General features: G+C 66.8%; 65 protein-coding genes and 1 tRNA gene (1 of these 66 running past the window's edge). 18 read left to right on the top strand and 48 right to left on the bottom strand.

The features are described from left to right. Window positions 1-105: 105 nt before the first annotated feature. From Q5H91_RS04320 to Q5H91_RS04300, 5 genes are all read right to left on the bottom strand, one after another. A complete protein-coding gene (locus tag Q5H91_RS04320) occupies window positions 106-456 on the bottom strand; it encodes a DUF952 domain-containing protein (RefSeq protein WP_305171987.1) in 351 nt (116 codons plus the stop codon). Continuing rightward, a complete protein-coding gene (gene gyrA, locus Q5H91_RS04315) occupies window positions 453-3,239 on the bottom strand; it encodes a DNA gyrase subunit A (protein ID WP_305171986.1) in 2,787 nt (928 codons plus the stop codon). Before gyrA ends, Q5H91_RS04320 begins: the two co-directional genes overlap by 4 nt. Before the next feature lie 99 nt (window positions 3,240-3,338). Beyond that, window positions 3,339-3,611 carry a hypothetical protein gene (locus Q5H91_RS04310; protein ID WP_305171985.1) on the bottom strand — a complete coding sequence of 91 codons (273 nt, stop codon included), beginning with the start codon at window positions 3,609-3,611 and terminating at the stop codon, window positions 3,339-3,341. A 123-nt stretch (window positions 3,612-3,734) separates the two neighbouring features. Beyond that, window positions 3,735-4,415, bottom strand: coding sequence for an SDR family NAD(P)-dependent oxidoreductase (locus Q5H91_RS04305; protein ID WP_305171984.1), 681 nt, complete (start codon window positions 4,413-4,415; stop codon window positions 3,735-3,737). Continuing rightward, window positions 4,412-5,152, bottom strand: coding sequence for a YaaA family protein (locus Q5H91_RS04300; protein WP_305171983.1), 741 nt, complete (start codon window positions 5,150-5,152; stop codon window positions 4,412-4,414). Before Q5H91_RS04300 ends, Q5H91_RS04305 begins: the two co-directional genes overlap by 4 nt. A 143-nt stretch (window positions 5,153-5,295) precedes the next feature. Here Q5H91_RS04300 and Q5H91_RS04295 point away from each other — a divergent pair, with 143 nt between their 5' ends. Beyond that, complete coding sequence (locus Q5H91_RS04295) at window positions 5,296-6,591, top strand: hypothetical protein (RefSeq protein ID WP_305171982.1); 1,296 nt, start codon at window positions 5,296-5,298, stop codon at window positions 6,589-6,591. Between the two features lie 57 nt (window positions 6,592-6,648). Here Q5H91_RS04295 and Q5H91_RS04290 read toward each other — a convergent pair whose 3' ends face one another. After that, window positions 6,649-7,116: an Lrp/AsnC family transcriptional regulator gene (locus Q5H91_RS04290; protein ID WP_305171981.1), complete on the bottom strand. Its 468-nt coding sequence runs from the start codon at window positions 7,114-7,116 to the stop codon at window positions 6,649-6,651. A 186-nt stretch (window positions 7,117-7,302) separates the two neighbouring features. On the opposite strand from Q5H91_RS04290, the gene Q5H91_RS04285 reads away from it, so the two are divergent. Then, a complete protein-coding gene (locus Q5H91_RS04285) occupies window positions 7,303-9,075 on the top strand; it encodes a histidine kinase dimerization/phospho-acceptor domain-containing protein (protein ID WP_305171980.1) in 1,773 nt (590 codons plus the stop codon). Here the strand turns inward: Q5H91_RS04285 and Q5H91_RS04280 are convergent. The 3 genes from Q5H91_RS04280 to Q5H91_RS04270 all read right to left on the bottom strand — a co-directional run bounded on the left by Q5H91_RS04280 (window position 9,039) and on the right by Q5H91_RS04270 (window position 11,140). Further along, entirely contained in the window at window positions 9,039-10,004 is a 966-nt protein-coding gene (locus Q5H91_RS04280; RefSeq protein WP_370655235.1) for a bile acid:sodium symporter family protein, read from the bottom strand. The two genes, Q5H91_RS04285 and Q5H91_RS04280, sit on opposite strands and share 37 nt — an antisense overlap. After that, complete coding sequence (locus tag Q5H91_RS04275) at window positions 10,004-11,014, bottom strand: adenosine deaminase (protein ID WP_305171978.1); 1,011 nt, start codon at window positions 11,012-11,014, stop codon at window positions 10,004-10,006. The genes Q5H91_RS04280 and Q5H91_RS04275 overlap by 1 nt, the downstream gene beginning before the upstream one ends. Before the next feature lie 49 nt (window positions 11,015-11,063). Beyond that, a tRNA-Pro gene (locus tag Q5H91_RS04270) sits at window positions 11,064-11,140 on the bottom strand. Window positions 11,141-11,278: 138 nt separating this feature from the next. On the opposite strand from Q5H91_RS04270, the gene Q5H91_RS04265 reads away from it, so the two are divergent. The 7 genes from Q5H91_RS04265 to Q5H91_RS04235 all read left to right on the top strand — a co-directional run bounded on the left by Q5H91_RS04265 (window position 11,279) and on the right by Q5H91_RS04235 (window position 15,105). Next, a complete protein-coding gene (locus tag Q5H91_RS04265) occupies window positions 11,279-12,073 on the top strand; it encodes a class I SAM-dependent methyltransferase (protein ID WP_305171977.1) in 795 nt (264 codons plus the stop codon). An 88-nt stretch (window positions 12,074-12,161) separates the two neighbouring features. Further along, complete coding sequence (locus Q5H91_RS04260; protein WP_305171976.1) at window positions 12,162-12,311, top strand: sporulation inhibitor A family protein; 150 nt, start codon at window positions 12,162-12,164, stop codon at window positions 12,309-12,311. Beyond that, window positions 12,311-12,958 (top strand): SOS response-associated peptidase family protein, encoded by a 648-nt coding sequence (locus tag Q5H91_RS04255; protein ID WP_305171975.1) that lies wholly within the window; start codon window positions 12,311-12,313, stop codon window positions 12,956-12,958. Before Q5H91_RS04260 ends, Q5H91_RS04255 begins: the two co-directional genes overlap by 1 nt. Before the next feature lie 4 nt (window positions 12,959-12,962). Continuing rightward, on the top strand, window positions 12,963-13,829 hold the full coding sequence (locus Q5H91_RS04250) for a hypothetical protein (RefSeq protein ID WP_305171974.1): 867 nt from the start codon (window positions 12,963-12,965) through the stop codon (window positions 13,827-13,829). Window positions 13,830-14,088: 259 nt separating this feature from the next. Next, the gene (locus Q5H91_RS04245; RefSeq protein WP_305171973.1) at window positions 14,089-14,367 is read left to right on the top strand and encodes a hypothetical protein; all 279 of its coding nucleotides are present in this window, start codon (window positions 14,089-14,091) and stop codon (window positions 14,365-14,367) included. Between the two features lie 2 nt (window positions 14,368-14,369). Beyond that, entirely contained in the window at window positions 14,370-14,672 is a 303-nt protein-coding gene (locus Q5H91_RS04240; protein ID WP_305171972.1) for a hypothetical protein, read from the top strand. A 247-nt stretch (window positions 14,673-14,919) separates the two neighbouring features. After that, window positions 14,920-15,105 (top strand): helix-turn-helix transcriptional regulator, encoded by a 186-nt coding sequence (locus Q5H91_RS04235; RefSeq protein ID WP_305171971.1) that lies wholly within the window; start codon window positions 14,920-14,922, stop codon window positions 15,103-15,105. 1 nt (window position 15,106) lies between these two features. Here Q5H91_RS04235 and Q5H91_RS04230 read toward each other — a convergent pair whose 3' ends face one another. The 38 genes from Q5H91_RS04230 to Q5H91_RS04045 form a co-directional block, all read right to left on the bottom strand. Continuing rightward, on the bottom strand, window positions 15,107-17,074 hold the full coding sequence (locus tag Q5H91_RS04230; RefSeq protein WP_305171970.1) for a hypothetical protein: 1,968 nt from the start codon (window positions 17,072-17,074) through the stop codon (window positions 15,107-15,109). Between the two features lie 31 nt (window positions 17,075-17,105). After that, a complete protein-coding gene (locus Q5H91_RS04225) occupies window positions 17,106-18,557 on the bottom strand; it encodes a hypothetical protein (RefSeq protein ID WP_305171969.1) in 1,452 nt (483 codons plus the stop codon). Next, window positions 18,557-19,231: a hypothetical protein gene (locus Q5H91_RS04220; protein WP_305171968.1), complete on the bottom strand. Its 675-nt coding sequence runs from the start codon at window positions 19,229-19,231 to the stop codon at window positions 18,557-18,559. The genes Q5H91_RS04225 and Q5H91_RS04220 overlap by 1 nt, the downstream gene beginning before the upstream one ends. A 65-nt stretch (window positions 19,232-19,296) precedes the next feature. After that, window positions 19,297-19,449 (bottom strand): hypothetical protein, encoded by a 153-nt coding sequence (locus Q5H91_RS04215; protein WP_305171966.1) that lies wholly within the window; start codon window positions 19,447-19,449, stop codon window positions 19,297-19,299. Then, complete coding sequence (locus Q5H91_RS04210; RefSeq protein WP_305171965.1) at window positions 19,449-19,724, bottom strand: spike base protein, RCAP_Rcc01079 family; 276 nt, start codon at window positions 19,722-19,724, stop codon at window positions 19,449-19,451. The genes Q5H91_RS04215 and Q5H91_RS04210 overlap by 1 nt, the downstream gene beginning before the upstream one ends. 27 nt (window positions 19,725-19,751) lie before the next feature. Next, window positions 19,752-19,901: a hypothetical protein gene (locus tag Q5H91_RS04205; protein WP_305171964.1), complete on the bottom strand. Its 150-nt coding sequence runs from the start codon at window positions 19,899-19,901 to the stop codon at window positions 19,752-19,754. Between the two features lie 13 nt (window positions 19,902-19,914). Next, complete coding sequence (locus tag Q5H91_RS04200) at window positions 19,915-20,418, bottom strand: TIGR02594 family protein (RefSeq protein WP_305171962.1); 504 nt, start codon at window positions 20,416-20,418, stop codon at window positions 19,915-19,917. A gap of 14 nt (window positions 20,419-20,432) precedes the next feature. Beyond that, window positions 20,433-20,834, bottom strand: a complete 402-nt coding sequence (locus tag Q5H91_RS04195) for a hypothetical protein (protein WP_305171961.1) — start codon at window positions 20,832-20,834, stop codon at window positions 20,433-20,435. Beyond that, entirely contained in the window at window positions 20,831-21,421 is a 591-nt protein-coding gene (locus Q5H91_RS04190; RefSeq protein ID WP_305171959.1) for a hypothetical protein, read from the bottom strand. The genes Q5H91_RS04195 and Q5H91_RS04190 overlap by 4 nt, the downstream gene beginning before the upstream one ends. Window positions 21,422-21,432: 11 nt before the next feature. After that, on the bottom strand, window positions 21,433-21,717 hold the full coding sequence (locus Q5H91_RS04185) for a hypothetical protein (RefSeq protein WP_305171958.1): 285 nt from the start codon (window positions 21,715-21,717) through the stop codon (window positions 21,433-21,435). Continuing rightward, entirely contained in the window at window positions 21,701-22,222 is a 522-nt protein-coding gene (locus Q5H91_RS04180) for a hypothetical protein (protein WP_305171957.1), read from the bottom strand. Before Q5H91_RS04180 ends, Q5H91_RS04185 begins: the two co-directional genes overlap by 17 nt. 9 nt (window positions 22,223-22,231) lie before the next feature. Beyond that, window positions 22,232-25,621, bottom strand: coding sequence for a hypothetical protein (locus Q5H91_RS04175; RefSeq protein ID WP_305171956.1), 3,390 nt, complete (start codon window positions 25,619-25,621; stop codon window positions 22,232-22,234). Further along, entirely contained in the window at window positions 25,618-30,960 is a 5,343-nt protein-coding gene (locus tag Q5H91_RS04170) for a phage tail length tape measure family protein (RefSeq protein ID WP_305171955.1), read from the bottom strand. The genes Q5H91_RS04175 and Q5H91_RS04170 overlap by 4 nt, the downstream gene beginning before the upstream one ends. Window positions 30,961-30,990: 30 nt before the next feature. After that, window positions 30,991-31,281 (bottom strand): hypothetical protein, encoded by a 291-nt coding sequence (locus Q5H91_RS04165; protein ID WP_305171953.1) that lies wholly within the window; start codon window positions 31,279-31,281, stop codon window positions 30,991-30,993. A 137-nt stretch (window positions 31,282-31,418) separates the two neighbouring features. Continuing rightward, window positions 31,419-31,829 (bottom strand): hypothetical protein, encoded by a 411-nt coding sequence (locus Q5H91_RS04160; protein WP_305171952.1) that lies wholly within the window; start codon window positions 31,827-31,829, stop codon window positions 31,419-31,421. A 95-nt stretch (window positions 31,830-31,924) separates the two neighbouring features. Further along, window positions 31,925-32,374, bottom strand: a complete 450-nt coding sequence (locus Q5H91_RS04155) for a hypothetical protein (protein ID WP_305171951.1) — start codon at window positions 32,372-32,374, stop codon at window positions 31,925-31,927. A 67-nt stretch (window positions 32,375-32,441) separates the two neighbouring features. Continuing rightward, complete coding sequence (locus tag Q5H91_RS04150; protein WP_305171950.1) at window positions 32,442-32,636, bottom strand: hypothetical protein; 195 nt, start codon at window positions 32,634-32,636, stop codon at window positions 32,442-32,444. Window positions 32,637-32,648: 12 nt separating this feature from the next. Further along, window positions 32,649-33,047, bottom strand: a complete 399-nt coding sequence (locus Q5H91_RS04145) for a hypothetical protein (RefSeq protein ID WP_305171949.1) — start codon at window positions 33,045-33,047, stop codon at window positions 32,649-32,651. Next, the gene (locus Q5H91_RS04140) at window positions 33,044-33,526 is read right to left on the bottom strand and encodes an HK97 gp10 family phage protein (protein WP_305171947.1); all 483 of its coding nucleotides are present in this window, start codon (window positions 33,524-33,526) and stop codon (window positions 33,044-33,046) included. Before Q5H91_RS04140 ends, Q5H91_RS04145 begins: the two co-directional genes overlap by 4 nt. After that, the gene (locus Q5H91_RS04135; RefSeq protein WP_305171946.1) at window positions 33,526-33,870 is read right to left on the bottom strand and encodes a head-tail adaptor protein; all 345 of its coding nucleotides are present in this window, start codon (window positions 33,868-33,870) and stop codon (window positions 33,526-33,528) included. Before Q5H91_RS04135 ends, Q5H91_RS04140 begins: the two co-directional genes overlap by 1 nt. Next, complete coding sequence (locus Q5H91_RS04130; RefSeq protein ID WP_305171945.1) at window positions 33,867-34,169, bottom strand: head-tail connector protein; 303 nt, start codon at window positions 34,167-34,169, stop codon at window positions 33,867-33,869. The genes Q5H91_RS04135 and Q5H91_RS04130 overlap by 4 nt, the downstream gene beginning before the upstream one ends. A gap of 54 nt (window positions 34,170-34,223) precedes the next feature. Further along, entirely contained in the window at window positions 34,224-34,901 is a 678-nt protein-coding gene (locus Q5H91_RS04125) for a hypothetical protein (RefSeq protein ID WP_305171944.1), read from the bottom strand. 11 nt (window positions 34,902-34,912) lie between these two features. Continuing rightward, a complete protein-coding gene (locus tag Q5H91_RS04120; protein ID WP_305171943.1) occupies window positions 34,913-35,359 on the bottom strand; it encodes a hypothetical protein in 447 nt (148 codons plus the stop codon). Window positions 35,360-35,376: 17 nt separating this feature from the next. Next, a complete protein-coding gene (locus Q5H91_RS04115; RefSeq protein ID WP_305171942.1) occupies window positions 35,377-36,675 on the bottom strand; it encodes a phage major capsid protein in 1,299 nt (432 codons plus the stop codon). A gap of 92 nt (window positions 36,676-36,767) precedes the next feature. After that, window positions 36,768-37,643: a S49 family peptidase gene (locus tag Q5H91_RS04110; RefSeq protein WP_305171941.1), complete on the bottom strand. Its 876-nt coding sequence runs from the start codon at window positions 37,641-37,643 to the stop codon at window positions 36,768-36,770. A gap of 3 nt (window positions 37,644-37,646) precedes the next feature. After that, complete coding sequence (locus tag Q5H91_RS04105) at window positions 37,647-38,912, bottom strand: phage portal protein (protein WP_305171940.1); 1,266 nt, start codon at window positions 38,910-38,912, stop codon at window positions 37,647-37,649. Next, a complete protein-coding gene (locus Q5H91_RS04100) occupies window positions 38,912-40,675 on the bottom strand; it encodes a terminase large subunit (RefSeq protein WP_305171939.1) in 1,764 nt (587 codons plus the stop codon). The genes Q5H91_RS04105 and Q5H91_RS04100 overlap by 1 nt, the downstream gene beginning before the upstream one ends. A gap of 4 nt (window positions 40,676-40,679) precedes the next feature. Further along, window positions 40,680-41,159 carry a hypothetical protein gene (locus tag Q5H91_RS04095; RefSeq protein ID WP_305171938.1) on the bottom strand — a complete coding sequence of 160 codons (480 nt, stop codon included), beginning with the start codon at window positions 41,157-41,159 and terminating at the stop codon, window positions 40,680-40,682. Between the two features lie 79 nt (window positions 41,160-41,238). Next, window positions 41,239-41,592, bottom strand: coding sequence for an HNH endonuclease (locus tag Q5H91_RS04090; protein ID WP_305171937.1), 354 nt, complete (start codon window positions 41,590-41,592; stop codon window positions 41,239-41,241). Window positions 41,593-41,898: 306 nt separating this feature from the next. Further along, window positions 41,899-42,531, bottom strand: coding sequence for a hypothetical protein (locus Q5H91_RS04085; protein ID WP_305171936.1), 633 nt, complete (start codon window positions 42,529-42,531; stop codon window positions 41,899-41,901). Between the two features lie 129 nt (window positions 42,532-42,660). After that, window positions 42,661-45,510, bottom strand: a complete 2,850-nt coding sequence (locus Q5H91_RS04080) for a phage/plasmid primase, P4 family (RefSeq protein ID WP_305171935.1) — start codon at window positions 45,508-45,510, stop codon at window positions 42,661-42,663. A 91-nt stretch (window positions 45,511-45,601) separates the two neighbouring features. After that, entirely contained in the window at window positions 45,602-46,069 is a 468-nt protein-coding gene (ssb, locus tag Q5H91_RS04075) for a single-stranded DNA-binding protein (RefSeq protein ID WP_305171934.1), read from the bottom strand. Next, the gene (locus Q5H91_RS04070; RefSeq protein ID WP_305172387.1) at window positions 46,069-46,326 is read right to left on the bottom strand and encodes a DUF2312 domain-containing protein; all 258 of its coding nucleotides are present in this window, start codon (window positions 46,324-46,326) and stop codon (window positions 46,069-46,071) included. The genes ssb and Q5H91_RS04070 overlap by 1 nt, the downstream gene beginning before the upstream one ends. Window positions 46,327-46,553: 227 nt before the next feature. Further along, window positions 46,554-46,919, bottom strand: coding sequence for a hypothetical protein (locus tag Q5H91_RS04065; protein ID WP_305171933.1), 366 nt, complete (start codon window positions 46,917-46,919; stop codon window positions 46,554-46,556). An 11-nt stretch (window positions 46,920-46,930) separates the two neighbouring features. Then, the gene (gene dnaN / locus Q5H91_RS04060; RefSeq protein WP_305171932.1) at window positions 46,931-48,049 is read right to left on the bottom strand and encodes a DNA polymerase III subunit beta; all 1,119 of its coding nucleotides are present in this window, start codon (window positions 48,047-48,049) and stop codon (window positions 46,931-46,933) included. After that, a complete protein-coding gene (locus Q5H91_RS04055) occupies window positions 48,046-48,600 on the bottom strand; it encodes a hypothetical protein (RefSeq protein ID WP_305171931.1) in 555 nt (184 codons plus the stop codon). Before Q5H91_RS04055 ends, dnaN begins: the two co-directional genes overlap by 4 nt. 115 nt (window positions 48,601-48,715) lie before the next feature. Continuing rightward, a complete protein-coding gene (locus Q5H91_RS04050; RefSeq protein WP_305171930.1) occupies window positions 48,716-48,997 on the bottom strand; it encodes a hypothetical protein in 282 nt (93 codons plus the stop codon). Beyond that, window positions 48,994-49,476 (bottom strand): hypothetical protein, encoded by a 483-nt coding sequence (locus tag Q5H91_RS04045; protein WP_305171929.1) that lies wholly within the window; start codon window positions 49,474-49,476, stop codon window positions 48,994-48,996. Before Q5H91_RS04045 ends, Q5H91_RS04050 begins: the two co-directional genes overlap by 4 nt. 187 nt (window positions 49,477-49,663) lie before the next feature. Between Q5H91_RS04045 and Q5H91_RS04040 the strand changes: the two genes are divergently transcribed. After that, a complete protein-coding gene (locus Q5H91_RS04040) occupies window positions 49,664-49,954 on the top strand; it encodes a hypothetical protein (protein ID WP_305171928.1) in 291 nt (96 codons plus the stop codon). A gap of 14 nt (window positions 49,955-49,968) precedes the next feature. On the opposite strand, the gene Q5H91_RS16515 is transcribed toward Q5H91_RS04040, so the two are convergent. Beyond that, entirely contained in the window at window positions 49,969-50,175 is a 207-nt protein-coding gene (locus Q5H91_RS16515; RefSeq protein WP_370655234.1) for a carph-isopro domain-containing protein, read from the bottom strand. Window positions 50,176-50,287: 112 nt separating this feature from the next. On the opposite strand from Q5H91_RS16515, the gene Q5H91_RS04035 reads away from it, so the two are divergent. The 8 genes from Q5H91_RS04035 to Q5H91_RS04000 form a co-directional block, all read left to right on the top strand. Beyond that, window positions 50,288-50,902 carry a LexA family protein gene (locus tag Q5H91_RS04035; protein ID WP_305171927.1) on the top strand — a complete coding sequence of 205 codons (615 nt, stop codon included), beginning with the start codon at window positions 50,288-50,290 and terminating at the stop codon, window positions 50,900-50,902. A 331-nt stretch (window positions 50,903-51,233) separates the two neighbouring features. Beyond that, entirely contained in the window at window positions 51,234-51,464 is a 231-nt protein-coding gene (locus Q5H91_RS04030; protein WP_305171926.1) for a hypothetical protein, read from the top strand. A gap of 116 nt (window positions 51,465-51,580) precedes the next feature. Beyond that, window positions 51,581-52,063, top strand: a complete 483-nt coding sequence (locus tag Q5H91_RS04025) for a hypothetical protein (protein WP_305171925.1) — start codon at window positions 51,581-51,583, stop codon at window positions 52,061-52,063. Continuing rightward, entirely contained in the window at window positions 52,060-52,518 is a 459-nt protein-coding gene (locus Q5H91_RS04020; protein ID WP_305171924.1) for a hypothetical protein, read from the top strand. The genes Q5H91_RS04025 and Q5H91_RS04020 overlap by 4 nt, the downstream gene beginning before the upstream one ends. Further along, window positions 52,515-52,880, top strand: a complete 366-nt coding sequence (locus Q5H91_RS04015; protein ID WP_305171923.1) for a hypothetical protein — start codon at window positions 52,515-52,517, stop codon at window positions 52,878-52,880. Before Q5H91_RS04020 ends, Q5H91_RS04015 begins: the two co-directional genes overlap by 4 nt. Beyond that, window positions 52,877-53,146, top strand: a complete 270-nt coding sequence (locus Q5H91_RS04010; RefSeq protein WP_305171922.1) for a hypothetical protein — start codon at window positions 52,877-52,879, stop codon at window positions 53,144-53,146. Before Q5H91_RS04015 ends, Q5H91_RS04010 begins: the two co-directional genes overlap by 4 nt. A gap of 32 nt (window positions 53,147-53,178) precedes the next feature. Then, on the top strand, window positions 53,179-53,799 hold the full coding sequence (locus tag Q5H91_RS04005) for an HNH endonuclease (RefSeq protein WP_305171921.1): 621 nt from the start codon (window positions 53,179-53,181) through the stop codon (window positions 53,797-53,799). After that, window positions 53,796-54,074: the 5' portion of a hypothetical protein gene (locus Q5H91_RS04000; RefSeq protein ID WP_305171920.1), read on the top strand. The gene runs 204 nt beyond the window's last position; only the first 279 of its 483 coding nucleotides appear in the window; the start codon lies at window positions 53,796-53,798; its stop codon lies off the right edge, out of view. Before Q5H91_RS04005 ends, Q5H91_RS04000 begins: the two co-directional genes overlap by 4 nt.

Genomic DNA, 54,074 nt, shown 5'->3' with positions numbered 1-54,074 from the left:
TATCCCGGTCCATGCTGACCGGTGAAGCCAACGACCCTGAAAGAGCCATGCAGGATTAAAGCGTGGCACCCGGGTTGGTTGCAAGCGTTACCGTCTGCCCCCAGCCTATCCCGCGACCGGCAGCCGCACGCGCCCGTCCTCGTCACGCTTCAGCGGGCCGTACGCGACCAGCGTCTCCAGCAGCAGGGGTTCGTAGAGGTGCGGGAAGAGCTGCCCGCCGCGGCTATCCTCCCACTTCACCGTACGGAACGCGGTGAGGTCGACGGCGGCCACCCACAGGTCGGCTTGCCCTGCGAAATGCCTGTCGACCGTCTCGGTCAGCTGCTCGGCGGTGGACAGGTGGATATAGCCATCGGCCAGGTCGACCGGCGCGCCGGCGAAGCGCCCCTCCGCCTCCAGCTTCGCCATCTGGTCGGCGGTCAGCACCTTGTACGCGGTCTGCGGGTGGGTGGTCATTCGTCATCCTCCTCCTCGACCGTCTCGTCCATCGTCTGCGGGCCGGTGCCGTCGTCGACCGACAGCGTGGCGGCGGTATCGGCGGCGGGCGTCTCGGCCAGCTCGGCGGCGACCAGCGCCTCGGCCTCGTTCTCGGGCTCTTCCTCCTCGTCGATCTTGGCGGCGGAGACGACGTGCTCGTTCTTGGCGACGCTGAACAGCGTAACCCCTTGCGTGTTGCGCCCGGTGACGCGGACGTCGCCGACCGACATGCGGATCAGCTTGGCCTGGTCGGTGACCAGCATCAGCTGCTCGCCCGAATGCGCCGGGAAGCTGGCGACGACCGGCCCGTTGCGCCCGGCCGAGACGATGTTGGTGATGCCCTGACCGCCGCGGTTGGTGCGGCGATACTCGTAGGCGGACGTACGCTTGCCATATCCGTTGGCGGTGACGGTGAGGATGAACTCCTCCGCCGCCTCGAACTCCGCCATCCGCTCCGGCGCCAGCGTCACCTCGCGCTCGCCCTCCTTCCAGGGGGCGGCCTTTAGATACTGGTCGCGCTCCTCGGTGGTCGCCGCGAAGCCACGCAGGATCGACAGCGAGATGACCGCATCGTCCTGCATCAGCGTGACGCCGCGCACGCCGGTGGAGGTGCGGCTCTGGAACTCGCGCACGTCCGTCGCGGCAAAGCGGATCGCCCGGCCGAGGCGGGTGGCGAGCAGCACGTCGTCGGTTTCGGTCAGCAATGCGACGCCGATCAGCTTGTCGGTCGATTCGTCGTCGAAGCGCATCGCCAGCTTGCCGTTGGACGGGATGTTGGCGAACGCGTCCATGCTGTTGCGCCGCACCGTGCCGTTGGCGGTCGCGAACATGACGTGCAGGTCGCCCCAGCGGCCCTCGTCCTCGGGCAGCGGCAGGACGGTCGAGATCGTCTCGCCCGGACCCAGCGGCAACAGATTGACCATCGGCCGCCCGCGCGTGGCCGGCCCGCCTTCCGGCAGGCGCCAGACCTTCATCCGGTACACCTTGCCCGCGGTCGAGAAGAACAGGACCGGCGTGTGCGTGCTGGTCACGAACAGGCTGGTGATCGCATCCTCGTCCTTGGTCGCCATGCCGGCGCGGCCCTTGCCGCCGCGCTTCTGCGCGCGGAACGCGTCGAGGGGCGTGCGCTTTATATAGCCCTCGACCGTGACGGTCACGACCATGTCCTCGCGCTCGATCAGGTCCTCGTCGTCGATCCCGCCGCTGAAGTTGACGATCTCGGTCCGGCGCGGGGTCGCGGCCTGGTCGCGGATCGCCTGAAGCTCGCCGCGCAGCACCTCGTAGAGCTTCACGCGATTGGCGAGGATCTCGAGCAGCTCGGCGATCGAATCGGCCAGCGTCTTCAGCTCGTCGCCGATCTCGTCGCGGCCGAGCGCGGTCAGGCGGTGGAGCCGCAGGTCCAGGATCGCGCGGACCTGCGCGTCGGACAGGCGATAGACGTCCCCCGTGGCCGCGTCGTCTACCGCCTCGACCAGCGCCAGATAGGGCGCGATCTCGGCGACCGGCCATTCGCGCGCGAGCAGCGCCATGCGCGCGGCGACCGGGCTGGAGGATCCGCGGATGATGCGGACGACCTCGTCCAGGTTGGTCACGGCGATGACGAGGCCGAGCAACAGGTGCGCCCGCTCGCGCGCCTTGTTCAGTTCGAACTTCGAGCGGCGGGTGATGACCTGCTCGCGGAACTGGATGAACGCCTCGATGATGTCGCGCAGGTTCAGGAGTTCGGGCCGACCACCGCGGATCGCGAGCATGTTGGCCGGGAACGACCCTTGCGCCGGCGTGTGCCGCCACAACTGGTTCAGCACGACTTCGGGAGTCGCATCCCGCTTCAGGTCGATGACGATCCGCACGCCTTCGCGGTTCGATTCGTCGCGAATGTCGCTGACGCCCTCGATCCGCTTTTCCTTGGCGGCGTCGGCGATCTTCTCGACCAGCGCGTTCTTGCCCTGCTGGAACGGGATCTCGGTCAGCACGATCGACTGGCGGTCGCCGCGATGGTTCTCGATCGTGTGGCGCGAACGCACGATGATCGATCCGCGGCCGGTGGCATAGGCAGAGCGCGCGCCGGCACGGCCGAGGATGATCGCGCCGGTCGGGAAGTCCGGCCCCGGCACGATCTCGGTCAGCTCCTCCGCGGTGATCGCGCCGTTATCGAGATAGGCGAAGCACGCGTCGATCACCTCGCCCAGATTGTGCGGCGGGATGTTGGTCGCCATGCCGACCGCGATGCCACCGGCGCCGTTGACCAGCAGGTTCGGGAACTGCGCGGGCAGCACCTGCGGCTCGCGCTCCGACCCGTCGTAATTGGGGGTGAAGTCGACCGTGTCCTTGTCGAGCCCGTCGAGCAGCGCATTCGCCACCTTTGCCAGCCGCGCCTCGGTATAGCGCATCGCGGCGGGCGGATCGGGGTCCATCGATCCGAAATTACCCTGGCCGTCGATCAGCGGCAGCCGCATCGACCAGTCCTGCGCCATGCGCGCCAACGCGTCATAGATCGCACTGTCGCCGTGCGGGTGATACTTACCCATCACGTCGCCGACGATGCGGGCCGACTTGCGGTACGGCCGCCCCGCGACGAAGCCGCTCTCATAGGCCGAATAGAGGATGCGGCGATGCACCGGCTTCAGTCCGTCGCGCACGTCGGGCAGCGCGCGCGCGACGATCACGCTCATCGCATAGTCGAGATAGCTCGACTTCATCTCGTCGACGATCGAGATCGTCGAAATGTCTGAGGGTTCGGCGAGCAGCGTCTCGTCGGCCAATGTCGTCTTCCGGATCGTTACAGGGGTGTTGCAGCGACCCTAGGCGTTCCGACGCTCCATGTCACGCGCGCGTACGGGGGTGTACGCGCGCGTGAAGGGTCATTTGCAGGCCTGCTTGCTGGCGTTGCCGGGCAGCGCGCAATTGTAGGTGACGGTCTTGCCGTTGGCGAGCTTGGCCGTGACCATGCGCGCCTTGCCGGCGGGAGCGTTGGTGGTCGTGCGGGTGCTCGTCACGCGGGTGGCCGTGGTGTGCTTCACCGCGGTGGCCTTGGCGGCCGGCTTGGCAGGCGTGGTCTGTGCGGTGGCGAAGGCTGCGCTTGCCGAGAACAGGGCGGCGGCAGCGAGGATGGCGGCAGGTGCGGTCTTGGTCATGTCATCGATCCTTCGTGGAAGGAGAGGAAAGGTGCCGCGCCGGGTGGGAGAGGTCCGGCAGCGGCGAACTCCGTAATGGCGCCGCGCCGGTGGCCGGGCGGTGGCCGGAACATGACATTTCGGTCAGGGAGTGATCTCTGCCCCGTCCCACGCGAACAGCTTGCCGCTGTCGGGCGCCTTCAGCCCGTCGATGACGTCGAGCAGCTGTACCGCGGCGCGGTCCGGCGCGAACAGCTGGTCGGCGCGGACATTGCCGCTGAACGGCTTCGACAGATCGGTGTCGACGGTGCCGGGATGCAGGCCGACGACGATGCCGCGGTCGTTGCGACGCTTGTCCTCGATCGCCAGCGTGCGGATCAGCTGGTTCAGCGCCGCCTTGGCCGCGCGATAGCCGTACCAGCCGCCCAGCCGATTGTCGCCGATGCTGCCGACCCGCGCCGAGAGCACCGCGAAGACTGCGCGGCCGGTCTTGGGCATGCGTGGCAGGAAATGCTTGGCGACCAGTGCGGGGCCGATCGCGTTGACGGCATATTGCCGCGCCATCCAGGCGGCATCGAGCGCGGCCATGCTCTTTTCCGGAACCAGTCCGTCGTGGTGGAGCAGGCCGGTAGCGACCACGACCAGGTCGGGCGCGCCGGTGAGCGATGCGGCCGCCGCGGCGATCGTCTCCTCCCGTTCCAGATCGAGGTGATCGGCGCCGGCAAAGGAGCGCGCGAAGCTGCGCGCCGCCACGTCCTCTTCGGCGAGCGCGCAGACCAGCGCCGCGCCGATCCCGCCCGATGCGCCGATGACGACCGCGCTCATCGCGCGAACCGCCAGCGATCGTAATCGCTATCGCCGGCGACGAAGCGATATCCGTCGCTGTCGAAGCCGCGCATGTCGTCGACCGTCTCGATCCGGTACTCGACCATCCAGCGCGCCATCATCCCGCGCGCCTTCTTGGCATGGAAGCTGACGAAGCGGTCGCCGTCGCGGAAGTCGATGGCGACGGTGCGGACGCCGGCGGGCAGACGCCCGTCGACCGCCGCCCAATATTCCTGGCTGGCGAGGTTCAGCACGGTGCCGGACCCCTCCGCCTCGACGTCGGCGGCGAGCAGCGCGGCGATCCGGTCGCCCCACCAGTCGGTCAGCTTGTCGCGCCGGGGCGCCCAGTGCGTCCCCATCTCCAGCCGATAGGGTCGCATCGCGTCGAGCGGGCGGAGCAGGCCGTACAGGCCCGAGAGCATGCGCAGATGGTCTTGCGCGAACGGCAGTGCCGCCTCGTCGAGCGAACCTGCGTCGAGACCGGTATAGACGTCCCCGGCAAAGGCGAACATCGCCGGCCGCTCCGGCGCCGCGTCGAAGTCGCGGAACCGGTCGGCGTTCAGCTTGGCGAGGGCGGGCGAGATCTTCATCAGCTCGCGCAGCCGCTTCTGCGGCAGGCGCGCGGCCGAGCGGGCCAGTGCCGCCGCCTCGTCCGCCAGTCGCGGCCGGGTGGGCGAGAGGGGCGGCAGCGGCGTTTCATAGTCCAGCGTCTTGGCAGGCGAGATGACGGCGATCATGTCTGCGCGGGTAGCGGCCCGCGCCCGCGCGTTCAATCGGCGTTCAGCGCATGGTCGCCACGGAACCAAGATGCTTTCCCTCGCTTGAAGCGCCGACCCCCGGCCGATAGAGCGGCCGACAGCTCACAGGAGAGTTCGCCCCCATGAAGACCCTTTCTAAGTTCGCGCTGGCACTGGCCCTGTCGACCAGCATCGGTGGCCTGACCCTTGTTCCGCCTGCCTTCGCCAAGGAGAAGAAGCAGGAGGCGACCGGCCCCAAGATGAGCCCGGAGGCGCTGAAGGCGGCACAGGCGGCGCAGACCGCGCTCAATGCCAAGGATCTGGCGACCGCCGAGCCGGCGATCGTGCAGTTGGAGGGATTGGCCAAGAACGACGACGAGAAGTATTTCGCCGCCGTCTTCCGCTACAATCTCGAGCAGCAGAAGATCCAGGCGGCACGTGCCGCCAACCCCAATGCACCCATCAACGAGACGGTGCTGGCCAGCCCGCTCGACGCGCTGATCGCCAGCCCGGTGACCAAGCAGGAAGACAAGGCGAAGTTCGCCTACCAGCGTGGCATCCTCGCCTATAACGGCAAGCAGTTCCCGGTCGCGATCCAGTATCTGAACCAGGCCAAGCAGTTGGGCTACAACGACCCCAACCTGTCGCTGCAGCTGGCACAGGCGAAGGTCGGCGGCGGCGATGCGGCGGGCGGACTCGCCGATCTCGACGCGTCGGTGCAGGCATCGATCGCGGCGGGGCAGAAGCCCAGCGAGGACATTTTCCGCTACGGCATCTCGCGTGCCAATGCCGCCAAGCTCGGCCCGCAGACGATGAACTGGATGCAGCGCTACATCGTCGCCTATCCGACCCGCAAGAACTGGCGCGACGTGGTCGTGACCTATGGCCTGGCCGGCAATTCCGTCGCCAAGCTGGACGATGCGCAGAAGATCGACCTGTTCCGCCTGCTGCGCGCTACCGGCTCGCTCGCCGACCAGAACGACTATCTGGAATATGCCGACGATGTGCAGCGCCGCGGCTTGCCGGCCGAGGCGCAGGCGGTCATCAAGGAAGGCCAGGCCGCTGGCAAGGTCCCGGCCGGCAACACGCTGGCCAAGCAGATCGCGACCGATGCCGCGACGGCCCTGAAGGCCGAAGGCTCGCTGGCGCCGCTGGCGACCAAGGCCAAGGCTTCGGCTGACGGCAAGCTGGCCCGCGGCACCGCCGATGCCTATCTGGGCGCGGGCGAATATGCCCCGGCGATCGAGCTGTACCGCGTCGCCTTGCAAAAGGGTGGCGTCGATGCGGACGAGGTGAACACCCATCTGGGCATCGCGCTCGCCCGCTCGGGCGACAAGGCGGGTGCGAAGACGGCGTTCGACGCGGTCAAGGGCACGCCGCGGGCCGGCATTGCCAGCCTGTGGAATGCCTATCTCGAGGCACCGGCGCCGACCGCCTGATCGGCGGTTCGGCACGGGCGGCAGGGTGGCATAGACGTCGCCCTGCCGCCGACGCCGTCAATCGGCGGTGATCGGGATGCCCGATACCGCCTTGGCGGTGCGGATGGTGAGGGATGTCTTGACGCTGGCCACATTGGGGGCGGGCGTCAGGTGCGTCGTCAGGATCTCTTGGAAACTCTTCAGGTCCGACGCGACGATCTTGAGGATGAAGTCGATCTCGCCGTTCAGCATATGACACTCGCGCACCTCCGGGATGGCGGCGACATGGTTCTCGAACGCGGCGAGGTCGCGTTCGGCCTGGCTTCGCAGCGACACCATCGCGAACACGGTGATCGGATAGCCAAGCCGCGACGCGTCGAGATCGGCGTGATAGCCGCGAATGGCGCCGTTTTCCTCCAGTGCCCGTACACGGCGCAGGCAGGGAGGGGCCGTCAGCCCGACACGTTCGGCCAGATCGACGTTCGTCATGCGGCCGTCGTCCTGCAGCAGGGATAGGATTTGCCGGTCGATCCGGTCGATCGCCATAGTAAGAAGCTCTCCCAGCGTTGCGTAAATTCGCGCAACTCCTGCAACCTATAAGATAATTACACGCTAACGCAATTGTCCCACAACGTTACATCCCAAAATAGGCCGCGTTCGGCCGCCATTCGACGGGTTAACCCGGCGTTGCGATCCGCTATGCATCGGCAGCGATAGGGGGAACCGGTTAGCGTGCGTTTCGATGATAGCCTCAGGACGGTGCTGTCGGCCGACCAGGGTCCCGGTTACGGGGCCCAGTCGGCGTGGCGGCAGATCGTCGATCTGCTGGGGCGCGGACGCATTCCGGTCGACGCGGTGGACGAGGCGATGGCGCGTCTGCGCGACCTGCGCGATCGGGTGCCGGTACAGGTCCGCGCGGCGAGCGGTCGGGCCCTGGCCTTTGCCAGGCCACCCGCGGCGCTGGTCGCCTTCTTCGCTACCGACACGCTCGCCATCGCCGCCCCGGTACTGCGCACCGCGACCCTCGACGAGGCGGCCTGGCTCGACCTGCTCGGCGCCCTGACCCCTGCCACGCGCTCGGTCGTGCGCCAGCGGCGGGACCTGCCGGCCGGCGTCGTCCGCGCGCTGGAGAGTTTCGGTGCCACCGATTTTGCCCTCAGCGATGCCAGTGCCGGGGCGGCGACGGTCGAGGAGCCTGCCGCGGCGCCGGCCGACGAAGCCGAACCCGCGCCAATCCAGCCGATCGTCCTGGTCCCTGACGCACCGCTGTCACCGACGCCCTTCGTGGCGCTGGGCGAGGTCGCGCGCGGCCTGCCGGTCGTCGCCGAGGCGCTGCGCCGCGCGGACGAGGAGCCGGCCACGCCATCCGAGCCGCCCCGTTACGAGATCGCCGACCTGGTCGCCCGGATCGAGGCGTTCAACCGCGACCGCGAGGATCAGCCTGCCACCACGCCGCCCGCGCCGATCGAGGCGGGCTTCCGCTTCGAAACCGACGTCACCGGCACGATCCGCTGGGTCGAGGGCGTGGCCCGTGCCGCGCTGGTCGGCGTGTCGATCGCGCGGCCGGGCATCCACGGCGTCGTCCGCATCGACGCGGGCGTCGCCGCCGCCTTCCACCGGCGCGGTGCGTTCTGCGACCTCCGGCTCGAGGTGGAGGGCCTGTCCGACGCGGCCGGATCATGGCGGATCGCCGGCACACCGATCTTCGAGCCCGCGAGCGGCCGCTTCACCGGCTTCCACGGCGCGGGACGCCGGCCGCTGCGCCATGAAAGTGCCGCGCCGCTGGGTCCGCGCTCGACCATGTCGGAGGGGCTGCGCCAGCTCGTCCATGAATTGCGCACCCCAGCGAACGCGGTCGCCGGTTTCGCCGAGCTGATCGAGACCGAACTGCTCGGTCCAGTCGCGGACGCCTATCGCCAGCGGGCGAGCGCGATCCGCTCGCAGGCGTCGGGATTGCTGACCGCGATCGACGATCTCGACACCGCCGCCCGGATCGAGGGGCAGGCGCTGGAGCTGCGGCCCGGCGCGGTTCCGCTCGGCGATCTGGCGGCGCGGCTCGCGACCGACCTCGCTCCGCTTGCCCGCCAGCGCGGGGCGACACTGACCCTCTCGGGCGAAGAGGCGGTCGCAGCGACCGACGATCGCGCCGCCGAGCGGCTGATGGCCCGGCTGCTCGCCACCCTGGTATCGGCGGCGAGCGCGGGCGAGCGGATCGGTATCACCGTCCACCCCAGCGGCGAGCACGCCATCGTCGCCTTCGACCGGCCTCGCGCGCTCGCCGACCTTTCGGGCGACGCGCTGTTCAGCCTGGACGGGATCGGGGAGGGGGAAGACGGCGCACCGCTGCTCGGCGCGGGCTTCACCCTGCGGCTGGTGCGCAACCTGGCGGTCGAACTGGGCGGCGCGCTCTCGATCGAGCCCGATCGGCTGGTGCTGCGTCTGCCCGCGCTGCGCGACCGCGCCGCGGATCACACACCGGGCGTGGCGCCGTCCCCGTCGGCATAGCGGCGCGCGATCACCGCGCACGCGATCAGCTGGATCTGGTGGAACAGCATCAGCGGCAGCAGGACGATGCCGACCTGCGCGGCGGGGAACAGCACGCCCGCCATCGGCACGCCCGCCGCCAGGCTCTTCTTCGACCCGCAGAATAGCAGCACGATCGCGTCCTCGCGCGCCAGACCCATCGCGCGCCCAGCGAGCTTGGTCGCGATCAGCACCGCCGCCAGCAGCAGCGAGCAGGCGAGCGCGACGGTCGCCAGGTCGGCCGGCGACACGCGGCGCCACAGCCCCTCGACCACTGCCGCACCGAACGCGGCATAGACGACGAGCAGGATCGACCCGCGATCGACCAGTCCGGTCAGCCCCTTGTGTCGGGTCAGCCACCCGGCGACCAGCGGCCGGGCGAGGTGTCCCGCGACGAACGGCACCAGCAGTTGCAGCACGATGCTCTCGACCGAGGAGAGCGAGACGCCCGGACCGCCGCTTCCCATCAGCAGCGCGACGAGCAGCGGCGTGACGACGATGCCGGCCAGGTTCGAGAAGGAGGCGCTGCATACCGACGCGGCGACATTGCCGCGGGCGATGGCGGTGAACGCGATCGAGGACTGCACCGTCGAGGGCAGCAGCGTCAGGAACAGCATTCCCGCCGCGACCGGTCCGGCCATCACCGTCGACAGCGCCACGCCCAGCAGCGGAAACAGCACGAAGGTCGTTGCCAGCACCGCCAGATGCAACCGCCAGTGGCGCGCGCCCAGCCAGATCGCCTCGCGCGACAGCTTCGCTCCGTGCAGGAAGAACAGCAGCACGATGCCCGCCGTCGCGAGATGCTCGACCCACCGTGCCGCCTCTCCCCGCGCCGGCAGCAGCGAGGCGAGCAGGACCGTACCGAGCAGCGCCAGGATGAACGGCTCGAACAGTCGCAGGAATCGCGCGATCACGCGGCGTCCCGCACGAAGGCGTCGAGGTGCGCCAGATGCCCCGCCAGCGCCTCGTCCGACAGGAAGGCGCTCAGGAAGCTGTTGCGCGCCAGCGTCACCACCTGCTCGCGGCTGAGCCCGCGCGCCTGCGCGACGGCGCGGAAATTCTCGGCGATATAGCCGCCGAAATAGGCCGGATCGTCGGAATGGACGGTGGCGCGGAGACCCCGGTCGAGCATCCGGTCGATCGGGTGATCTTCGATCCGCGCGACGTTGCGCAGTGCTACGTTCGACAGCGGGCAGACTGTCAGCGTCATCGCCTCCCGCGCCAGCCGCGCGACGAGGGCGGGGTCCTCCAGCGCGCGATTGCCATGGTCGATCCGGTCGACGCGCAGCACGTCCAGCGCCTCGTGGATGTAGGCGGGTGGCCCTTCCTCCCCGGCATGCGCACACAGCTTCAACCCGCGCTCCCGGCTCGCAGCGAACACACGCGCGAACTTGGCAGGCGGATGGCCGACCTCCGACGAGTCCAGGCCGACGCCGATAATCCGGTCCAGCCACGGTTCGGCCGCTTTCAGCGTTGCAAACGCATCCTCCTCGTCCAGATGGCGCAGATAGCTGAGGATCAGCTCGACGGTCATGCCATGCCGCTCGCGCGCCGTATCGATCGCGGCGAACAGCCCCTCGATCACGACCTGCATCGGAATGCCGCGATGGATATGGGTCTGGGGATCGAAGAAGATCTCGGCATGGACGACGCCGTCCGCCGCGGCGCGATCGAAATATGCCAAGGCAAGGTCGTGAAAATCGTCCTCGGTCCGCAGGACGTCGGCACCGGCATAATAGATATCGAGGAAGCTTTGCAGGTCGGTGAAGCGATAGGCGGCGCGGACCTGCTCCACCGAGCGGAACGGGATCGATACCCGGTTCCGCGCCGCCAGCGCGACCATCATCTCCGGCTCCAGCGTGCCTTCGATATGCAGGTGCAGCTCGGCCTTGGGGAGGCGGGCGAAAAAGTCGTCGGTCATGATCCGGCTCCCGGCAGCGAGGGGCAGGGACGCGGATCGATGCGAACGATGGTCGGGGAGACAGGATTCGAACCTGCGACCCTCTGGTCCCAAACCAGATGCGCTACCAGCCTGCGCCACTCCCCGATACGGGCACGCCCTAGGCCGGCTCTGGCCACTTGGCAAGGTACGGGGGAGAGTGCCGCTTTCCAATCGCGAGCCACCGGTAACGCTCGTTCGAAAATTTGGGCGTCGAGGCGGGAGCCTCGCTTTAGGACGTAAAATGTGGCTAAATCACATCAATCAAAGACTCTGGCCGGGGGGGCTCATGTGACTGAAGGCTATTATGACAATGGGCGGCCCGAGACGATCGACATGCTGGTCGAGCGTCCGGCCCGCGTGCTCGATATAGGGTGCGGACGGGGCGGGGTGACACGGGAATTGCAGCGACGCCATCCGGGTTTGGTCAGCGTGGGGATGGATGCCTTCTGCGACTCCTCCCACAACTATCGTACGACGTTCGACGAATTCCACCACGTAGACATAGAAGCGGCAGAGCTGCCGGTCGATCTGGCGACGTTCGACCTCGTCCTGCTGCTCGACGTGCTGGAGCATCTGCGTGATCCGCATTCCTTCTTCGAGCGGATGACCGCGCAGCTGAACTACGGGTGCTACATCCTCGTCTCCCTACCGAACTTCCACTATTATCCGAACTTGCTCAGGATAATTTGGTCCGGAAGATTCCAGTATCAATCGGAAGGGATCATGGACCGGACCCACCTGCGCTTCTTTGGTTATAAGGATGCGCGAGACATGCTTGCCAAGGATGTGAGCATCATCCGTTATATAGCGCATAATCCAATGGAAAGCCGAAAATCTCGCATCATCGGCCGAATATTTGGCGACCAGTATCGAGCGTACCAGAACCTCTTTCTGTGCCGAAAGGGTGAGTTGCCGTCAAGCGGAGCCCCATCGGGTGCAACTGCTGTCGGCAGCAGGGGCGTGGTGGGCCCGGCAGGAATGCCACAATCGAGCGCTCGCAACCGCTTAACAGGGCTAACTGCCCTTCCGCCCCGCTGAATTCCCCCTCGTGGCCTCTTCCGAATGGCTAACCTATTCCTACGCTGATCCGCTAGGAATCGGCGACGAAGCGGCATAGCTTACCGCCATGATCCAGTATCCGACCGATCCTGACCTGATCCGTGCACTGTCGGACGAACAGCTCCTGGAAGCATACGAGCGGACGACCGGCGCGGCGTGCGATGCAGAGGCCGACGCGCTCCTGGAAGAAATAAGGCGCCGGGAGCTTGACGTCTGATGTGCAATCGCGCGCGATTTAAGGGTGAGCCCGAGACGCTGTTCGGCTCGACCGGCAAGCTGTTCGGCGAGCGGCCGCGCGAGAACACGTTCAACCCGCAGGAGCTGCGGCCCAAGAGCCGCAACTACGTCATCCGCGAGCAGGATGGCGTCCGCGGCTGGGACGTGATGAGCTGGGACGTTCTGGGCGGGCAGGCGCCTTGGCCCATGACCAACGTCCGCAACTTGGGGCTGCCTCAGTGGCGCAGGCTAGCGGCCGAGCCGGCTAACCGCTGCCTGATCCCGCTGAGCGAGTTCTGCGAGTGGACGCCGAACAAACACGATCTGGGCGACGGCAAGCCCCCGCTGAAGGGCGAGATGTGGTTCGCGGTCGAGGACCAGCCGACCTTCGCGGTCGCCGGCTTCTGGCAGCACCTGAAGGAGGGATCGGGCTTCACGATGGTGACCTGCGATCCCAACGAGCTGGTGAAGCCGATCCATCCGAAGGCCATGATTACGATCCTAGCGCCTGAGGATCACGACCGCTGGTTGCAGGGCAGCTATGATGATGTGGTGAAGCTGCAGCGATCATATGACGCCAAGCGGATGCGCGTCCTCGGACCTGTGTTCCCGACGCGTCGGTCAGCTGATGGCCCCTTCGCAAGGTAGCTCGATGAACAATTACATGGCATCGAAAGACGCTCTGCTGAGTGCTCGCGCCAAACTAAATCGCGCTGATCAATTCTTAGTTGCGGCAGAGCATAGGCTCCGAGCGTTTTGTAACAGTAAGCCGTTTAAAATAGAATACGATGGGCGGTACAGGGATCACTACTGGTCAATACAGATTGATGAAAACATCCCAGTAGAAGTAATGTTGGAAATAGGTGATGCAATACATGCTTTGCGTTCGGCCTTGGATCATAGTGCTTTTGCGTTTTGGCTTTTGGACGGTAAGGGTACTGCAGAAAACAAACTGAATGAGAAAACAGTCTGCTTTCCAGTAGAGGACGCAGCGGAGAAATTTTTTGCCCGGGTTCAGCTTCTCGGCCTTAAGCCTGATGCACAGGCCGTATTTAACAGTTTCGGAGCTTATCTGGGTGGTCCCGGCGAAATGATTTGCGAACTTTCAGCATTAGACAATGCAGACAAGCACAGAATATTAATTCCTGCTAATATCCGCATTATCATAGATGGCCTTAAGCGCTCCTTTCGTGTGTCAGGTTGTGAGGAGACTACCGAAGATGTAGACACTATTACACTCAATGTAGAGAGTGGATACCAGTACGCCCATACTACGAACCGCATGGGACAGCCGATATTTGCTATTCACCACCTCAAGTCTCTGCCATCTCACTACGGAGGTAAAGTAGATTCATCTTTAGCAAAGATCAAAATAGAGGTGCAACTGACAAAGCATAAGGCGGAACCACTGTCCGAACATCCTTATACTGCCATTGAATCACTAGTTGTCATGACGCATTCGGTCCACGATGTCGTAAGAAAGTTGCAAGATGTTCTAGATGCACGCGTAAAAGTCTGAGTAGAAGGCTTAATCTACATCCTTAAGCCAGCCATCTAGTTGCTTCCGATAGTAAGTCATTAGGGGACTGGCGAGGTGCGAGGCCATGTTTTCGCCGTGGAGCCGTAATCCCGTGAGTTTTCAACGCCTCTTGCCCGATCCAAGGCTAAATCGGCACCTATGCAGATCAATGGCTTGCGGGGCAGGGGGCACGAAGGCCCGTCCGATCGGCCCTTGAAAAAGTAGAACATTGGTGGAACATGACGCGGAGGAATCTGCCATGCCGACGACCGCCAAACCTGCCCGCCATTACTCACCCTTCGGCCACAGGCCGCCAGCAGATCCGCGCGCTGCGCTGGCAGCGATCGTCGCGACGGGCCCCGACAGCTATGCCGAGCTATCGCGCATGCTGCGACGGCCTGATCACTACCTGCGCAGGTTCGTCGTAGAAGGTCACCCGCGCGCGCTCCGCGTCGACGAGCATGCCCGCCTCGCCGCTTTCTTCGGTCTGTCCGAGCGACAGCTCGGCATACGGGATCTCTGGCTGCCGCCAGCCTGACCGTGAGCTCGAAGACCTTTCACACGCTGCACGACTTCGTGCGGCACGGCATGAATATTCACCTGACCTGCGACAACCCGCCGTGCCCGCACACCGCCATTCTGGACGCCTTCATGGTCTGCCAGTGGGCGCGCCTGTGGCGCTGGCCAATGGCCATCGAGGCGGACGTCATGCGCCATTTCCGGTGCAGCAAGTGCGGCGCGCGGCGCCCACACCCCCGACCGACTGAGCAGGCAGTCACCCTGCTGAACTTCTTTCCCGACGAGCGAGGATGGAAGCGTCTTCAGCAGAGGATGAGAGGGTAAAAGATAAACCAGACATCATTTTCCGCTTGCGCGTCAATGATAACTGGCTTATCTATTCTCTTGTCAGACGGCGAGACTATCCCGGCACCGCCCGCTGACAGACCCGAAAGGAAAGTGAGATGAACCTCACAATCCGGCTTCGGATTTGGAAGGTGACCTTCACGGTCTCGATCCAAGCCTGAAGCCCCGCCCGCCGGTCTAGCCACCGGGGGGCGGATAGGGCCAAAATAGATGAGAGACGAAGGTCATGCAACCCGATCAGCTGAAGGCACTGCGGCAGGCGTCCGGGATGACGCAGGAGGCGTTCGCCGCCGCGATCGGCATGACGCGCGTGTCAATCGGACTGATGGAACGCGGCAAGGCTCCGATCGAGAGGCGGACCGCGCTGGCTGCCCGCTACCTCGCGGAGCATCCGGAGGCAGCGGGCGAATAGATCAGCGTCCCACTGCCTTGAGAGCGGCATCCATCTTCGGCGCCTCGCTGCGCGGCTGGCCGGGGTACTCGCGCAGACCCCACGCGCCCCACTTGCTGATCGCGCCCGAGGCGTTGAACAGCACGGCCACATCGTTGTCGTTCGCCGCCACCAATCCGGGGATGTACTCGCTGTAGAGCCCGCCCATGCGCTGATCGCGATTGAGGCTGGCGATACGTGGATCTTCCGCGCCGCCGTTCAGGATGTGCTGCCCGGCCTCATAGGAGATCAGGCGAAGGCCCATCGCCTTGGCTTTGGCCAGGTTCTCGCGCACCTCGCCTGCCAGCTTCTTCCGCATGTCGACGGTGAGCAGCGGGAACAGCTTGTCGCCGTCGGCGACATCGGGATTGGTCTGCAACAGATCGCCCCCGAAATACGGCGCGATGGCGAGGGCATCGAGATCGCCCGGCTTCACCTCGCCACTTTCGGCCAGCAGATAGCCGGCGTGCGCCGGGTTGCCCGACTGCGAGGCGATCACCCGCACCAGCTGGCCGGGACGATCCTTGAATACGTCCGCCCAGATCTTCATGACCGCGACGGTGCGGCGGGCGTAGAGCTTCCACGCCGAGGCATATTGATTGTCAGCGAGCTTCAGCGCGACGCCCTCTTCGCGGGCGAGGCCAGCGACCGGGAAGCCGTAATTCCAGACCTCGTTGGACAGCTCGACATAGGCGTGCCGGCCGGCCGGTAGAGCATCATGCACCAGCTGCGCCATGCGCCGGACATAGTCCTCGTCGGCGCGCCAGGGGACGTGCAGCCAGGGATCGGCATCCGCCGCCACGGCAAGGCCGACCTGATGCTCGAGGGCGAGGCCATCGCTGCCGCCTTGGGTCAGGTCACCGGGCATCGTGCGGGTGGCCCAGGTGGCCGGCGAGGCGCTGTTCCCCGCGCTGACGTCGAGCATCCGCAGGACACCGAAGGCACGATAATAGTCGATCGTCTCGGCCGAGAAGATGCCGACGTTCGCCGCCCCCTCGACGCGGCAGTCGATGTCGCGCACCGGATTGGTCGCGGCCGACGATTTCAGGGTCAGCCAGTTGAAGCCGTTCGGCGCGCCCTGGGTCCAGGTGAAGCGGTAGCCGCTGCCTGTCGCCCGTCCGTTGGCGAGGCGCGGGCCGCTGACCTCGACTACGCCCTTGCCGGACCAGGTGCAGGTGACATCGATCGCCTTCGTGCGGATGCCGGCCGGCGGGGTCAGCATCAGGGTGGGGCCATATCCTGCCCCGATCCGCGCCGGGTCGGGCATGCCGTCGGCGGTCATGTCCGCGTGCGGTAGGTCGGGCCAGCCGGATACGCCTGCGTTCTTCCAGCCCTGACCAAAGGCAAGGTTCGCGAAGGTCTGCTCGCCGCTGAAGTAGGCGGTGCCGGCGACATTCACGCCCAGCTTGTCGCGCGGCACAGTCGATCCGACCGAGACGGCAGCGATGGGGCTGGGCGTCGGCGTCGGACTGGCTGTCGGTTCGGGTGCAGGTGCAGGTTGTGCCTGCACCGTCGCCGCCGTGGTCTGGCACCGCTTGACGGAACCCGGCGCCGGGTCGGGGAAGGAACCATTGTTGCAGCCGATACTGCTGGTCGCCGTCTTCTCGGCCCAGCGCTCGCCAGCGCCGTAGCGGACGCGCGCGCTGCCCTCGAAGCGGCAGACCCCGCCTTCCACGGCGCAATCCTTCCATGCGACCGGCGCTGGCGTCGGCGCGGGGGCTGATGTGACGATAGCCGCCAGCAGCGTCTTGCGCTCGGCCACCGCCGCCGTGGCGGTCAGCCCCGCCTTCTCGAAGCACGCGATCTGCGTCGCGAGCTTCGCCTTGTTGGTCCGGTCGGCCTTGGCCACCGCCGCGGTGCCGCAGCCGGCGACGGTCTGCGCTGCCGCGGGGGCGACGGCGCAGGAGGGGATCGCCAGTAGCGCGAATGCGGCGAGGAGTAGTCGCTTCATGAGGTTCTCCACTGAAGGGGCCGAGGAAGGATCAAGCGACGGCCGGCAGGGCGATGTTCTTGATGAGCGCGGCGCCGAGCAGGTAGACCTTGCCCGAGACGGGGACGCCATTGCGCCACCGCATGCCGAAGGTCAGGCCGCCGTTATTGCCGCCCGAGGCGATGACCATGGGCGTGGGCGAGGCGTAGCTGAACCGACCGGTCATCTTCGGGATGTAGTCTGCCGCCTTTGCCGGCGCGGACAGCAGATGCTCACCGACGGCACCATTGGCACCAGTCGCGCGCGCGGACAGCCCAGCCGTGCCGGACAGCGCCTCGGCATAGTATTCAAACTCCCAGTTGTAGGCGTCACCGGTCGCAAAGGCGCCAGCAGTCCCGCCCCCGAAGGTCCACTCGCCATCCGCCGTTGGCGTGCCCGACAGCGTGATCGTGGTGACCAGGATGTCCTCGCGGCCGAACTCGGTCACGAATGGCGGGTACGGCTCGCGGCTGGTGGCAAAGGTAATGCCGCTCTTGATGAGGCGCTGTGACGGGATCGTGCCAAAAAGCGCGATCCGCGGGTAGGCCGCTGCGCCCGAGCCGCTCGGCGTATCGCTGCCGCTCTCGATCGTGGCCGCAGTGCCTCCGCCGCGGGTGAACATAATCATGTTCTGGACGAAGTCGCCGCGCGGGCTCTCGGTCGACTGGCCGCTGCCGTCCGGCATGATGAGGCGGGTGCGGTGCGGCATCAGCCGCTTGAAGATCGGCTCCAGCGCCAGGCCCATAATGTAGGCGCCGTACCCGGACTCGTGGAGGCTGTCGTGCATGACCGAGCCGTAGGCGCCGGTATCGGTAGTGGTGTCGCCGGTCGTGCCCTTAGACAGGAACGTCTCGGATCCAGCTTCGAGCAAGCCAAAGGTGGTGTCGCAGAAGGACACGAATGCCGGATTGGACCGCGCGAAGACTCGGATACCCCGGTTGATCTCGGAATTGCTCCGAGCCTGCGCAGCGTTGAGATTGCCCTCGGGATCGACGCTCATGATGATGACGTGGCTGGCGCCCGCGGTGATGTAATTCTTGGTCGCCTGCATGAGGTTCGCGAGCGTCTGACCCACCGCGTAGTTATCGTTGGTGCCGGCCTTGATAATGACGATCACATTCTCACCGGCATTGGCGCGGGACGTGACGGTAGCGACAATCGCTGCGTTGCGCGTGGCGTTGAGTAGCCCGTTCGTTTCCGTGCCGGTGAAGCTGCCGCCGATGGCGTTTGCGTCCTCGAAGGAGCAGTAGACGCTGGCGCGCGCGAGGCCCCAGGCCGCCCCCGACCGGACGTTGGAGAAATTCGCCATCAGCGACGCCTTGGAGTCGCCAACGATGATGAGCCGGCCGGGCCGCTGCCGATTGGTCAGAGCGTATAGCTCGCCCATCATGGCGTTGATCTTGTCGCCACCGATCTTGCCGGTGTCGCCCGCGCCTGCGGTGGTGTCGAGAAGAAGCTTTCCCATTATGCAGTCGCTCCGAAAGTCGGGCTGGTCGAGCCCCAGGTGGAAGAGGATGAGCCGAAGAAGGGCGAGGCGGGCGGGGTGGCCGCTGCCACGGTGACGGTCGCGGACGCGACCGTGCTGCCGCCGGCGCCGGTCGCGGTGACCTCGAAGACGTAGTCGCCGGTATCGGTCGGCGTGAACGCCGCGCCCGTGCCGACCTGTGTCCCACCGCGCAGCCAGCGACGGGACTGGACCGTGCCGCCCGTGACGATGCCATCGTTGCCGGTGAAGGTTTCGCCGACCTGCGGCGTGCCGTCGGTCGTGATCGAGGGTGAGGTGGTGAAGGACGGTGCCGGGGTCGGCGTCGGGGTTGCCGCGGCCACTGCGACCGTCGCGGTGCTGGTGGCGGTGCCGCCCGGCCCGGTCGCGGTCACCCGGTAGCTGTGATCTCCCGTTTGGGTCGGCACGTAGGTTGCCCCGGTTGCGCCGCTGATCGCGGTGCCGTTCAGTAGCCACTGGCGCGCCGACACGCTGCCGTTCGCGATCGTGCCGTCGTTGCCAGCCAGCGTCTCCCCGACCTGCGGCGATCCGTCCGAGGTGATCGAGGCGGACGTGCTGAACGAGGGGGCGGGCGTCGGCGTCGGCGTGCCGCCGCCCGCCTCCAGTGCCCGAAGGCGTGCCAGCGCGTCGTTCAACGTTTCGCGAACGTCCTTGAAGAATATCTGGTTCGGGGGGCTCGGGGGGAAAAATGTGTAAATGGTCACAGGCTGTCGCTCCAGATTGAGGTGTCGTCCCAGGCGGCTGTGTCGAGCCAGCGGCGGGCGATCGGCAGGACCGCGGCGCCGGCGAGCAGCAGCGCGACAGTCGCCCGCCCTCGACCTGCGGCGAGGCCAAGGCCAAAGCCCAGCCGCATCAGAGGATCGCCACAATGTCGGACGCGGTGGTGCCGGTCGCGCGAATGCGGCGCGGGCGGAACGGCAGGCAGGCGCCGCTCGGCACGTTGCGCCAGATGACGGGCGCGGCGCCTGTCGCTTCATTGTCGCCGATCATGGCGATGTCGCCGCCCGTGCCGACGTAGATGCTCTTCGGCGTCTCCGTCAGGTCGGTGGTGTCGCTGGGCACGACGACGCTCGCGCGCTCGCCGGGGTCCGACACCCCGGAAAAGACGCCGTTGAATGGATCGGCCATCATTGCTTCCTTTCCGAGGTGCTGAAGTCAGGCGCGGGGCGTCGGCGTCTTCTTCGCCTCGTCCTTCACCGCCTTCACGATCTCCTTGCCGATCGACACAGCGCCGAGGACGAGGGTGGGATTGGACTTCACGACCTTCAGGGCCGCGCCGAGCAGCTTGCCGATATTGATCTTCATCAATTTTCTCCATTCATGCTTCGTTAGTGGTGACGGGGATGCCGGCGACTTCGGTCATGCGGACGGGACCGCCGATGACGGGCACGCCGCGCGGCCACCGCGAGGCGATCAGACGGCTATTCGCGATGCGACTGTAGGAGACGGCGTTGCCCTGGTTGCCGCCGACGACGTGGTAGTAGCGGGCATCCTCGCCCGCGTAGAAGCCGACGTGGTTGCCGCCGAACCGCGAGAAGACGAGGATCGCACCCGGCGCCAGGCGGTCGGTGCGCAGGTTTGCGCCCCACGTCGCCCAGCTTGCCGCGCGCGCTGCGATCTTCGGCGGGTCGATCCCGGCCGCGACGAGGCATGCCGCCGCGAAGCCGCCGCACCACGGCATCTCATCATCCTTCCAGATGACGCCGTTCCAGCGCGCGGCCGTGTTCAGCAGCGCGATCAGCTTGTTGTTGTGAGTCGGGCCGGGGATCTCGCGCGTGCCGATCTGGCGGCGCGCGAACGCCAGCCATGCGGGGTCGTTCATCAATGTCTCCGAGTTTAGGGAGCAGGGGGCGGTGGGCTGCCGCTCGACATCGCTTTCAGTGCTGCCTGCGCCGCGGCACGGATGGCGCTGGTCATCTGGCTTTTGGCGATGCCGATGATGCTGATGCCGATCGCGGCGATGCCCATGCCGCTGATGCCGGCGGTGAGCAGGTCAAGGTCGTGCGCCTGCGTCCACAGGGCGGCGAGCAGCGCGCAGAGCATCGAAACCAACACGTCGAGGATCACCTGCCGGCGACCGGTGGTCTGGAGGAAGACGATGGCGCGCGTGATGGCGACGGCGAGGACGGCCACCAGCACCGGGCCGGGGTGGTAGGAGTAGCCGAGGAAGTCCCAGGTGACCGGGGCGCCGGCAAGGGGCAGAACAGCGGCGGCCCCAGCTGCCGCCGGGTGGTTCACCGGAAGATCACCGCGACAAGGGCGGCGACGAAGCTCAGGATGATGACGACCCCCGCACGGACCAGCACCGGCCAGCGCGACCACATGTCGACTGGCAGCGGCGACTTGCGGAGCTGATGCTCGATCCCCGGCTCGCCGAGCAGCGCGATGGCCATCCAGGTGAAGCCCAGGACGAGGGCGATCGGATCAAGCCACCGCTTGGCCATCATCACCCGCGCCGAGGTGACCGGATCGTCCGGGTTCCATCCCCACAGCGACATGGCTTCGGCGCCGCACCGGATCGTCAGTGCGCCAGCGGCGAGCAGGGTGATAAGCCGGTAGAGGCTGACCGGGTCGAGCGGGTGATCGTAGCGCCGCTGCGCCCAAATCCGGCTGCACTGACGCCCCAGCATCATCGCGCCGAGGAAGGTGCCGGCGGTCATCAAGAAGAGGTTGAAGAGGAACAACGAAGGGTCGTTGTTGAAGCTAGGCGGCGCCGGGCTGGAGGTAACATTCTCCACCATCGCTGCGGACAGGCTGTTCGCCGCGTCGGAGGCGAACAGGGGAACGGTCGCCGCCACATGGGCCGCGAGTGCAATGGTTGCCATCGGCAGTCCTTTCAGGGAGTCGGCGCGGCGCCGAGGAAGGCGGTCTCGACGTTGCGCCGGCAGTGGCCGGGCTCCTCGCCGAGCAGGATGAACAGGCGATCGATCATCGGGGCGACGACCCTTGCCCAGCGCGCGCCCCGCATCTCGCCGCGCCCGACATAGCTGCTGATCGTCTCGTCGGCGGACGGGCAGGTGTCCGTCAGGTGGAGCAGGTAGGCGGCGCCGACGATCCAGACCTGTGCAGCCTGGTCGATAGACACCAGCAGTTGCTGGGCGACGTCACGCAGCCGGCGCATTCAGCACCGACCAGTCGATAACCGCGGCCTCGACGATCGCGCCAATTGTCGCCGCTGCGGCGATGCGGGCCTTGGCGGCGTAGCGCATACCCTCGATTGCACCGGACAGCTGCGCCCACGCCTCGGCATTGGCGATCACCTCCGCCGCCAGCGCCGCGATCGTCATGCCCCGCGCGGTCGCCTCCGGCTGGAGCATGGCAGTCGATGCGCCATTGTCGGCGAGCCACGCGCGCGCCGCGGCCTCCTTCAGCACGTAGGTGCCGACCTGGCCGGGCAGGGCGGTGATGATGGCGGCGCGGGCACGCTCGGCATCATTGTCGACGCCGAGGATCAGCGCCGCCTTCAGCGCGCCCAGATCGCGCGGCTGCTGCGCGACGACGGCCTGCGGCACCACGACGATGCCGGCGCCCTCTGGCGGCTGCTGATAGGCTGCGGTGCCCGGCATGCCGCTGCCGGGATACAGCTCGGCGCCGGTCGCAAGATCGTAGACGATCCAGTATTCCATGTCGCGCTCCTAGATGGCGACCCAAGTGGCCTTCAGGTCGATGCTTTTGGCGGTGTAGGTGGCAGCGATGTGCCGGTAATAATAATCGCCGTCCTTGATCCACCCGGTGTCCAGCGTGCCGCGGTTGACCCGCGCGACGAAGGTCGGGGCGAAGTCGGTCGTCGCGATCACCCGGTCGGACGCGTTCGGCCGTGGCAGATAGGGATGCCCTTCATTGTCGAAGGCGCCGATGAAGAAGCTGCCGCCATCGGAGACATATTCCGCATAGGCCGGGTAGCCGTTGATCGTCTGGCTGAAGCCTTGGCCTTCGTTTGTTTCAATGACGAAGGTGGCCTCGTAGATGAAGCGGCCGGTTGGCGGGATGCTCGGCAGCGTGAGCGTCCAGGGAACGGTCAGCGTCTGCCCTGCAGCCGGCGTGATACTGCCGGTCCAGGTAGAACGGGCTTCCCGCGCCATGCTGGCACCGTCGAATTTTCGCGCGGTGATTGACCCGTCGACGGTCAGGTCGCCGCTGATGATGCCATTGCCAACGAGCTGCCATGCGCCGCCATACTGGTCCGACCACAGGCTGAGCGCCGCCCGGCCGTTGCCGGCGTCAGCGACGAGCCGGACATAGGCAGCGGCCTTGCCCTGAAGCCCGACGATCGCACCGGCCTGCTGGCTGACGGTTGCCCGGCTGTCGTTCAGCGACGCCTCGATGTTGTCGGCGCGCTGGGAGGTAACGAGCGTGCCGTCGCTGGTGACGCGCTCCAGACCGCCGATGCGACCGACAGCCGTCCCGACCGACGCCTCGATGGTGGTCGCCCGCTGCGCGGTCGCGTACCGGTTCGGCAGGTCGGCGAGCGTGTCCTCGGTCGTCTTGATCCGGGCCGCTGCGGTGATGCTGACCGGGCGATCGTTACCCGAGCTGTAAGGAGCCCACGTCTTCGTGCCCGGTCGAACCTCGGTGACGAACGGTCGGCTCAGCCACCCATAGCCATCGTTCTGGACATTGTACTGGCGAAATACGAAGGTCGCGCGAACAGCAGTCGCGGGCACCAAGACTTCCTGAAGACCAGTGCGGTTCCAGGAATTTAAGTCCTGCCCGCCTTGGTTGACGGTCTCACCCATGTGTTCGCCGCCGTAGCCGACACCGTTGCCGCCTGCGTCGAAGAAGAAGACGCTGACCCAGACGTTGCAACGATGCGATGCAGTCAGGCCGTAGAACTGTAGGCTTGAGCCCGGGCGGACAGCGAAGGGTGCGCTCTGCACTTCTGCGCATAGGCCGGCGCCGGCCGGTCCACGGAGAAAGCCGAGATTATTCTCGACACCTCCGATCATCCATGCCGACCCCGCGCCGTTGCGGAAGAAACTCGACAGGTTGTCGGCGTTGAAGGTGAGCGTCCAGCCGTCGAGCGTGCTGAGCGAGCTGTTAGGAACAAAGTTGCCGCCGGACGAACTTGCCGAAGCTTCCAATACGTCAGCGCGCGATGCGAGCGCCGTGTCGCGCGTGATTGCCGCCTGCTCGACGCGCTGGATCTCGGCGCGCGCGACCGTGTCAGCGTCACCGCCACCGCCGCCCTCAGCGAGAATTTGGTCGACCCGTTGCGAGATGGCATTCTCGCGATCGACCGCGGCCTGCTCCTTCGTCGTGACCAGCGCGCGCAGGTTGGTGTCGGTCGTCGCGATCGAGGCGGTGACCGTATCGATCCGCGTCCCCAGCGCCGCGTCGCGGCCGAGCGACAGGTCGCGCTCGTCGGTGATCCGGGTGTTGACCGCGGTGTCGTCATAGCCGCCGCTGGCCGACAGATTGTCGATCCGCTGGTCGACCCGCTCGACCTCGTCCTCGATCGTCGCCAGCGCCAGATCGGCCGCAGCGCGCGCCTCGGTGATCCGCTGCCCGGCTGCGGCGCCGGCCGCCTCGATCGCCGGGATGGTGATCGTGTCGAGCGTTTCGAGCCGCCCGGTGATCGACGCCGCCGGCACACCGCCGACCGCGGCCGTGTCCTTCGACGTATTCTCGCTCGTCTTGTCGGCGTTGTCGGTCGGCTTGGTGCCCGCCGGATCGGTGACGTCCGGCCAGGCGACCGATCCCAGGCTGCCCTGCTTGATCGGCGCGGCCGTACTCAGGCCCTCAATCGACAGCGACAGCTTCGAGACGCTGGGTGCGACTGCAATGTCGAAGTCCTTGTAGAAGCCGTATACGGCCAAGGCGTCGAGATCGTCATGGCCGAGCCAGAGACAGGGCTTCGCCCGTGCCGCGGCGAGCCGGTTCATGACAAGATCCACCGCGTCGGTGCGGATCAGCGCCTTGGCCGCCATCCGCTTCGCCCAGGCGCGGGGAACGACGGTGACCTCGCCGAACACGTCCGTCTCCTTGCGGCTATAGTCGATGATGCCAGCCGTGGGGGCGGTTTCGGTGACGCCCAACCCCTTGATCTGGCCGATCAGCATCGTGCCGATCGTCACCGTTCCGTCGCCAGCCGCCAGGCTGTCGTTCCAGACGCGCTGATCGAGCCAGCGCGCGCCGTCGTCCCAGCGCTGGGGGCCGGGGATCACCGCGGCGGGCGTGGCCGTCACGGTCACAGCTGTGCCAGCCGGCGCGGTGAAGTCGAGGAACAGCGCCTTGCCCGCGCTGTCCGGCACCAGCGTCCGGTCATAGCCCGGCGCGCGCAGGCGCACCGTCGCCGCGTTGGTGTCGAGCAGCGCCAGCCCGGATACCGGGGCAGGTGACTTCAGCACCACCTCGACGTTGGCCCCGACGATCGTGGAGGTGCCGAGCGCCTGGTCGAAAGCGGCCCAGCGGTTGGTCGGGCCGATGTCGAGCCACTTGGCCGCCGTGGTGGCCGGGTCGGCGCCGACATTGCCGGCGACCAGGCTCTCGTAGATGCGGTGCGCGGCGATGACCTGCGCGCCCTTGGCGTACGTCGTACTTGCCGCCCAAACGGGTGCGTCCGTCTCGGGCACGTTGCTCGACACCAGCACGCTGCCGTCGACGACGACCGGGTCGAGGAAGCGGAGCGAAGACGCCTTGCCGCTCGCCGCGGGGTCGGTGCCCGGATCGACGAAGGTTTCGGCCGACGCGATGCTCTCGACCGTCAGCGTGTAGAGGCTGAGCGCCCCGACCGTGAAGTCGAAGTCCTTGTAGAACCCTCGGAACGACAGGCTGCCGTAGCGCGCGTCGGCGATCCACGTCGCCGGCTTGGCGCGCAAGTCGACCAGCTGGCGCTGGACAGCGTCGACGTCCTCCATCGGCACGGCGATGCGCAGCGACATGCGTCGGGAGAAGCCACGCTGCACGACCGTCGTGACGCCGAAATCGTCGGTCGTACGCCGGCTATAGTCGATGATGCCGATCGTCGGCGTCGCTTCAACCTGACCGAGATCGACGGTGGTACCGGTGTCGAGGACGACCTTCATGCCGCGGCGTCCAACAGGACGACGCCGAGGCCGGCGCCGCCCGACACGCCCTCGGCGCGTTCCAAGACCCTCGCCGAGCGCTCCCCGGCTGCCGCTGCCGCTGCCAAGCCGGCGTTGGCGTCGGCGCGCAGCGCCGCGATCTCATCGCGCAGCGCGCGAATGTCGACCGTGGTGTCGTTCGTCGACGACGAGGCAGCAGGCGCCGCCGCCTGCGCCGCGACCGCCGCGGCAGCGATGGTGCCGGCACCCGTCAGCGGGTTCCCCTTGGCGAGCGCTGCGATCACCGCGCTGGTCGCCTCCAGGCTGGCGGCGGTCTGCGCCTGCACCCGGTCCAGCTCCTGCCGGCTGGTCGCCGAGTCGCCCGCGACCTTCAGCAGCGCCTGGCTCAGGCTGGGCAGCAGCTTGGCGGCATCCTGATCCCCGGCGCGCGCCGACGCGGTCGCCGCGTTGAAGGCGCTGAACGCGGAGGCGAAGCTGGTCGCGCCGGTTGCGTCGGACAGGCCACGGATGCGCCGGATCTCGTCCTCGATCGAGTTGCCGACCGTCGCCCAGGCATCGGCGAGCGTCTGGGCGTTCTTGGCCGCCTCCTGCGCGTCTTGGATAGCCCAGACCTGTTCCTGAAGCGCACGGTTAGAGACGTCGACCTTCGCGAGGTCGAGCGCCCGGATGGCGGCGGTGTCGCCGTTCAGCTCCAGGATCTTGCGCTGAAGGTCCTGCCGCTCGGCGAGGATGTCGGCCGCGCTCTTGGCGCCCTCCATCTCCTTCTTCAGGTCGGCGAAGGCGGGGGCCAGCTGGAGCAGCGTGGCATAGGTCGCCTGACCGGCCGTCGTCGTCAGATCCTGCGCGTCGACCAGCGCGCGGAAGCTCGCGAGCGTGTCCGGCATGGTCACGCCCAGGCGGACGAACACGCCGGACAGCTGCGACACCTTGGCCGCGTTCTGCTCGGCCGCAGTGTAATAGGTCTCGAAATACGCGTTGGCCGCGCTGGTGAAGTCGCCGATGCTGTCGAACTGCTCGCTGAGGCCGAGCTTGGCGTCGATGCCGATGCCGCGCGCGGCGCCGCCCAGCATGTCGAGCGAGGCGGTGACCGCCTCCACGGTGGAGGCGACCCGCACCAGCGTCTCGAACGCGCCGTCACCGACCTTCTGGAACCGCTCGAAACCGGGGAAGGCGGCAAGCGCCATCTTGTCGGCCGCAGCGCCGAACACGGCGCTGAGCTTCTCCTCGATCTCCTCGCCGGTCAGGCCCTGCAAGTCGATCTTGCCCAGGTTGACGACGAAGCCGTTCAGCCGGCGTTGGATCGTGTCCGTCGTCTCGCCGAGCGGCTCGGCCGCCGCGGCGATGGCGGTGTTGAACCCCTTCAGGATCAGCGTGAACTGGTTCTCGATCGCGGCATCGGCTGCGTTGTACTTCGTCGAGTAGGAGGTGCCGGTGGTGATCCCGAGGAACTTCTTCTTCTTCTGGACATCGCTGTAATAGGACGCGTCGAAGCCGCCATCGAGGACGGAACCGAGCGTCTGCGGCCCAGCCGACAGGCCCGAGCCGACCACCGTCGTCTTGGTGCCGAACAGCGACGCCAGCGCCCCGCCGAACACTGGCACGATCGCCTTCAGGACCGAGCCGACGGCATTGGTCTTGAAGCCCTCGGCGACGCCGGCCGAGGCGTTCACGTCGCCCGCGCGCACGACCAGCGCCGCGACATTGCCGATCTGGCCGTCGATCGAGCGCAGCGTCGCCGCCATCTCGCGCGACGAGGACAGCATCAGGGTGTCGATGTCCTTCAGCCCGTCGATCGCGCGCTTGATGCTCTCCGACTTGGCCGAGGTGTCGCCCAGGACGGTGCCGGTGCCGTCGTTCGCTTTGGGGAGCGTGTTCTTGCCTCCACCGCCCAGAAAACCCGTCGCCACGCCGATCGATGCCAGCGCCGCGGCCATCACCGCCATCCCGGCGAGGTTGAAGGGGAAGGGCGAGGACGCGGCGGTCTTCGCCATCGCCGCTGCGCCATCCGCCGACGCCCGCACCGCCGAGTTGGCCACACTGGTGGCGGTGAAGGCGGTGTCGGTCGCGATCGCGGTGCCGGTCGCGACGGTGCGGGCGGCAGTGACCCCACCGATGAGGCCGAGCTGCACAGCCGCATTCTTGATTGCGAACCCGAGCTCGACCGCACGGAACACCTTCTCCGCCGTCGCCAGCGCCTTGTAGCCGGACGAACCTTCCTTGAAGAAGCCCTTTGCCGCCTTGGTCATGTCGCCGTAGGCGCCGATTTGAAGCGAGGCCGATCGCATGGCAAAGAGGCGCTCCTCGCGCCGCTGCGCGTCCGAACCCACTGTCATCTCGCGGGTGCTGGCCTGGTATTCGGCCTCCAGGCGCGACTGGTCGGCATAATAGCCGGTCATGATGGTAGCAGCGTCGCCGATGCTACGGCCGACCTCGCCGAACGCGTCCGCCATCCCGCGCGCAGCATTGCTGGCGCTCCCCGCGATGATGTCCCAGAGATCAGCAGTTCCGCGCAACGCGTCGTTCATCTCGCGGGACGCCTGCGTGTTGATCACGCCCGCTTCAGCGATCTTGCCCTGCTGCTCGACCCATTTCGCAGCATCCGGACCAGTCCAGTTCTTGCCACGCGCCTCCTGCTCGGCCCGGAAGATCGCCAGCGAGCGGGTTCGCACAATCTCAGTGGCGCCGGTGAGACGCAATTCCTCGCGCATGTAGGCCAGCTGGTCGTCGCCGGCCTGCACCGCCGTGGCGAGCGCGCCCTTGCGCCGAGACACGGTGAGCTTGTCCTGCGCGATCCGGTGAGCATCGAGAGCGGCTATCGCCTCCTCCTCTCCCTTCACGTCCTTGCGGTCATGTGCCGCCTTGATGGCCTGGAGCAGTGGCAAGTCGGCCATACGCTGACGCAGCAGATCCTCGGCCTGCTGGGCCGGGATGTTGCCTGCGGCCACCTCGCGATTGACGGCGTCCTGCATCGCGATCTCGTCACGCATCGCTGCGGTGCTCTGCGCGGCGTTCCGCACGCGCTCGGCGACTGCCAGTCGCACCTGTCGATCGACGAATGCCTCGACGTCGCCCCGCTTGCGGATCGCCGCGCTCTCCGCCTTTACGCGCGCCTCTGCGACCAGCGAGGCGGCACCGGACACGGTATAGGCGTCGGCTAGCGCATAGGTATTGCGGATCTGCGCCTCGGTCGCCTTGGCCTCGTTGAAGAGGGTTTCCGCGCGTCGATCGGTCTTGGGCTTCACATACTTGTCGGCAACCCGGTTGTACGCGTCCAGCGCCTGTGTCTCGCGTTCCTGCTGGGTCAGTACCTGTGTGCCCAGCTCCAGCCGCTTGATCTGCCGCTGAGCCGCCGCCTTCTCCGCCTGGGTGCGGGCGCCGGCGAGGCGGGTCTGCGCCTCCGCGATCATGTGTGCGCGCTCCTGCGTCGAGATCCACTGGCCCGAGGCGGTGCGGTTGGCGTTGATCGTGTCGGTGACCGCCGCATAGTCGTGGCGGAGCGCCTGCACCTGCTGACCGGTCAGCCCGGTGGTGTCGGCGAGGCCCCGCTGAAGCACGCGCTGCTGTGCCAGCAGCTCATTGTACTGCCGCATGCCGGTGGTGTTCAGCGACTGCGAGGCGTTCAGCGCCGCGATCTGATCCTGGTTGCGGCCCGCATTGGCGTTGCCGGCGCCGGGCTCCTTGTTGCCGGTGCCGAGCAGATCGACCGCCCACCCGCCGACGTTCCGCTTCAGCCATGCGTCATAGGAGGCGCCCGCCGCCTTGATGCGCTGATCGAGGCGGCCGAACATCGTCGACACCCCGGCGACCGTGGCGCCGAGCAGATCCATGTAATGGGCGAGGCCAGTCGTCTCGGTGGCATTGGCGGCGAGATCGCGCGACAGGATGCGGGTGAGCTCGGCCGCTGCGCGCTCACCTTCACCCATCGCGGCCAGCTGGCGGATATGCTCGTACTGGGCACCGGTCAGCAGGCCCAGCTGCTGTGTGAAGGTGTCTGCCGCCCGCGCCGGATCCTTGATGGCCTCGGCGAGCGCCGCCTGTGCCGCCGGCGCGTCTTGGCCAGTCAACTTGGCGTACCGGTCGACGTCTGCCGCCAGCATGGTGAGGGTGGCCGAGCCTTGAATGCCGGCAGCCACGAAGGCGTTGACGCTGTCGCGCGCGCCGCTGAGCGACCGGTTGCCGAGCGTCGCGGCAGCCTCGGAGATAGCCTCCAGCTGTTCGGCGGTCTGTCCTGACGCACGCCCCAACCCGGTCGCGCTGGCCTCGAACTGCTGGATCGCGGCACCATAGGAGCCGATCGAGCGAGCCACCGCCATCGCAGCCACAGCGGTGCCAGCCATGGCAAGGTTGGCAGGGGTGATGAAGGCCGCCAGCCGGCCGAAGCCGGTGACGCCATAGGTCACCGCGTCCGAGCCCATCTGCTTCAGCGCTGCGCCTGCGCTGACGCCGCGCGCCTTCGCCTGCTCCAGCACGTCGTAGATCTGCGGCCCCTGCTGCACGAGAATCATGAGCGGGTTCATGCCCATCGCCGCGGTGACGCCGATGTCCTGGAACTGGCGCGACAGGTTCAGCACCTCAGAGGCCGTGAAGCGCTGCGTCACCCCGAGCCGGCGGGTGGCCTCGTCGAGGGCGTTGGTCCCGCCGGTCGCACCGCCGACGAGGCGGGCGTGCTGGTTGAGCGCGTCGCGGGCCCGCTGGACCTCCTGCGCATACTCTCGCTGGTGCAGGGCACCGGCTGCGAGCAGGCGATCGGCGCGCTCCATCTCGGTGTCGAACTTCTGCTGTGCCAGAAACATGGGATCGAGCGCGGCGCGCACCTGGTTGGCCTCGCGGGCAATCAGCGCCTCTGCCTCCGCGGCGTCGCGCGCGGCTTGCGCCATCTTGCGGGCATGGGCCTCGAACATCTCGAACCCGTTGGCGGCACGGCGCTGCCCCTGCTCCAACTCACCGAGCGTGGCAGCCGCAGCACGCAACTCCGCCGCCACTCCCGCCAGGCCGATGTCGTCGGCCGCTGCCGCCTTCATTTCGGCCCTGATGTCTCGCAGTTCCGCACGCGATTTGCCGAACTCGGCGATCGAGCGGTTCAGCGCGAACGTCATCTGCTCGGCCGACCGCTTGACCGCCGCGTCCGTGCGCGTCGCCTCGGTGCCAAGCGCGCGGAATTCGGCGATCGACGAGCCGAGCCTGACGACGTTGGTGGTGGCACGCTCCATGTTGCTGGCGCCGGCGATCACCTCGCCGGCAGCCTCGTTGAAGGCGCGACGAACCTGCTCGATCTCCCCCATCGAGTTCGTGGTGACGATGTCGAGCCCGACTTCCAGCGCGGGCGCTCCTACACTCATGATACAGGCCTCCGGGCTGGCAGTGGTGGGTTAGAAGAGCAGGTCGAGGGCGGCGATCTCGGCCGCGATCGTGGCGTCGGTGGCTTCGCCGAGCCACGGAGGCGGGCAGGTGTCGTCCTCGGCGCGGTGGCTCTCCGCGACATAGGCGACGGACAGTGCGCGGATCAGCCGCTTCTCCCAGGCGGAAACGCGGAAGGCGGCTGCTCGCGCCCATTCGTTGATCTCGCTCCAGGCGAGAGGAACCGCGCCCATGCCGTTTGAGCCGGTCAGACCCACTTCGGTCAGCCGATCGACGATGTGGGGGAGGAGGAGAGGTGGCATCTGCGGCTCGACGCCTGATCGCTTCGCCTGATCGAGCCGGGTCAGCGCCCGACTTAAATCGAATGAGGCTGCCCGAGGCGAGCCCGAAGCCGGCCGAGGCTTGGCGTGGAGCCAAGCCATCTGCCGGACGTAGAGCGTCAGCCCGTCGGCGACGCGGGCGCGAAGTTTCCCCAGTCACCCAGCTTGGCGGTCACCTGATTGGTGATATGGCCGAGCCGGCGATTGCCGTAGATGGCCAGCGCGAGCTCGCGGCCGGTCTTGCCGCCGCTCTCCAAGCCGTCGATGCTGTGGGTGATATCAGCCAGATCCTCGGCGGTCTGTGCGAGCTTCTCCTCCGGCGCCATCGCGGTCCGCTTGCCGTCATTGTCGTCGAGGCGCTTCATGGCCCGCTGCGTCTGGCGGGTCTCCAGCCGGGCATAGGCGTCGCTGCTGGGTCCGAAGACGACGATCCGGATCGGCGTACCGTCCTCCTTGTACTGCGGCTCGCCCTTGGCGTTCTTGACGTGGATCGGGGCGGTGTCGTCGACTTCGAGAGCTGAAATATCCATGGTTGGTCCTTCGCGGGAGGGTGCGCCGCCCGCCCGTCACCCGCGATGGCGGGGCGGACGGCGCGAGGGTTCCGGCTGGGCCGGAAGAGGGTTGATCAGGCTGCCGCCTTCTTCAGGATCGGCGTGTTGATCTCCATCACCGGCTGGGCGGTGATGATGCTGTTGGCGGCGCCGATCGTCTCCGGGAACCCGAAGACACGCACCTGGCAGAAGCCGAGTGTGCCGTCGGGCTTCGTGATCTTGGTCGCGTACAGGCCGTTCTGGTCCGGCGCGGACGCGGTGCGCAGCAGGGTCTGTCCGGCGTCGGCATCGTCGACCTTGATGGTCGGCTGCAGCTGGCCGTAGTTGGTCGGACCCTTGTACTTCTCGACCGGCCCATCGAGAGGCGTGAAGGTTACGACCTCGGTCGCAGCACCGAAGGTGCCGATCTGCTCGACACCAGCGATGGTCGTGTAGGTCAGCGCCTCATAGGCGGTGGTCGTCTGCGCAGCAGGGATGCCCGCGGAGATGGCGAGCTTCGTGCCCGCCGCAGTCGTGGATGCCATGTTCTATTCTCCAGATGGCAAGCCGGCGTGGCCGGCGGGGCAGTCCTGTCGCGGGCAGGAAAGGCGGTCAGGCGGTGGGCTCGTCGCCGGTCGCCGGGGCGGGCGCGTCCTTCGGCTTCTCTTCGGAAGCGAGGCCGGCAGCCTTGTAGTTCAGCAGTTCGCCGTCCGTGCACTTCTTCAGCTCAGCGCCGCGCTCGAAGGTGCGGGTCGTGCCGGCATCGTTGAAATCGCGGGTGGCGTAGAGGGGCTTCTTGATCGCCATGGTTGTTCTCCTTCAGGCGGGGGCATCGAAGCTGACGCGGAAATCCTGCGCCTGCTCGAAGGTGTTGCCGGGACCGTTCACGTCGGGCCCCGTGCCGGCGGTCAGCACCGAGATTCGGCGCGCATCGCCGATCGCATCGGCGACGACGCTGGTGCAGGCGCGGCGGATCAGCTTCATCGTGGCGACCTGATCGCGGTAGGTCTGCGCGCGTACGGTGACGGACACCCGCTCGGTCGAGCGGACCGTCGGCTCCCAGGCGAGCGGCTGCTGATCGGTGATGCTGATCGAGCGCACCACGATCCCGAGCTGGCCTTCAGCCAGAGCGCCGGCCTTGATGCTGCCTGCCGGCCAGATCGCGATGAGCGGTGCGTAGCCGCGCAGCAGCTGGCCGATGATGTCGACGCCGTTCATTCCTCATCGTCTCCGGTGTCGTCGGCGCCGACGATGCCGCCAGACGTGACGCGCGCGTTGATGTATGCCTGCGCCGCGGCGACCGCCTCGCCGAGTTTGATGTCGAGCGCCGGTCGGAGGAACGGCTCTTTGCGCGCGCCCGGATGGCGAACGCTGCGGCCGATCGGGACATCCTCGATCGCCAGCGTGCCCCGACGGGTCGTGATGACGTGCGGGTCGGTGCCGTACTCGGCCCATGTCGCCAGGGCGCGCGGCCAATGTCCCACGACGGTCACGACACCGCTCACCTTGTCCGTTGCTGCCCGCGTCCGGACCTTTAACCCGTCGCGGATGTCGTCAGACCAGGTGCGTTCCTTCGCCTCGTCGGCGATGACGTTCGCACCGGCCCGCGCCGCGCCGCGCAAGAGCTTGTTCTCGATCTCGACTGGCAGGGTGTCGAAGAACGCCGCAACCTCTTCGCGACCCTTTACGGTGGGCATCAGGCGCGACGACCCGCGCCGTTGTATTCCTCGACCATGAACTCGACGCAGCGCGGGTTCTCCACGAGTGCCGGACCGGACACGATCTCCATTATCCGATCGCGCCCGACGAAGCGCATCGCGGCGGTGATATCCGAACGGCGGTCCATTCGGACACGCGCGCGCCAGACGGCGGAGGTGAAGCCTCCATCCTGCCTCTCGGCCCGGCTAGGGAGATCGTCGAGGACTTCAGCCCAGACCGTTCGCACGGGCACCCATTCGTCGGCGCCGGCACCATCCAGCGCGTCATCGGCTACCTTGCGCTGAACGATCAGCCGAGTGTTCAGCTTGCTGCGCGGGATCACCGCATCACCCAGGTGCGGAGCGGGCCGAGGACGGCCGCAACGGGTGCCGACACCTTCTCGCCGGTAACACCGTTGGTGAACCAATCGTCCACCTGCAGCAGCATCGCCAGGACGATGACGGGCGCGTCTGCCGGGTTCATGGTGATGCCATCACCAACGATGACGAGCCCCGTTGCATTCTCGATCGCACGCCGGGCTGCGGGGATCAGCAGCGCAATGCGGCCATCCTGCTCGACGTCGTCAGCCTCCAGCTTCAACTGCTGCTTGGCCTGTTCGAGCGTGATCGGCTCTCCCAGCATCACGAGACCCTTCGCGGAAATGGGGCGGGGCCGACGGTGCAACCCCGCCCGGGCTCAGCCGCGCTTCTTCGCGCCTGCAGGCTGCGTCGCTTCTGCCTGAGGCGCCGTAGCGTCCCCCAGCTGCTGCTCCAGCTCGGCAATGCGCGAGTTAGCAGCCGACAGATCGCTCTTCGAGTTTTCGAACTGCTGCTCGGTCTCGGTGATGCGCTCATTTGCTGCGGCCAGCTTCTCGTCGGCCCGGTCCCGCTCCGCGGTGATGCGCTGCACATCCGCGAGGAGTTCGTCCGCCCGCGCGACATGCGAATTGTTCATGTCACGGAACAGGTCGGCACCGTTCAGCACCTCACCGCCCAGCCGCTCGATCTCTTCCTTCAGCCGCTCGATTTCGGCTTCAAGGACGACGGGCGGCGCGCCAACGGTCCCGGTCGCCGGCTCGACGAAGGCCGCGCCGGGACCGGACGAGGCGCGGGGCGGCTGACCCGTCATGACCTCGCCGGCACGAACCGCGGCGTCCAAGCGGCGATTGCCGGGCTGCACGATCTCGACGACCGTCTCGGTCACGACAACCGGGCGGTAATCGGCATCGACGAGCTTGCCGTCGTGGAGGAAGGCGGCGAGGCCCCGGCCGACGAAGTACATCTCGCTCTCGTCCGAGCGCTCGACGCGATCGCCCCTCTTGAAGCTTTCCGGCGGGAGCGCTTCGGTGGTGTAGTCCTGCAGGAACTCGATCATGGCGCGCCTCCTCAGATGGTCTGGGCGACGGACGCCGCCACGTTGCGGGTGCCGGTGCCCTGCCGGAAGTCGGCGCCCACCAGCGAGGCGGCGAGCAGCGTCGCGGCTCCGCCGACCGTCACCGACAGGCGGAAGAAGCGGTAGCCGGCGTTCTTGTCGAAATCCTCCTGGCGGAGATCGATCTGCGCCTGCCGGTCGTTGCCGCCCGCAGCCACCAGCTGCGTGATCTGGCTACCGGGCACCGGCTTGGCACCCGCACCGTTACCGTCAGTCGCCTGCTCGATCTGAGCGTCGACCGTGGCGTTGGCTCCGAAAGCGCCAATCGCCAGCACCGCCATGACGGTGAAGAGCGACTGCATGTCGAGCCAAGGCGTGGTGAGCGTCCCCACGCCGGCGGACCGGGGGCTGATGCTCCCGATTACGCCGATGCGCGAGGACAGATTGAGGTTCTTGGACATGCCGTTTCTCCTGTGGATCAGGCCCGCTCGGCGAGCGTGACGAAGTGGGACTTGGTTGTCTGGCTGTTCGCCATCGGCACCGGCTTCGAGAGCACCGGCTGCCCGCCAATCCGGAACATCCAGCGGTACGCGGTGAGCGCGTAATCGAAGTAGAGGTGGATCGACTCGGCGAAGGTAGCCGCGTTCTGGCGGCGAAAGGCCTCATACCCGTTCGGATTGACGAACTGGATGTCGCCCCGCTGACCGAGCGAGCGCGAGTGCTCGTTGAAGATGATCGGGCGGCCGAGGAGCGTGCCACCGGGCGCATCCTGATAGTTCGGATACCAGAGCGGCTGGCCGGCCTGCGAGGCGATCTCCATTAGCGAGGGCAGGATCTCGCTGTTGGCGAGCCAGCTGGCACCACTCGGCTGGATCATGCGCGCGAACATGCGGGCGATGTTGAAGCGCGAGATCGTCGCCGCGGCCTGACCGGCATCCTTGGCGACGGTAATGGCGGCCGGCGAGGCCATCCAGCCGAGCGGCTTGTCAACGCCGTCGCCATACATGAACGCATCGGCGACGGTCCAGCGGATGGCGGCCGAGGCATGGTTGGTCAGCAGCCCGGCAACGCGCGGCGCATCCTGCAGCAGCTCCTCGGTCGCCAGCACGAACGCGTAGACCTCGTTCAGCTTGGTCTCGCGCGGGGTGAGTTGCGAGCGCGTCGGGCGCATCTGCTCGGCTTCCGAGCGCCAAAACGCCTTTACGCCGGTGCTGCCCCAAGGCGTCGTCTCGTCACCCAGACCGACCACGCGGTTGGCCCCGGTCGCCTCGGGCGAGATCAGGTCCATGATCGGATCGTTGCCGTTGCCGAACACGAGGTCGGTGATCTGCTGGCGGAACTCGGGCGGCACGAGATAGCTGCCCATTTCGTCGCCACCCTCCATGTGGACGTTCGTCGGCGCAGCGAGACGATCATCGACGCGGAAGCCCTGACCGGCCTGCGGGTTGGCACAGCGCACAGCCTGCGCGAACTCCGCCATGTCGCGGAACCCGCCATTGTCGAGGGCCGCGCGCGGCTGTGCCGGAACGGTCCCGGCAGGCGGTGCCGTGGCAGGCGGCGTCTGCGCCGGCGTGGCGCCGATCGCAGCTGCGGCCGTCATCGCCTGCTCGGCGCGCTGGATCTGCGCCGTCAGGCGCGCCAGCTTGGCCTTGTCGTCCGCGTCGGCCGTCTCTTCCTCGGCGGTCAGGTCGCGGTCTTCGTCGATCGCCTTCTGAAGCCGCTCCTGCTGCCGCTGAGCGGTCGCACGCGCCTCCGCCTTCAGAACCGCAAGGTTCATGGTGGTGTCCTTCTTCTTGGTGGATGGGCGTGCGCCCACAATCGCACGGGCCACCGCGGCCCGCGCGTCACCCCCTCGCGGGGAGGATCTCGTCAGATGGTGAGGGCCATCTCGATCGCAGCCGCCTGGCGCCGCATCAGCGACAGCCTGGCGCGGCTGGTGTTGTACTGGGCGACCACATCGCGCAGCGTGGCGACACCGTCGATCGCGCCGTTGGCGAGCGCGGTAGGCGCCTGGAACGTCTTGCCCGTGCCGTGCACCCGTGCGACGTCGCCCACCTTCATCCCGCGACCCCGCGCGATGGCGGTGGCAAAGGCGACATTCGACTGGTCGACGGACGCCGCGATGTCAGCGCGATCCTCATCCGTCAGCGGCGCATAGGGGTGCGCTGCGATCTTGTCCGGGTGCGACGCGATCAGCGTGGTAACCATGCCGATCTTGGCCTCGAAACCGGACATGTCGGTGTGACCGGACCGGACACCGACCGAGCCGACCTCCCCACTGGTCGTACAGTAGAAGGCGCTGGCCTGCGTTGCGAGCCAGTACGCGGCCGAGAAGCAGTACGGATCGGCGACCGCGATCACCGGCTTGGACGATCGGGCCTCGTAGATCGCGTCGCCGGCCTCGGCGCAGCCCCAGACGTATCCGCCGGGGCTCCGGACGGCCAGGACAATCGCCCCGATCTTGTCATCGGCTGCGGCGTCGCGGACCTGATCAGCCAACACGTTGTAGTAGGTCGTGCCGTAGAGGCCCTGAGGCGCGAGCGTGCCACGGACCGGGATGATCAGCGTGGCGCCCTCCCGGATCGGGTCTGCCGGCTTGGCTGCCTGTGGCTGACCGCCCATCATCGCCGCCATCTGGCGGAGCGAGTCCGGCAGCATGGCTTCGATCGAGCCGCTCTTCAGCATCGAGTCGAGGAATGCCGGGTGCATCGCCCACAGCGCGGAAGCGGCGAGGAACCGATCCATCGTCTATTGCACCTTGTCCTGAGGGGCGGTCTCGCCGCCCGTTGTGGTATCGGCCGCCCGGTTGCTGTTGAGGGCTGCACGCGGATCGCTGGCCCAATCCTCGCCGAGAGCCGACAATCCGAACCAGCCGGTCCGGATTTCGTCGACGCTCATGATCGAGGCCGTTCGCGCCAGAACAGCGTTCCGCCACTGCGTGGCAGCATCGCCGCGCAGCATGCTGTCGAGGTTGAACCTGGCTCGGACGCCCTGCGCCCGCAGATCGGGCGGCAACATGCGAACAGTGATCGCCTGCTCGATACGGCGGGTGAGGGGGCGCAACGCCCAATTGACGAAGGAGCGGGTGTCCTGCTCGTTGTTCCCGGCGTTCCCGCCTTCGTCCCCAATCATCGAGCGCGGGATGCGCCAGTATCGGCCCATCTCCAGGGTGCGCTGCCGGATCAACTCGACCAGCTGCGCATCGGTGTTGGAGCTGCCGACCGCTTCGTAGGTCAGGCCCTGTTCGAACACGGGCGTACCGCCGCGCTTCCACTGCCGCACGCCCTCCGCGATCCGGTCAGCCGACGCGTCGGTCAGCTTCTGATCGGTGGTTACGATCCCGGACGGGCGCCGATCGTTGCGGAAGAACGACCGGGCTCCGACCTCCAGCGCGAGCTGGAAGTCGATCGCGCCCTTCGCCTGGCGCCACGGCACCAGCGGGCGCAATCCGCCATCGGCAATGCCGGTGAACCAGAACAGCTGCTGCGGCAGCAACCGTCGCGGTCCTTGCTCGGACGCATAGTCCACATGCATGCTGCGCTCGCCCCAGCTCGCGACGGTGCGGAGGGGGTTGAGAGCCCAGACCTCCAGGCCGTCGAACCCGGCAACCGGTTCGGCAAACGCTTCGCCCCGGAGGACGCCAGCGAATGCCATTGCCGCCCAGAATTCAGCGCCGGTCTGCAGATGATTCGGCTCGTAGGCCAGCACGTTGGCCAGCGGGAAGTCGTTGCGCGGCCCGTTGTCGTCCTTGAACTCCAGCGACAGGCTGCCAACCGCCTCGGCGATGATGGACACGCAGAAAAACACCGCCGCGACCTTGGCCGCGGTTTCCGCGTTATTCGCTTCCATCGGCATGGCAGCCGACAGCATCGACCAGGTTTCGTCGCCGAAGAAGCGTCCATCCATCACGTTAGACGGGGCAGGACGGCCGGTGACCGGCTGGACGGTCATGGGACCGCTTGCCGAGTTGAAGCGGTCACCGGACGCGCGGCGATAATCGTCGAAGCTGGGCATCAGATTACCAACATGCCCCTTTCTTCATAGACGAAGCCGCCTGCGGCCTCTGGGTTGAGCGTCATCAGCGTCGCGGCCGACATCATGGCCGCGAACGGATCGATCTTCGCACTGGGCGACTGCTTCGTGATGGCGACGCCGCTGGTACCGCGTGGCTCCTGCTTCACGTTGCCGATGCACCAGGTCATCAGCTTGGTCCCGCCGTGGCGAGCGGTGCGGGCCGCGCACTTGCGCGCCAGCCCCTTGATCACGCTGGTGAGGCGCCAGCCTTGCTGGATCGCCTTCATCTGGTCGTCCTCGAAGCCTTCGCTGGCGAGCTTGTCGACGATCGCGGCGACGCCCGCGGGATCAAGGCCAATGGCCTCTTTCTCGGGGAACAGGCCGGCGTCCCGCACCCGCACGAGGATGTCGACAACACCCTGCACGTCGGCGCTCAGATCTTCTTCCTCGACCTCGTCATCACCTTCGCCGATCGTGCCGAGATCGGCCTCGTCGGGCATCTCGCACCGGGTGAGGGTGCCCTCTGCGATCAGCTCTTCAAGGATGGTCACGATGTCCGGCCGGCGCTTCCAGACGATCGACCAAGCCCAGGCGTGGCACCAGATGAGCCAGCGCTTGCTACCCTTCTCGCGGCCGATCAGGCACAGGCCGAGAAGATCGTCCAGACCGCCCCCGTCGACGCCGGCAACGATGACCTCGCTGCGAGCGATCAGATCGTCGAGGGACAGCGCCGGGATCGCGCAGCGAGGCCAGAACTCCGCGCCCTGCCACCGGTCGCGCGAAAGCCGCTGACCGATCTCGACGTTCAGGTATTTTGCCAGCACGATCTGCAGCGACGTGTCGCCGTCCTCGCCGCGGCCTTCCTTCACCTGCTGGATCTTGCGCTTGATGAAGTTTACCGTCTGCGATCGGCCGAGATTAGGGTTGGTGACGTAGAAGTTGTCGGGTTCGAGGTACGCTTCGTCGTCGCGCATCGCTTCGGGCCACTCGTAGAGCATGCCGAAGCTGCGCGGATCGTCGATCGTGCCGTCGCGAACGCCGCGGAAATAATCGAGCTTGTCCTTGAACACGCCGCGGGGGCGCTCGTCGCTGTGGGTCGTCAGGTAGATGACGAAACCCTCCGGCCGCGACGCCAGCCCGCCGGTGCCCTCCTCCAGCATCGACTCGGCCTTCGCCTGCTTCCCGAAGATCCAGAGTTCGTCCACCAGCACGAAGCCGGCCTTGCTGCCGCCTACCGTCCCGGTGTCCGCCGCGATGACGCGCAGCTCGGCACCCGTGACCCGGTGCTTGATCAGCCGCTGGTTGTCGACGACGTGCAGCACCCGCTTCAGCATCGGGTCTGCGCGCACCATGGCAGCGGCCGGCCCAAAGCTGTTGCCCGCGACTTTCTGTGTCGGCGCTAGGATGCTCAGCGCCGCGTCATGCCGCCAGTTGCGGATCAGAGCGGTGAGCATGATGCCCGCCGCGATGGTCGACTTGCCGTTCTTCTTCGAGATCAGGAGCAGGAACTCCTCGATCAGCCTTTGCCCGGCATTGGCGTCGTATGCGCCGAAAATCGCGCCGACCAGGTCGAACACGAACGGCTCGCAGGCCTCACCGAACGTCGGTTGCCCTGCCACGTCGACCATCCGGAGCGACTTGAACACGTCGAGCGCCGCTGTGGCTTCGGCCGGAAACAGGGGCGCGAACGGCACGAGTGATTCTCGCGCGATGATCCGCCGCTCCCAGTCGGGGCAGGCGGTCGTCCAGATCGGCGCGTCCATAGCCTCAGTTCAGCAGACTGGGCGGAGGGGGCGGGGGCTCGAACCGGCCGCGGACTTCCTCCGCATCCTGTTGAGCCATCGCCTTTTTGCCGAGCGGCGCCGGGCGGGGTGGCCGAGCGTGCTGTGACACCTGATCGGACAGCTCCGCGAGCCGAGCCTTCTCCAGGCGACGCCCCAACTCCTTCTCAGCCGAGACGCTCCCCGCCTTGGCGCCCTCGTTGAGGCGGCTGAGCTGCACCATTTCGAAGCGGATCGCCGCGGCCTCCCGTTGCGCGACCTCGGAAGAATAATGCTTGCGAAGCGTGGGGACGGATACCCCGATGCCGGTTGCCGCCTGCTTGACCGTCATTCCACGGGCAAACGCCAAAAGCACCTTGTTCGAGTTCGCAAGTGTCCAGGCGTGTTCAGGTCGCCCACGCCCTTCCTTGCGCGGAATTACGGCGTCGCCGAACAGGTCGACCTCCGGAAAATCCGCGTCGCTCAAAAAAAACCTCCAGATGAGATCGGATGCGGTCTAGGCGCCGGCACCCCCTCGGACTTTCGACCCCCCCACCCCGTATGGGTCAGGGGTGGCCGCGTGCCTCCTGCCGCTGCTTCGTGCTGTCATGGCAGGGCTTGCACAGGCACCACAGGTTGCGCTCGTCCCAGAACAGGCGTTCGTCACCACGGTGGGGGCGGCGGTGGTCCGCGACCAACTGCGACGTGTCCGGCTCCAGCTTGCCGCACATACCGCAGGTGAACAGGTCGCGGACGAGGATCGACCAACGCAGCTTTTGCCAGCGCGATGTCTTGTACCATCGCCGCCAAGCCTGCTGATCGCGGTTGCGGTCATACGCCTGCCGATCACCGACAGGCAACGATGCGAGGCGAGGCCGCAGCGACCCGAGCCGAGACGGCAGGCTGGTCAGTCGACCCATGCGAGCAGCCCCATGTTCATAAACTTCATAATGGCGCGACGGGCGTGAACGGCGCGCCGTAGCGCTGCGACACACCGCCCGAGGCCGGCGCCCCCGGAAAGGACCCATGACCCACGCCCAAAACAACGAAGGGCACCGTGACCGAAGCCGCGGCACCCTTCGTTGAGGACAGGGAGGATACTGATCCGGTTACATGGCGACCTCTTCGACAGCAGAGAGGCGGATGCCCGTAGGCCCATCCCAGTGTGACCGTGAATAACCCCGAAAATGGGCGCAGGCGAACACCCATTATTTCGCGAGACGCAACTAGATAGTTTGACGAATGCGGCATCCGCTGTTTTCTGCCGCGCAGATGGCGTGAATGGCGCGTCCGTACTGCATGCGCAGACCGTCCGCACCACGCGTGCGGCCCATCGGCCGGAGCAGCTGACGCCACGACACCTCGCGGCGCCCGCGCGCCAGCGTGGTGATCACCAACCCGACGAGACGACGATCCTCGCATGACAAGGCCGACGCCCAGCCGAACGCCTCCTCCATGTCGGCGATCTCGGCCCGCGTCTGCGATGCCGGACGCAGCGCGACGTCGGAGCTGGTGCCATCACCGCCGCGCGCGTCATAGTCGCCCTTATCCTTCTCGCGCAGGATCTCGGGCCAGGCCGAGCGGATGCGCTGCCACCCGCGCTCCCGGTCGGGATGGCGCCAGCAGGTGATCATCGCCTCAACGAGCCGCTCCTGCACCATGTCGAAGGTCAGGAAACCCGGCGGAAGGACGCCTCCTTCCAACGGAGAGGCCGTCACCATCGCCGCTCCTTCCACATCGCCGCGCCCGCCATTTTCATAAGCCATTGTCGTTGCCGCCTTTTTTGATTGTCGGTGTTGGTCAGAGAGAGGAATGGAAGGATTGGAAGGATAATTCAGGGTGTTTTCGTGTGCGCGCATGCGCGCACATGCGCACATCACGGCGGGAGGTCACAAATTCATTCCACCCCTTCCAAGCCCGCAGAAATCAGCCATTTCCGTCCTTCCAATCGTCTTTCCACCCGGAAGCCGATGTCCTTCCAAAACGCGTTAGATCGGATCGTCGTCGCCCCATGACGGCCCCGGATCGCCATCCTGATACGCTTCGCCGGCCGTGCCGCTGTCCGCGTAATCCTCGACCGTCTTGGTCATCTCGATGTCGAGCCAGTGGATGCCGTTCGACGTCTTCTTCTCGAACCCGCGGTCTTCCATCGCCTTGGAGAAGCCCTGCGTCTGCCACTCGGCCGAGCCTGTCGCCTTCGACCATGCGGTGAACAGCGCGAACAGCACCGACGACTTCGACCGCGCACCGGCGACAGGCCGCGTACATTCGTCGAGAAAGCGCCCGAGCTGATCCGACTGCTCGCGGTACTTCGCCGTCGCGGCGATCACGCTCTCCGGCTCGGTCAGCCCGTTCTCGCGCCAGTCGAGCAGACCCTCGATCAGCCGGTTCAGGATGCCCGAAGCCTCCGTCTTCAGCTTGTCGGGCAGGCTCTTGTCGACGTCCTCTCGTGCGATCTGGACATCCCAGGGCACCAGCATGACGCGGCGCCAGATACCGTCGTCATGGCCGGTGATCTTCGGCTTGTGGTTGCCCGAGATCGTGACCTTGAATGAGGGTAGGAACGAGAAGAAGCCCTTGTTCAGGAACCGCGCGTCGATCAGCTCGCCGCCCGTGATCAGCTTGATCAGCGCCTCTGCGAGCTTCGCGCCCTTCTCCGGCTCGGAGGTGCGCAGGAACCGGATGCCGGGCAGGCGGGCGAGGTCCGGAGTGGCCTCGCCACCCTTGCGCCCGCGCCCCTGGTCGAGGAACGTCTCGATTGCGACCGAGCCGCCATAATCGCCTGCGACATGGCTCCACGCGTCGACCAGCGTCGACTTGCCGTTGCGGCCCTTGCCGTGAAAGAACGCCAGCTTCTGCTCGCTGATGTCGCCGGTCAGGCTCAGGCCGCCCCACTGGTGCAGGAACCGGCGCATCTTGTCGTCAGGCTGCACGACGGCGAGGAACGCGTCGTAGACGGCGCTGTTCGCCTTGGGATCGAACACGACACCCGCGACCTTGCTGATGAGGTCGGATGGCCGATGCGGATCGAGACGCAGGCCCCAACGGTCGCCCATGCTGATCTCCTTCAGCACGCCCTCGACCATCGTCCAGCGCTTGCCCTTTTGCGTGAGGCGCAGCGTGCCGTTGAGGACGTTGATCGCCATCCGGTCGGCGTCCATCGCGTCGGCGCGGATCGCGACATCATCGAACGATTTGACGATGCCGGCGATGCAGCTGAGTCGCTGGGCGCCCTCGCTGGACTTCGCATGGTCGCGCAACGTGTCGCTGTAATAGACCGCGACCTTGTTATCGCCCGACCCCTTCCAGCGCACGATGAAGTCCAGCGTGCTGGCCCGTTCGTCATCGGTGGCATCGTCGGCCAGATCCTCGCGCCGGCCACTCGCCTCGACGAGGTCCGCCTCATTGCCGATCGCGCGGACCGTATCGAACACGGCGAGGCTGACCTTGCCGGGGATCTTGTCCTTTTCCTCAGACAGCAGTTCCCAGCGCCGGCCGTCCCAGACGAACCAGCCGAGTTCGTTGCAGAAGCGGAAGCGCCAGGCATGCCGTATCCGGAAGCGCTCGCCGTTGCCGAGGTCCGTCGTGCGGCAGACCGCGCACTTGCGATCGAGGGCATCGTTCCTTGGCGGTGCGATGCGGTCCCCAGACCCCTCAGCAGATGCCACGGGCGACGATGCTTCCGAATGGAAGGACGTTTGCTCGCCATCATCATCATGGGGTGCGGGGTAGCCGTCGTTCCGCTCGTCGGCATAGGCGTCCGGCGGAGGCATCGGCGGGGCGTCGTCGAAGGAGGATGCGGAGCGGCCGCTATCGCGCCCGCGCGCCGTGCGCGCGCCTACGGCGCTGAGGTCGCGGGGCTTGGCGTTGGCGAAGCCGTTGTGGATCGCCTTCAACGCGCCGGGCAGATCGTCATTCTGCGGCATCGCCCGCACCACGGCCTCCAGGCTGGCCCGCACGACCCCCTCGTGCAGCGCGCCGGCGAGGACGAAGCCGCCCAGCTTCATCGCGGCGTGGTAGATGCCCGCATTGCGCCCGCCATAGCGGCCACCGCCGATCGGCGTCGCCTCCAGGTCGCGCAGCTCCTCGTCCAGGGCGCGCAGGGCGTAGCGCCGATGCGCGTCGTCCAGGTCGACGGGAAACGCCTGCCGGTCCATGCCGGGCGAAGCGGCCGGCGGAGGCGACGCCGTGGGCCGGGTGCGGGTGCGCAGCGCCTCGACCAGCGCGGCCGGCATCTCCGCGACCGCCGCCTCGCTGTCGCCGCGCAGCCAACGGTATGAGCCCGCCGCGTTCTTGCCGTCGCCCTCGCAGACGCTGGGCGGCAGGATCGTGTAGCCGCCCAGGCCGCGCACATCGACGTGGCGGGGCAGGCTGCCCTTGTTCCCGATTGGCTCGCCATCGGGCATCCGGTAATAGATATGGACGCCGCCAGAGGGCGTGCGCACTGCCAGCGACGTCGCGAGCGTGCAGCCGATCTGCGCCTCGGTATCCGCCTTCAGCTGATCCAGCGTCCATTCGACGACCGTCACCTCGCCGGTGGTCTCGTCGACCTGCTCCTCGCGCCGCGGATCGAAGTCGACGACGAGCATGTCGGCCCGGCCGACCGACACGCCAATCATCGCGCGCGGCCATTTGCGCCACCAAGCCCGGATCTGATCTTCGTCGGTCGTCGCCTTGGTGACGCCGCCAGTGCCCTTGATGTCCTTGCCCTGATCGTCCTTGTCGCAGGCGAGCAGCGGACGCTTGTTCCGCGGACTGCACGGGAAGACCGGCCAGCCGCGGCGCGCGTAATCGAGCGCCGCCTCCAGCAGAGACGACGATGTGGTGGTGACGGTCACGAAAGCCCCCGATCAGATCAGGGCAGGCATCGATCAGGCGGCCTGCCAGCGCGTGCGGGATGCCGCGGCAGCGCCGCGACGGGGTACGGGGTCAGAACGGCACGTCGTCGTCCAGATCATCCGCAAAGCCGCCGCCCTGCGTCCCGGAGCTGCCGCCCGATCCGGGCTGATCCTGGTATCCCGTATAGTCGTGACGCCCCGGATCGCTCTCGCGCTTGTCGAGCAGCACCAGCACGCTGTTGAACGGCCCCAGCACGACTTCGGTCGAATAACGGTCGGTGCCGGCCTGATCCTGCCATTTGCGCGTGCGCAGCTGGCCCTCGACATAGACCTTGGAGCCCTTGCGTAGGTACTGCTTGGCGACCTTGCACAGGCCCTCGTTCATGACCGCGATCGAGTGCCACTCGGTGCGCTCCTTGCGCTCGCCGGTCGTACGGTCTTTCCAGCTCTCGCCGGTCGCGATCCTGAAGTTGACGACCTCGCCGCCATTCTGGAAGCTGCGCGCTTCCGGGTCCCGGCCAAGGTTGCCGATCAGAATGACTTTGTTGACGCTGCTCATTACATCATCCCCAATGCGATCATGTACGTTTCGAGGATGGCCTGATCGGACTGCCACTCCTCCCTTTTCTTTGCGCGGATGCTGATGATCGCCTTGATGGCTTTCGGATCATATCCGCGGCCTTTGGCCTCGGCGAAGACATCCTTGATATCGTCGGCGATGCCCTTCTTCTCTTCGGCCAGCCGCTCCACGCGCTCGATCAGCAGCCGTAGTTCTTCAGCTGCGACGTTGTGGCCCTCTTCACCGTGCCGGCGCAGCGGATCGGACAGCAGCTGCGGCGCCCGGTAGATCAGCACCCCGTCGACCTTCACGCCGCGCCAGCCGGTGCCGACGATCGCGGCCACCACCGACTTCTTCGATGGCTTGGCCGCGGTCAGATGAGCCGGCAGCGCCGCGATCGCGTCGTCGACGGTGATCTCGGTCCGGTCGGACAGGATCTCTGCCACCGCATGCGCAACGCCGGCCGAGAGGGTGCGCTCTGCCATCAGCTGCGCAGCGCCCGCATGATCGGTTCGATATCCACGCCATCGAATGCCCGCGCGATCAACGCCTCAGCTACGAAGGCCTCGCCGGCCTTTACGTGGCGCAGCGCATCGGCGAGGAGATGGACGTCGACGGCAGTCGGTGCAGTGTAGTCGGTGCGCTCCTCCAGCTCCTCGCGCAAAGCGCGGGTCGCTGCATGCTCTACCAACTCATCAGACAGGAATTGAACCGGCACCGTCATCTCGACGTTGCGCGACGTCGCGACGATATCGGCAGCTTGCGTGCCTGTGATGACGCTGGCATCCACGAGCTGGCTGACGAGATCGTGCGCCCAGACCTTTCCGTCGACATCCTTGCTGTACGGCATAGCTCTCTCCCTCAGATCCGCATCGGCATAACGACGCCGATCAAGTCCGGATCTTTGTCGCTGGTGAAGCGCAGCGGCGACGCTGGGCCGCTGGTGTTGATCGTCACGCGGGCCTTCTCCGCAAACGCCCCGACCACCGACCGGAAATAGGCCGCGTTCACACCGAACTCGATCGGAGCGCCGTCAAGATCGCCGTCCAGCGGTTCGCTCGCCGTCGTGCCCATCTGATCGCGTGAGCGAACGAGGTGGCCGTCTGCGCCGCCCAGGTCGAACGCGACGCTGCGAACCTTGAACTTGTCGCCCTCTGCGTTGATCACTGCGGTTACAGCGGCAACCGGCTCAACCAGTGCGTCGCGCACGGTCGTGAGGCTATGCGCGCCCTGCGGCGGGATAACCCGCGAATAGTCCGGGAAGGTGCCATCGACGACGTTGGTGATGATGCGCGTCGCTCCGACGGTGAACGTCATCGCCTTGGCCGTGACCTCCACGGCTACGCTGCCCTCGAACTTGGCCAGCAGCTTGCGCAAATGACTGGTCGCCGATGCTGGAACGATCGTGTCCGGCATGCCCGCAGCGCCTTCGGGCAGCGGCACCTCGACACTGATCAGCCGGTGCCCATCCGTCGCCGCCGCCTTCAGCTTGTCTGCTGCGACATGCAGGAAGCTGCCGATGAGATAGTAGCGTGTTTCATCGCGCGACTGGGCGAAGTGGGTCGTATCCAGAATGCGTGACAGCGACGCAGCCGGGATGCTGAATGCCTTCGCGTTCGTCAGCGGCTCGCGCTTCGGAAAATCTGCTGCCGGCAGAGTCTGAAGCGTGCGCTGCCCGCGGCCCTGGCGCAAGACGAGCCCGCTCTTCCCGGTGTTGGGCGTGAGCGTCAGCTTGCCGGGCTTGAACGACGATGCCGCCGCCAGCAGCTTCTGCGCATCCACGGTCGTGCTCAGCTCGCCGCTCGCCTCGATCGTCGAAGCCGCCTGCATGTCGAGATCGGCGCCCGTGATGGTGAACTGCCCCCCGCTCACGTCCAGCAGCAGGTTCGCGAGGATCGGTATGGTGCAGCGACCGGCGACCACGTCGATCACCGACCGAACCCCAGCGACCAGCGCGTCGCGGTCGACCTCGACCGTCATGCCATGGCTCCCGTGCGCTGTCCCGTGGCGACGATCGTCACTCGCCGCTTGGACTGCGACCCCGGCGCTGTGATCTGGATCAGCCCGGCCTGCCGCAACGCCGCCAGCCCTTCGCCGACCTGATCGATCGTCATGGCCGCGCGCTGCGCCAGCACCCTGTCGGTCGGGCAGGGGCGGCCATAGTGCGCCGCCCGCTGCAACACCGGCAGCAGCGCATCGGTCAGTGCCGTGTCGGCCTCGACCAGCCGCGCGGTCAGCGTCGCCCGCTCCGGCTGGGGTGCGGGCCGGGGCCGGGCAGTCCGGATCGCCAGATAGTTGAAGATCGTCGGGTTCTCGCGGTCGCGCGGGCAGTGCAGGAACACCAGCCCGCTATCCTGAAGCGCGCGCATCCGCGCCGCGCCCTTCGACGCGACCGGCAGCGAACAGCGTGAGGCGTAGACGAAGCGGTCGCCGGGCTTGGCCGTCGCCAGCCAGGCGTCGACCCGCTCCGCCGACGCGACCACGCCCGGCGCTTCGTCCATCGCATGGACGGCGGGGAGGGTGGCCATCATGCCGCCCCTCCTAGGTCACCCGGCGAGGCGGGGTTCGCGGGGGGCTGAGAACGCCCCGCCTCGCCGGCACGCGTGGGTAACAGGGAGGAAACCCCGCGCGTGATCTCGAATGTCGTCATGCCGCCTCCGCCAGCGGCGCGGCGTCGGCTTCGTCGAACCAGCCGCGCACCGGAGGCTGGCTGAAATGCCGCGCGCGAATGTCGCAGTGCCGCTGCAGGCTGGTGCCGACGATGATCCCCGGCACCACGTCGCCCTCGACGATGCGGCAGAGAATCACGTCGCTCACCATCAGCCTCTCCGCCGCGCGGGCGACGTCGCCGCCATGGCGGCCCATGATCCAGCGAACGAGCAGGCGCGCGCCCTCAGACGGGGCTTTCGCCCGCAGGTGCAGCTTCATCGTCCCTCTCCCTTGATCGCGCGCGCCAATGCGCGCAGTCCAACCGCGACGCGGATCACGTCGTCGGCCTCCTTCTCCAGCCGCGCGGCATCCACCGTGCAGAACTTGCCGTCCTTCAGGCCCTCGCAGACCGCGTTGGTGGCGTCGCTGAACTCGACCGACAGTTGCCCGACCGCCCCCAGCAGATCGCCTGCGCCCGCCGGCACTGTGGGCAGCGCGACGAAGGCACCGTCCGCCAGGGTGGCCAGCTGGCAGGTGACCAGCGGCCTGCCGGTCAGGCGTTCCAGATCGTGGACGACATCGATCGGCGCGAAGAAGTCGACGTCTGCTGCGGTCAGCGAGGCGTAGCGGGCCAGCGCCGACTTGCCGACGCGGCAGAACCCAGCCGCCGCCTCGACGCCGCCCGCGAGCGCTAGCAGCTCGCCGAATTTGATCTTGAGCATGCGGCCTTTGACCGCGTCGGGTGCAATCACAGACATGCGCCGCCCTTCCGGTGGGAAATGTTGCGCGAAGCTCCCGGTGACGATGAGCGATGAGATGCCGTAGCTTCACTGCCATGATGGAGCCTGATCATGCCACGCAACTCCAGCTGCGGAGGCAGCGCCTTGACAGCGCCGAACCCGCCGCCATCGTCGTGTCTGCAAACATCGACGAAAAGCGGGATCTATGGACGCGCAGACGGCGACTGAAATCACGAAAATGCGAGCGGAGATTAAAGCGCTGCGGGGCAAAATGGAGATACTTTTGGCACGTCAGTTTGCAGATGAACTGTTGCTCAAAGCGATTGCCGCTCACGTCGCAGACAAGGGCGGCATTCGCGTGCCGCTGCTCAAAGGGCTTCGCGATGGGGCTCGCGATTTCAGTCGCGCAGAACCGACCAGCGAGCTGCATCAACGAGCTGCGGCGAGGCTGCGAGACTTGGCGGATGAGATGGAGCAAAGGCTGCGGCCAACCTGAGCTCATGATCTGCCTCATGCTGTCGCCCTCGTGGTAATCGGTCGCGCATTGCGGGTGGGTACGGCAGACGGATCAAGGGCAGACCCCAACCTTTCGGCAACTCGAACGAGCTCGGGGACACGCCAAGCAGGGACATACCCGGCTCGCTTCCAGCTATGCACGGTTGTGAGCGGCAAGCCGCATTCGTTCGCTACGGCAGTGACCCCGCCGAGAGCATCCATGATGTCGGAGACCGTTCGCATGGGATTGTGCTACGCAAATCGTAGCTTGCTTGCAAGCGCAAATACGATGTCCGTAGACGACACGGCGCTGCGAAAGGCGTCATGTCATCGCATGGTAACCCATGACGAACTTTTGCAGGCGTTGCGAGCTTGGATCGCTGAAGGTCGGGGGCGGCCCGTCGACATCGCTCGCGAGCTAGGTCTCCCTTCATCCCGCGTGAGCGAGATGCTCAATGGGCGTCGAAAGATTCAGCAACGAGAAATGCCGATCTTGGCCAGGATGCTGGGGTTGGATGCCAGCCCAACGTCCAACGTGCGCAAGATTAAGCGCATCGGCCAGGTGCCGGCTGGCGAACTTCGGCAGGCACTAGCCGAGACGACTGATTCAGTTGAGGTTAGCTCTGAGCTTCCAAGCGGCGTATTCGCGCTGGAGGTCGACGGGGAAAGCATGAACCTCGTTGCGCCGTTTGGCGCAGACGTAATCGTCGATCCGAATGATAAGCATCTGTTCGCCGGCGATTTTTACGTGCTGTCTGATCGGCAAGGTGCATTTACATTCAAGCTGTTCGCTCAAGATCCTGCTCGCCTTGTGCCACTTTCGGACGATCCAGCACATGCGGTGATCACTCTCGGCGCAGAGCCGATCGATATCGTTGGCAGGGTGGTATCCGTCCAACTCGGCGCGGGCACGCTGCGCCGCTTGGGTCGACAGATTACCGAGCGCTAAGCGGCAACGACCGTCACGATAGGAAGCCATACGAAGGTGGCGCCAGCATCGAGATAGAAACGGCCGTCACCATCGAACCGCCCCAGCTTGAGGCGCAGTGCGTCGCTTTGTGCTTCATCCAGGTTATCGCGGATCGGCCCTCGCGGCTCTCCGAAGAACTGTAGCTGGCATCCGCGACGCATTCGACACTCCGAATCCAAATTGCTCTTTATGAGAACAGAAATAGAACAGAGGCGCAATCCCGATCGCGCTAACGAGCAAAGCTACGAAAAGCGTATTGACTAAGAAGCTACGATAAGCGTAGTTTATCCTCCTGCCGCACCCCGCGGCGATGGAGGCCGCTGTGCAGCACTGGAAGCCCGACCTGCCCGTAGCGGCGCAGGACACCCCACCACCCTCACAGATGATGGCGCCCGAGCAGAGCGCCTTCTGGATCGCGTTCTGCGACCGCATGCGCGCTCGTGACGACGCAATCGGCTGGGCCTGCGTCGCCGCGGGTGGAGGCCTGCTCTTCTACATGACGGCCGGCCTGCTGATCGCTTGGATGATGGGGCGGATATGAAGCACGCTCCTGCGCTACCGACATACTGGCTGATCGGTACCGACGAGTTCGGCGCGCCGATCTTCCATGCCTCGCCGACGGCTGACACGGGGCAAGATCACGGAGCGGTTCGCTACGTGCGCGCTGATCCTGACGGTGACGCGCCGGCCATAATCCGCGAAAGCACGAACGCGTACGCCGAGCGCCGCGCGGTCGAGATTGCCGACAAGGTGGTGCCTGCCTATCGGGCGAAGGGCGCCCGCTACTCCTGCACAGGGCAGGTCGCGCGCTGCTGGCAAACTGCATACGACGGCGCGCTTGCCGTCCTGCCGCCGCCTGCATCTATGCTGTTCGGCATCCATGTCGTCGAGAACAGCGACGGCGCCTTCGTTGCCAGCTTCGCGACCAAAATGCTCGCCGACTTCTTCGTCGACGAGGGCGGCGGTTGCTACCGGCACCGCGCATGCCCCGCCGACACGCCCCGCGCGCCGCGCGTAGGTGCTACCGAGCGGATCGTTTGCGACGACATCACTTGCGACGGCGATCCATGCACCGCCACCAGTCCCACATTACCGGCAATCCCGGCACCGGCGGGCGGGATTGCGGAGGGTGGGCGATGATCTTCACGCCTGATGAGCCGCGCCGCATCATCACCGGTGGTAGGGCGCCGGACAACGATGCTCCGTTCCCCCTCAACCCGCGAACCGGGCGACCGCTCCAACTCGATCGGTGGGAGTTCGATATTGTTCGGCGCGAAATCATCAACGCACCCGAAACGGCGGACTTCATGGCCGGAGTTCCGCTGGAAGCCGCTCACCAGCGCGAACGCTGGGGCAGCAACCATGATGCCGGCAAGACGCCGTTCGATTGGTTCTGGCTGATCGGCTATCTGGCGCAGAAGGCGGCTGATGCGGCTACGCGAGGCGACCTGACGAAGGCTCAGCATCACACGATCAGCACAGCTGCGGCGCTCGCCAACTGGCATGCAGCGCTGACCGGCGCGGATACGTCAATGCGGCCCGGTATCGCGCCTCCCTCCACCGCAACCGCTCTTGATCGGGAGAAGGGGGCATGACCCCCGCCGACTATCAGGCGCTGTTCGCCCGCGTCCACGCCAACGTCTTACGCGCCGCCTTCGAGGCCGGCGATCTCCACGACTGGCAGACGGTGGTGGCGCTCGCCGAGCGCGCGGTGATCGGGGAGGGCGACCAGCCCGGCCCCGGCTGGGTCCGCAACACCCTGCTCGCCGCGGGCGTGCGCCTGCCGCTGGCGGTCGCCGGCGACGGCGACATCGAGGACGCGGCCGGCGAGCCGGTGATCCAGATCGATCCGAACCGCGAGCGCCGGGACGACAAGGTCGCGATCATCGCCGCCGTCGTCGCGCTCGCCATCAACACCTGTGGCGGCCACGCGCCGCGCGTGGAGCATCAGCCATGAAGAACAAGCTGGCCGACCTGAACAACCATCTCTTCGCGCAGCTGGAGCGGCTCGGCGAGGAGGATCTGACCGACGAGCAGATCGAGAAGGAAGCGAAGCGCGCCGAGGCGATCGTGTCGGTCGCCGATCAGATCGTGCGAAACGCTGATCTCCAGCTGAAGGCAGCCTCGTTGCTCGCCCAGCATGGCTATCACTTCGCGCCTCATCTGGCGTCAATCGCTCCCGAGGCTGAGCGCAAGACGATTACGCATGGGGGCGGTCAGTGAAGGGGCGTCCCATCCCTTACTCCGCTGCCGAGATGGCGTGGCTGGAGGCACACCGCGACATGGTGATCGGCGACTACCACCGGGCCTTCGTGACAGCCTTTCATCGTACCGATATTGCCGCCAAGCACCTCCACAGCCTGCGCAACCGGCGGGGGTGGCTTACTGGCCGCACCGGCCGATTCGAGAAGGGCCAGGTGCCTGCCAACAAGGGAACACGGTGCAAGCCCGGCAAGGGCGGCCTGCACCCAAATGCCCAGCGCACGCAATTCCGGAAGGGCGGTCGGACCGGCAAAGCTGCGCTCAACTACAAGCCCATCGGCACCGAGCGCGTCAGCAAGGATGGGTATCGCGAGCGGAAGGTACATGACGGACTACCGATGCGCTCCCGGTGGCAGCTGGTGCAGCGGCTGGAATGGGAGGCTGTCAACGGTCCGGTGCCCGCAGGCTACGCATTGAAGTGCCTCGACGGCGATCGTCTGAATACGAACCCTGGCAACTGGGAGGCGCTGCCTCGCGGTGTGCTGGCACGGCTGAACGGCGGGCGCTTCCGACGGACGCTGCCGTATGACGAAGCGTCGCCTGAGGTGAAGCCGACAGTCATGGCGGTCGCCAAGCTCAAGCATCGCACCGCAGAGCGTCAGCGTTCGGCATGATCCCGCGCCTCGCCACCTATTACGACCGCGATTACTGCGCCGCGGGCGCCGTGCACCTGCTGCGCGAGCGCGAGGCGAAGTACCCCGCGCTGATCGCCGCCGGCAAGCTGCCGGCCGAGACTGGCGCGCTCGGCCAGGACCGCGCCCGTGCCTTGGTCGCCCAGTGGTGCTGGGCGATGGACCTACACGGACCGATCTATCCGCCGTGGGACGAGGGTAGGGGCGTGCATGGCTTCGGCGCCTACGAGTTCGAGCTGGCCGAGGAGATGACCGCT

The sequence above is a fragment of the Sphingomonas aurea genome, assembly GCF_030678875.1.
In the GTDB taxonomy this organism is placed as follows: Bacteria; Pseudomonadota; Alphaproteobacteria; order Sphingomonadales; family Sphingomonadaceae; genus Sphingomonas; species Sphingomonas aurea.
Note: the sequence above shows the minus strand (reverse complement) of the source record. Positions and strands in the feature narration are given on the sequence as shown.

Excerpts from the sequence above, each read along its gene's own strand:
- Q5H91_RS04320 (WP_305171987.1), bottom strand. The coding sequence starts at position 456 with ATGACCACCCACCCGCAGACCGCGTACAAGGTGCTGACCGCCGACCAG.
- Q5H91_RS04310 (WP_305171985.1), bottom strand. The coding sequence starts at position 3,611 with ATGACCAAGACCGCACCTGCCGCCATCCTCGCTGCCGCCGCCCTGTTC.
- Q5H91_RS04305 (WP_305171984.1), bottom strand. The coding sequence starts at position 4,415 with ATGAGCGCGGTCGTCATCGGCGCATCGGGCGGGATCGGCGCGGCGCTG.
- Q5H91_RS04300 (WP_305171983.1), bottom strand. The coding sequence starts at position 5,152 with ATGATCGCCGTCATCTCGCCTGCCAAGACGCTGGACTATGAAACGCCG.
- Q5H91_RS04295 (WP_305171982.1), top strand. The coding sequence starts at position 5,296 with ATGAAGACCCTTTCTAAGTTCGCGCTGGCACTGGCCCTGTCGACCAGC.
- Q5H91_RS04290 (WP_305171981.1), bottom strand. The coding sequence starts at position 7,116 with ATGGCGATCGACCGGATCGACCGGCAAATCCTATCCCTGCTGCAGGAC.
- Q5H91_RS04275 (WP_305171978.1), bottom strand. The coding sequence starts at position 11,014 with ATGACCGACGACTTTTTCGCCCGCCTCCCCAAGGCCGAGCTGCACCTG.
- Q5H91_RS04260 (WP_305171976.1), top strand. The coding sequence starts at position 12,162 with ATGATCCAGTATCCGACCGATCCTGACCTGATCCGTGCACTGTCGGAC.
- Q5H91_RS04255 (WP_305171975.1), top strand. The coding sequence starts at position 12,311 with ATGTGCAATCGCGCGCGATTTAAGGGTGAGCCCGAGACGCTGTTCGGC.
- Q5H91_RS04250 (WP_305171974.1), top strand. The coding sequence starts at position 12,963 with ATGAACAATTACATGGCATCGAAAGACGCTCTGCTGAGTGCTCGCGCC.
- Q5H91_RS04245 (WP_305171973.1), top strand. The coding sequence starts at position 14,089 with ATGCCGACGACCGCCAAACCTGCCCGCCATTACTCACCCTTCGGCCAC.
- Q5H91_RS04235 (WP_305171971.1), top strand. The coding sequence starts at position 14,920 with ATGCAACCCGATCAGCTGAAGGCACTGCGGCAGGCGTCCGGGATGACG.
- Q5H91_RS04230 (WP_305171970.1), bottom strand. The coding sequence starts at position 17,074 with ATGAAGCGACTACTCCTCGCCGCATTCGCGCTACTGGCGATCCCCTCC.
- Q5H91_RS04225 (WP_305171969.1), bottom strand. The coding sequence starts at position 18,557 with ATGGGAAAGCTTCTTCTCGACACCACCGCAGGCGCGGGCGACACCGGC.
- Q5H91_RS04215 (WP_305171966.1), bottom strand. The coding sequence starts at position 19,449 with ATGCGGCTGGGCTTTGGCCTTGGCCTCGCCGCAGGTCGAGGGCGGGCG.
- Q5H91_RS04210 (WP_305171965.1), bottom strand. The coding sequence starts at position 19,724 with ATGGCCGATCCATTCAACGGCGTCTTTTCCGGGGTGTCGGACCCCGGC.
- Q5H91_RS04205 (WP_305171964.1), bottom strand. The coding sequence starts at position 19,901 with ATGAAGATCAATATCGGCAAGCTGCTCGGCGCGGCCCTGAAGGTCGTG.
- Q5H91_RS04200 (WP_305171962.1), bottom strand. The coding sequence starts at position 20,418 with ATGAACGACCCCGCATGGCTGGCGTTCGCGCGCCGCCAGATCGGCACG.
- Q5H91_RS04190 (WP_305171959.1), bottom strand. The coding sequence starts at position 21,421 with ATGGCAACCATTGCACTCGCGGCCCATGTGGCGGCGACCGTTCCCCTG.
- Q5H91_RS04185 (WP_305171958.1), bottom strand. The coding sequence starts at position 21,717 with ATGCGCCGGCTGCGTGACGTCGCCCAGCAACTGCTGGTGTCTATCGAC.
- Q5H91_RS04180 (WP_305171957.1), bottom strand. The coding sequence starts at position 22,222 with ATGGAATACTGGATCGTCTACGATCTTGCGACCGGCGCCGAGCTGTAT.
- Q5H91_RS04175 (WP_305171956.1), bottom strand. The coding sequence starts at position 25,621 with ATGAAGGTCGTCCTCGACACCGGTACCACCGTCGATCTCGGTCAGGTT.
- Q5H91_RS04170 (WP_305171955.1), bottom strand. The coding sequence starts at position 30,960 with ATGAGTGTAGGAGCGCCCGCGCTGGAAGTCGGGCTCGACATCGTCACC.
- Q5H91_RS04165 (WP_305171953.1), bottom strand. The coding sequence starts at position 31,281 with ATGCCACCTCTCCTCCTCCCCCACATCGTCGATCGGCTGACCGAAGTG.
- Q5H91_RS04160 (WP_305171952.1), bottom strand. The coding sequence starts at position 31,829 with ATGGATATTTCAGCTCTCGAAGTCGACGACACCGCCCCGATCCACGTC.
- Q5H91_RS04155 (WP_305171951.1), bottom strand. The coding sequence starts at position 32,374 with ATGGCATCCACGACTGCGGCGGGCACGAAGCTCGCCATCTCCGCGGGC.
- Q5H91_RS04150 (WP_305171950.1), bottom strand. The coding sequence starts at position 32,636 with ATGGCGATCAAGAAGCCCCTCTACGCCACCCGCGATTTCAACGATGCC.
- Q5H91_RS04145 (WP_305171949.1), bottom strand. The coding sequence starts at position 33,047 with ATGAACGGCGTCGACATCATCGGCCAGCTGCTGCGCGGCTACGCACCG.
- Q5H91_RS04140 (WP_305171947.1), bottom strand. The coding sequence starts at position 33,526 with ATGCCCACCGTAAAGGGTCGCGAAGAGGTTGCGGCGTTCTTCGACACC.
- Q5H91_RS04130 (WP_305171945.1), bottom strand. The coding sequence starts at position 34,169 with ATGCTGGGAGAGCCGATCACGCTCGAACAGGCCAAGCAGCAGTTGAAG.
- Q5H91_RS04125 (WP_305171944.1), bottom strand. The coding sequence starts at position 34,901 with ATGATCGAGTTCCTGCAGGACTACACCACCGAAGCGCTCCCGCCGGAA.
- Q5H91_RS04120 (WP_305171943.1), bottom strand. The coding sequence starts at position 35,359 with ATGTCCAAGAACCTCAATCTGTCCTCGCGCATCGGCGTAATCGGGAGC.
- Q5H91_RS04115 (WP_305171942.1), bottom strand. The coding sequence starts at position 36,675 with ATGAACCTTGCGGTTCTGAAGGCGGAGGCGCGTGCGACCGCTCAGCGG.
- Q5H91_RS04110 (WP_305171941.1), bottom strand. The coding sequence starts at position 37,643 with ATGGATCGGTTCCTCGCCGCTTCCGCGCTGTGGGCGATGCACCCGGCA.
- Q5H91_RS04105 (WP_305171940.1), bottom strand. The coding sequence starts at position 38,912 with ATGCCCAGCTTCGACGATTATCGCCGCGCGTCCGGTGACCGCTTCAAC.
- Q5H91_RS04100 (WP_305171939.1), bottom strand. The coding sequence starts at position 40,675 with ATGGACGCGCCGATCTGGACGACCGCCTGCCCCGACTGGGAGCGGCGG.
- Q5H91_RS04090 (WP_305171937.1), bottom strand. The coding sequence starts at position 41,592 with ATGGGTCGACTGACCAGCCTGCCGTCTCGGCTCGGGTCGCTGCGGCCT.
- Q5H91_RS04085 (WP_305171936.1), bottom strand. The coding sequence starts at position 42,531 with ATGCGCGCACACGAAAACACCCTGAATTATCCTTCCAATCCTTCCATT.
- ssb (WP_305171934.1), bottom strand. The coding sequence starts at position 46,069 with ATGAGCAGCGTCAACAAAGTCATTCTGATCGGCAACCTTGGCCGGGAC.
- Q5H91_RS04065 (WP_305171933.1), bottom strand. The coding sequence starts at position 46,919 with ATGCCGTACAGCAAGGATGTCGACGGAAAGGTCTGGGCGCACGATCTC.
- dnaN (WP_305171932.1), bottom strand. The coding sequence starts at position 48,049 with ATGACGGTCGAGGTCGACCGCGACGCGCTGGTCGCTGGGGTTCGGTCG.
- Q5H91_RS04055 (WP_305171931.1), bottom strand. The coding sequence starts at position 48,600 with ATGATGGCCACCCTCCCCGCCGTCCATGCGATGGACGAAGCGCCGGGC.
- Q5H91_RS04050 (WP_305171930.1), bottom strand. The coding sequence starts at position 48,997 with ATGAAGCTGCACCTGCGGGCGAAAGCCCCGTCTGAGGGCGCGCGCCTG.
- Q5H91_RS04045 (WP_305171929.1), bottom strand. The coding sequence starts at position 49,476 with ATGTCTGTGATTGCACCCGACGCGGTCAAAGGCCGCATGCTCAAGATC.
- Q5H91_RS04040 (WP_305171928.1), top strand. The coding sequence starts at position 49,664 with ATGGACGCGCAGACGGCGACTGAAATCACGAAAATGCGAGCGGAGATT.
- Q5H91_RS16515 (WP_370655234.1), bottom strand. The coding sequence starts at position 50,175 with ATGGATGCTCTCGGCGGGGTCACTGCCGTAGCGAACGAATGCGGCTTG.
- Q5H91_RS04035 (WP_305171927.1), top strand. The coding sequence starts at position 50,288 with ATGGTAACCCATGACGAACTTTTGCAGGCGTTGCGAGCTTGGATCGCT.
- Q5H91_RS04030 (WP_305171926.1), top strand. The coding sequence starts at position 51,234 with ATGGAGGCCGCTGTGCAGCACTGGAAGCCCGACCTGCCCGTAGCGGCG.
- Q5H91_RS04020 (WP_305171924.1), top strand. The coding sequence starts at position 52,060 with ATGATCTTCACGCCTGATGAGCCGCGCCGCATCATCACCGGTGGTAGG.
- Q5H91_RS04015 (WP_305171923.1), top strand. The coding sequence starts at position 52,515 with ATGACCCCCGCCGACTATCAGGCGCTGTTCGCCCGCGTCCACGCCAAC.
- Q5H91_RS04010 (WP_305171922.1), top strand. The coding sequence starts at position 52,877 with ATGAAGAACAAGCTGGCCGACCTGAACAACCATCTCTTCGCGCAGCTG.
- Q5H91_RS04005 (WP_305171921.1), top strand. The coding sequence starts at position 53,179 with ATGGCGTGGCTGGAGGCACACCGCGACATGGTGATCGGCGACTACCAC.